We start from the raw sequence: 50,318 nt of genomic DNA on the forward strand, positions 1-50,318 counted from the left end.
GCGCGGAGCTGTGTATAAGCGCCAGTCCCGGATGCCGGTCATGTAGGTAATGAGGTTCGCGTAGTCGTCGACGGAGATGTTGCGCTGGTAGTTGTCGAAGCGTTCGTAGAGTCGCAGTTCGATGGGGTCTTTGGATACCGATACCTGTGGTGGCCAGCATTTCTCGTGTTCGCACGGGTATCCGGCGATGCTGTAGTTTATGAGATCCTTGTACTCGCGCCGGACTACCCGGTAGTGTTTGGTGTTGACTAGTGGGTTGGATTGCGCTCGTGCGACGGTGTTTTCGTCGGTCATGTTCTTTCTTTTCTTCGTTTTCCCCGGTTTGTTCTGGGGTTGTTCTGTTTTGTGTGGACGGTTTTAGTATATGGCGTTGTTGTTTTGGACACGCCGTGTTTTCTGTTTTTTGGGCATGTCGCCCGGAATATTTCTATATACTGTAATTGTCCACACGAAATGAAGGAGAGAGAACATGAACACCCAACCAATCGACGACTTCCTCGACAACTGGAAAAACTGGTGCATCGAAAACATCCCCCTCCTCTACAAGGAGATGCGTGACAACATCAAACAGCAATACGCTCGCATGGACGACGGCGAAATAACCTACCGTGAATACGCTCGCATCAAAACCGGCATCGAACAACGATACGGAAGCACCATCAAAGACTGGGGCCCTATCAGTAAGCCGTCCAATCCTTACTACGACCGGTTCCTCGACTACCTCGACAAGGAAGCCGAAGCCAAGAAAACCAAGCTCATCGCCCGCTGCCACGACAAGATCGGCGGCGTCGACAGCATCGACTGGTTGGAAATCGGCCGAACCGGAGAACTCGAAGGCATCATCAACGGCCCCGAAGGCCGACTCCACCTGCACGCGGTACTCGCAGGCGGATACAACATCCAATGCCTGCACGTCCGATTCCTCACGAACAAAATCAGATAACAGTACAGTGACATCAATAGAGCCTTCTGCCGGCTACGATCCGGCGACCTGCCGCTTACAAGGCGGCTGCTCTACCAACTGAGCTAAGAAGGCAGGCGCGAAAAACACTGGCGCTGGAACCGTCCACAAAAATACAAGGAGGTATAAAACCCAACGGCATCCATCGATTCCAACCATCCGAGAGATCATGGAAAACGGGGCTGGTGACGTTGACGCCAGTGTTTTCGCATTCGTCGAATAATCCTCCCGTCTCGACGTGACGGTCAATAAAGACGGCACCCGGTTTGCACGGGGAACATTTGGTAGCTTGATGTTTCCGCGGATGCTGGAGGTAGTGCGCCAGGTGGGATTCGAACCCACAACACGCGGATTTTAAGTCCGCTGCCTCTGCCGGTTGGGCTACAAGCGCAATTGCGACGGCAAGGAAAGAACGAGAGAAGAATCTGCCGCCGCAACTGGAACATGCCCCGGTTTTCGAAAAACTATCGATATTGGGAGCACGTTTCGAGCGGATGACGGGAGTCGAACCCGCGTCTTCTGCTTGGAAGGCAGAAGCACTAACCGTTGTGCTACATCCGCGTTTGATACGACGCTGACAGGGTTATCTGGAGGAAAGTTGAGGGAAACCTCCTGGCCTGTCATCGTTCCCGCTGTCCGGTGAAAAGAACTCAGGATGCACGATCCCGAAGATGACCGGCATCCGTTTAAGAAGCCAAAACATTGGGTGGCGTTGACGTCGCATCGGGCGATAGGCGGGATTCGAACCCGCGGCTTCAAGGATCGATTAACCGAATCCCTAGTAAAGAGAGTCAGATGTAATCACAAGCCAGTGAAACACTGTCGGATAAAGGGAACCTGAAGTCTGCCGAACTATCGCAATAGGAATCCAATCACAATACGGAGCTATCCCGGAAGTGTATTTGTCGATGATCGGATTCCAGTGGATACCATCGGATTCGAACCAATACCTCCAACCCCAGGGGTTGGCGTGCTGCCTATTACACCAGACATCCCGCATGCCTCCCGGGGTGTGGCATGCGTTTTAACCAAGCCAATCGGCTGGTGCCCTGTACTGGGCTTGAACCAGTGACCAGCGAATTATGAGTTCGCGGCTCTAACCGACTGAGCTAACAGGGCAAAGAAAAGGGCCTTGATTCGGCGCGAAAAACCAGATGCTCGTTCAAGGCCTAAAACGATTGGTGTGCGTGTGATCCGTGAAAATGGCAGTCAGACATTTGAAGCAAATCAGAGAGAGAGAATTCACATGTCCATAGAATCCATTCCGTCGCATTATGAGTGGGCGGAAGTTTCGCGCGTGCCCTTGGCGAGGTATGATCTCGCAACCTGACGATTAGAAGTCGCCTGCTCTATCCAATTGAGCTACAGGGGCGTGATGCCTTTTTGGCCGGACAGGGCATCATATCCGGATTCCAAATAGCCTGGACCGTATCGTGAAGGATTGTGCACCAATCCAGGCCTGCCATGTGAGTGCGAATCGTTTTGGAAACGCCGGCTACAGGTTCCGACGTCAAGGATTGGAATCGTTCCCCAGCCTGAATTCGAATCAAGAATAACGGATCCAAAGTCCGGTGTGTTGCCAGTTACACTACTGGGGATTGGGTGCGAACGTACCGGACACTCATGCCTGCAGTACGCTCCACCTTGCCGGCTTTTTCTGGTTGCAACAGTTTTTTCGATTAATCATCGCCGGCATTTGAGACCAACAGGGAACCCGTAGGGTTCGATACCTGTTGGTGTCGCGGATGGCATGGGAGTCGAACCCATCATCGTGTTACCGAAACCTCTTTAGCAGAGAGGCGCTTTAACCGCTCAGCCTGCCATCCAAAAATAGAGGAGACGCGGCGAGAGAAGATCAAGAAAAAGAACCGCGTCTCCAAGCGGAATGCGAGGGATTCGAACCCACGGAACCTTAACGGTTCAGTCGCTTTCAAGGCGACCGCCTTCGACCGCTCGGCCAGCATTCCAATAAGGTGTCCGGCAACGGGTTCAAGAGTTTCGTTGCCGGACACCTAGTGCTCCTGAGTGGATTCGGACCACCACTATCGACTTTTTGGGAGTCGCGCCTCTACCGGTTGGGCTACAAGAGCAGGCGGGTTGAACGGATTTGGCTTGAGATGATTTTACGTTCAACCCGCGGATTTCCGCCTATTTTCGCGCGTGGTCTGCGGATGCCACCATGTTTGTGTTTGTGTTGCGCTTCAGTATGACAGGATTGTCGTACAGCGTGCTTCCGAAGGGATTCGAACCCTTACTGGACAGATCCTAAATCTGTTGCCTCTACCGGTTGGGCTACGAAAGCGGTGGCTGGCATCCTCCCGCCGCCAGCCGAGGCGGGTACTGAAGTCCAAGCGACGGAAAAGGACTTAACGTCGCCCGGTAGTTGAGGAATGGGTTTCCTTCCAGCTCCTTCGGAAGAAATAGGAGAAGAACCATAGGAGCCGGAAGAAAAGAATAGGAACGTCGGGGATGCTTGACACACAAATAGCCAGAGAGTCAAACACCGTCAAAGACGGTGTCAATCAGTCCAAGGAAAGGATTCCCCGACGTTAGTGCCTCATACGGGAATCGAACCCGTAACCCGAAAAGGGACCCGCTTTTGAGGCGAGCGCGTTTACCTGTTTCGCCAACGAGGCAAAGTGTGAGGAAACCTCGGAAATAGCACCTTGTTTGCTAACACTAGCGTTGATTCTTGCCGCTTGTGGTTTAGGAAAGTTTCCTCACACGTTTTTTCGATGCAGTGATTCTTGGTTGCATCGTAGTATGCGCCGGTGGACTCGAACCATCATCCTCCGGTTTTGGAGACCGGGACTCTACCGAAATTGAGCTAGACGCATGTTGTAGGGAAGTCGGGGTGCCCACCATCGCGCGCAGGACAACAGTGTGTTTGGTGTTTATTTGTTGTCGTGTTTGGATGTTGTTACACAGAGAGAGAAGAAAGGAGGTTTCCGGCTTCCCTAGTGCCTTCGCAGGGGGTCGAACCCTGAACCTTCGGTTCCGAGGACCGATGCTCTATCCGGTTGAGCTATGAAGGCTTAAAGCGGGAGAGTGGACTGGCTTTTACCACTAACGTCGAGGACAAACGGGGCCTGTCGAGATCCCCTCTGGACGTGCCGCCTGTTCGGTCGCAAACCACCCTGCCGGGCCAGGCGCATCTTACCGCCCCGTTTCCGATGCGGTTGTTCGATCACTCCCATGAGCTGGTCCGTTGATCAGACGAATCAGCTTGTGCCCCCACCCGGATTCGGACCGGGGTCACGCGGATTAAAAGTCCGCTGTTATGGACCGCTTAACTATAGGGGCTTGAATGCGGTTTTGACAGCCCGTGGCGTACCCAGCCACGTCCGTGCACTATTGACCGGTTTCTCCGAGTCTTCGGACGGTCGGCTATAGCTAGTACTCCGATCATCCTCCGGCTGTTTGAATCCGGGTTTATACCATCGCCAACGGTTTTCCTAACCTCCCCGTCACCCGTCGTCCTCCGATACCGCGGCCTAGGATTTGCGGTTCATTGGACGATTTCGGACGGGTTCTCGACTTTCCGTGTGGCTGTCAAAACCATGTCCCGTCGAACCAAAGGGTTCGATGAGGCATTCGTGCGGATGACGGGAGTCGAACCCGCTTTTCCTGCTTGGGAAGCATGCGTGCTGGCCGGTGCACTACATCCGCGTTTGCCGTACTTTGTTCGGCCCAGTGTACGGCTGCTGGGAAAGGAGACGCCCTGATTCAGCAGGAATTGGACGCTTCCGAGTCGGGATGGCGGGATTTGAACCCGCGGTCTCCTGCTCCCAAAGCAGGCGCCTTACCAAACTAGGCCACATCCCGTTTCACACCATCATGGGTGTGTGGTGGCGGGGGCAGGATTCGAACCTGCGAAGCCGAAGCGACCGGTTTACAGCCGGTTCCTTTTGACCGCTTGGGTACCCCGCCAGCGACAGGGGTTTGCGGCCAACCCTTGTCACGGACTTAAGCTCGGTGGATATAGTCCTTCGACGGAAAGGAAGCGAAAACGTCGGAGGGTTCAGCCGCAAATGGTGGAGCTGTCGGGAATCGAACCCGAGTCTAAGCCCTATCCTCACCGTACGTTCTACATGCTTATCCGCGACTATACCTGCGGTTCCGCTTCGCTCGCGGCGACACTGCGGAGGACCGTCGCCAACCTGGTTACGGTGTGGATGCTCTGGTTGGCGGATCGCATCCCACCGGTTCTATTCCTTTATATCCGAACGGTTCCTAGAACAGCGGAACCGGTTTCGGACCATCCCCGGCCTGAAATCAGGCGGCGAGGACGAGACGAGAAGAAACGTTCTTGGCGTTTATTCCGTTGACGGGTTGATAACGGTTGTCCCGTCGGCCTCCGGCATGCTGGTATCGGTTCGATATGCTTATCGAAAACCTGTCAGCCCCAAAAAAGTCAGGACACGCGCGGAATCCTTTCCACCGGCAGGGTTTGACTCCCGTAGGTTTCAAGGACGAGCGCACATCCTGATCTTGGCATGCCGACAGCCGGTCTGAATCGGAAAGCCGGGTGAAAGCTCTCACCTTCCACCCAATCCCCCGAGGTCGGCCGTCGACACTCAAAAAAATTTTGATGTCACTGTTCTGTTATCAAACCATCGCACCGCTTGGCATGGTGTAACACCTTGGGTTTCCTATACCGGATGCCTGGTGACTGCTCCGGGATTCGCACCGGACACTCCACTCGTTTTGGATCAGCCTTGTTCAGTTATAGAGAGCACCAGACGGAGGCGGAGAGAGAGGAAATTATGACCTCCGTCTGGCTGTCCAGCAAGGCGGGCACCACTTGTTTGCGGTTGTGTCTGCCTCGTGTTGACGGTAGGAGTCGAACCTACTTTCTCCGCCAATCCCCTCGCGGCGGGGATCGCGTCAACGGTTCGAGCTTTGTAAGCTCTGTTTTCTTGGGATGGCTTGCTTTCGCAACCCTTCCCCGTGTGGACAATGTCAGTATATGACGTGTTTGCGGTTTTTCCAAAACACGGCGTGTCGCCTTTTAGAAAGCCAAAACCTGCAGCAAGCCCATGACGCCCACGCCGGCGCAACCCAACGCCAGAACTATCGACGCATAGTAGAGGACCGTCCAGAACCAGTACTCGGTCTTGCTCTTACCCAACTCGCGCGTGTACTTGCAGCCACCGGACAGGATCGTCGCCGTATAGAACAACGCCGCACAGGAACCAAAACCAACGGCCATCATCACCAGATCACGCAAGACAAACCCTCCCAACGAATACTGCCAGCGGATAGGATAATGGTCCACGGAAAACAGAAGGCGCGGCATCAACCAACCCCCTATGGAGGATGACGCCACGCCCACGTATCAGCAGGATTCAGCATTCAGCTGTTATTGGCGGCAAGAATCCCTTGGTTTTCCTCCTCAGTCCATTTCCTCCCGGCACGCTCCTGCATACCGAGAACCTCCTCGCGGGTCGTGACATGGCCTTTCGTCTTCTTCATCATCCGCACCGTGAAAACGGCCAGACCGTAAGCATCCTCTTTCGGATTCCAAAGTCCCTGCAATTCCTTAGCCATGATGTCTTATCCTCCACTACTAGAACATGGATACTTGAGCGACTTCGCCCATGAGGGCTTCACGAACCGCCTTCACCTTGGCTTCCGGCGTCTCCTCCATGTCCGCAATCGTCCACAGACTATACCGGCGACCTTCCCTGCTTAGGGAACTGTTCGGGTCGCTGGTCGGGAACTGTTTCTCCAGCTCGTCGAGTTTCCTCTCGATCTCCTGTTCGAGGTCGATCGTCGTCTCGTTCTCCATCTTTTCAACTCCTTGATTCGTTGGATTCTCCGTACTTTCGCCGTTTGCATCGGCGGACATGCAGGTCAGAACATGCTCAGCTGCAGCAGACCATCGAGCGGAACATTACGAACAGCCTCCAGCTTGTCCTCCCGTGTCGGCTTCAGGCCGGCGAGTTCCTGCAGTGCTTTCCGCCGTGTCTCCCGGTCGAGATAGTCGCCGTCGCTGCTTCTCTGCAGTTCCAGTTCGTCCAGTTTCCGTTCTATCGCCTGCTCGACGGTCATATCCTTATCGGCCATCATCAACACCTCACTCTCGAAACAATCCTAGGAACATCGCAAGGATTCCGAAAGGCAAAGGGCTCGGAAACCGGATGCCACACGGCATAATTCGATTTCCGAGCCCAATGACGGAATCCCGCCTAATCAGATGTTGTTCGCGGCCAGAATATGCTCGATTTCAGCTTCGGTCCATTCGCGGCCGATATCCTGCTGCATTTCCAAGACTTCCTCACGGGTGGTCACATGCCCCTGCTTACGCAGAGTGCGTACAGTGAACGCTGCCAATCCGGCATCACCTGTCTTCGGATCGTACAGTCCTTCTAGTTTCGCTCCCATTTTGAGCTCCATTCTTATTAAATACGGCGATATCTATTTTATTGACGCTCGTATACCCTGAGCCAAGATTCCGGTCAGGCGATCGGTCTTCTCTTCGTCCAGTTTCCCGTCATCCAGGTATTGGTCTTTCCTGATTTCAATCATCACGCAGGCCAGATGCGGACTGTCAATCCCGTTAGGCCGAACCGCGCCTTTGAACGTCTGGTTGAATCCGACCTCATATCCGGCGGATTCCAACACCTTCCGGAATATTTCAGCCACATGTTCCCCGTAACGGTCCCCGTTATGGCCGATACAGATTCCCGGTCGAGCATCCTCCTTATGCAGCTCGTACGGCAGTGCCGTTTTCGAGTACGAATGCAGGTCCAGTAGAAGACCATACCCATATCGGTTCAACATGTATTGGGATTGCCGAACAAGCTCGTCATGATATGGCCAATACAGAGATTGCAGTCTGAATCGGCGTTCATTTCCCGATATAGGATGCTCGTACAGCGGGTTCATATCGGCGTCAACGTCATAGATGACTCCCATACCAACCTTGTTCATTTCCTCTCGCTCATCCGGGTATCTTTCGATATCACACCAGAGCCGACTCATATTCGACCTAATCAAAGTCGCATTACAGGAGTCCGATATTAACTGTCCCACTCGGTCAACATACAAATCCGCTATACGATGCACGCTCTCGCGCAAATCGTCTCTACCGGGAAACACCAATCCCGCATGAGGAACGCTAATCAGTAACGGAGCATCGTGCCCGTCAATCGAATAGTAATCAAACAAAATGATTCCTTAAAGGTTATGGGTGTCCGCCATTTTCAATGGTGAACACCCATAACCGGTTCTCATGGAAAAGAGGATTGGATTCACTTCATCGACTGGTGAAGTTTCTTATAATCCTCTCCTGCTTTCGAAGCTGCAGCCAATGCGGCCGGATATTCCATATATGTCACCTGCGGCGGGTTGTCGGTGATGGCCATGGTCATCACATCGGGTTCATGTAGATGTTCGTAATCCCAATCCGGATCGGCTTCTTTGGGATCAAATTTGACGCGCGCTATTGGACGGAATCCATGCTTACCGTACAAGTCAGGCAATCCGTTCCCGATGTCATAGCAATCCAAATGTGTTGCACCTTCGGATACGGCCGATTCGACCAGAGAATGCCCTGCACGTTGACCCTTATACGCGAAAACAGAAATCAGATTCGTCTTATCGTCTGATTCCGAGTTGTCGTTTTCGAGAGCGAATCCGGCTTTACCGTTTGGCACAAGATAGAGGTCGTCGTTCATATAGTCTTCGACTTCATGAACGTATACCGCCTGAGCGAAACGATTATTGCGTTTCAACTCATTTATGGCATCGCGGAACACTTCGGCGTTCCGCCGAGTATGGTCCAAACGGATAACCGGATAAGCGGGTTTGCCCTCGGGCAGTCGGCTTGTATCCGGGGGTGAAATCAGAACACCCGTTACTACCCGACCATTGTCTAGAACATGCTCAGCTGAAGAAGGCCGTCCAGCGGCACCTTCCGAATGGCCTCTATCTTCTCCTCCCGGGTTTTCTTCAGACCCGCAAGTTCCTGTAGGGCCTTGCGGCGGGTTTCCCGATCCAGATAGTCCCCGTTGCTGCTTCTCTGGCTCTCCAGTTCGTTCAACTTCTGTTCGATTACCTGATCGATTGTCATGTCCTTGTTCTCCATTTTCGGCTCCTTGCTGGTTGATGTTTTCATCAATTGCTGTGTGGACAGTTTCAGTATCCGCCAATTCGTCGTAATTGTCATATTCATCGGCGTGTTGCAGCATATCCTCGGAAGGCAGCTCCGAAGGAAGGTTCCTGTTCTCTTTCCTAAACTTGCCATCCGGTGTGCGCGCCTGTTCGGAAGCCCTATTAGCCATGATGTTTCCCTCTCTAAAAACAGGGGATTGGTCAACTTATCCATCTAAATGGTTTCCACGCAGGCGATGTTGCGCATGAAAAAGCGGCCTCATCGGATTATTCCGACGAAGCCGCTCCAGACGTTCTGGTCAGCGGTTTTCCCCACCCGTGTCCAAGTGGGAGCCGATCTGGTTCTCCAATTGGGTTGCCGCGTTCTGCAGTATCAGGTTGCCTGGCACCGTCGCCAATAGGAAAGAGAGGATGGTCGCGACGACCGCGGAGACGACTCGTTTGACGAGTTTCTTCACGATGGCGAACACGATGCCGGCGACAATAGCGCCGACGATGATGGTCAAACCGATTTGGCCGATTGCCGGCAGTCCGGCGTACCAGGTCACGAAATCATTCATATGGCTCCTCTGCTTTCAGAAAATCCTGCCTCGATGGACGGGCGGCAATTCCATGGTTCTCGCCTCATCCTGATTCACATCCTCCCCCTCCATATCGGGATGCTCCTCAATACGCCTGGTGATCCGCTGCAAACGTATACGACGGCGGACAGGCATCATCAGCATCGCCAACAATCCCGCGCCAACCCAGCACAGCGCGTATACGGGTTGTTCGCGTGGATTGTAATAGTAGATGAGTCCGGCAGGAATCAGCGACATGAGCAGCATGAACACGCTCATGATGCTCATGGTGAGTTTCTCACGCCGGAGTTCCTTTTCCCCGAGTTTGCGGAACTCGTTGGTTTCGCGGATGAACATGCTGATTTTCGGTTTGCCGGTGTTCGTCACTGCTTGTTGTCTTCCTCCTCGGCCTTGGCTTGTGCCTCGGCAAGCCGGCGTTGGTATTCGGCTTCAGCTTTCTCCTGCATCTGCTTGTCCATGCGGCTGATGGTCTTGTCTTCGAGCACGTTGAACAAATCCTGGAACAGACGGTTCAGGTTCACGTCCGGATTGTCGATGCCCATGTCGGCCAGTGCGCGGGCGAATGCGATACCCCAGTTGTCGCAATATTGCTGCAAGGTGGGTTCGGTGTCTTCGTAGGCGAGTTGGGCCGCATCCTCGTAGGCGTCTTCGAGGATTTTCTTATGGTCTTTGACTTGCCCGCCGTTGATGGTGAGGTTGATGGTGATGGGTCGTTTCGCGGCTTTGGTTTTGCATTCCTCTTCCAACGCGGTGTTGAGGTATCGCAGGTTGGTGTAGAAGCTTTCTCGGAATTGGCTGACTTCGTTTTCGAGTTGTTCGATGGTGGGATAGTTTTCTTCTCCCCATGGGTAGCTCATTGGATTCTCCTTATTAATCTGTCAATCGGGTTCAGACTGCAGACCCAGTCGTCGTATGGTTGCGCGAAGCATATGAGTGGTATGGTCAAGCCTACGACCGCGTAGTGGATGCCGCCGTCGATGTTGTTGGCGGCGAAGCATGCGGGCAGGAGCATCAATGCGAGCATGCAGAGGCGTAGATTCCACCAGTCCGGTGTCTCCTGACCGTATTGGAGCGCCATGATTTTCTGACCGTAGTAGGCGTTGTAGGCGGCGAGGATGAGCGCCGGGATGAGGGTGATGATTTGTTGGCTGCTCACTTGATGCTCCTCCAAAGAGTGTGACTGGTATCAGTTTATCGGTCTTTTACCGACGGAAAGACGCGCACCAAACTATTCGCACATCAGCGAAAGCCTGTTCCCCTCGACCGTCACATCACGGTCCGCATCCTCAAGATGCACGATCACCGGCCGGTCATCCAACGCCTTCGACTTCACCATCGCCGCCTTCAACGCCTTCAAATCCGGCAGCAGCTTATCCAACTGTTCCGGATTTTCGGCACCAGCCAGCTCCTCAACCCATTTCGGATAAGCGTCCACGAGAACCGCGGACAATACCGGTGCGAACGAAGCGTACAGCCGGTTCATCGCCGCATAGAAGGAGCTGACGGATAGGAGCATCGCACGGGATGATCCGTCGTACGGGTCGTTTGCGATCTCCTTGATGGCCGACATCAGCGTGATCTCCAATGTTTTGGAGAGACAGCCGGCGGCGTTCATGACGTCGTTTTTATCATCCCAGTCGATGGTCGTGTTATCGACCTCGGGGCGCTGCTTGTAGTTTTCAGTGTTGTCGGCGGTGATACTGTCGTTGATCTGGATCAATAAGCTGATACCTCACTTAGTTGCGGCTGGATTACGGAAATCCGGCGCAGCCTTCAGACTGTTCTCGCGCAGATAATTGCGTGCCTCACGAATCACCAGGCCACGCAGTTGGTCGTTGTCTCGGTCGAGGAACGCGGTGATCCCACCGTTCACGGCCACACCGTAGGTGGTGGGCAGGGCGAATCCGTTGCCTTGGTTCTCCAACTGGAATTGGATGCTTTCGACATCGATCTGTCGGGATTCGCGGCCGCCGGACGGTCGGATACGAATGTTTTCGACCTTGTCGAGGAAGACGCGGACGGTACGGGTTTCGAGGCGACGAACCTGTTCGAAGCGTGTGGTCATTCTGTTGGTTGTTCCTTTCTTTTGAAGTAATGCCAGAAAATGCAGCCGACCATCCAGACGATGAAACCGGACAAGCCGATGATGAACGCCGGATGCCGGCTCAGATGCTGCAACAGGGTCCAGATCGGGCCGGCCAGTCCGTAGACGATGGCCGCCGTGAAGGTGAGGAATCCGATGCCGGCGACCCAGCTGGATATACGTGACCCCCATGATGGTTTCTTCTGTTCCGGGTCAAACATTGAGGTTGCCTCCGTTATAGGCGGCGGAACCCGCTGCGAGCGTCAGGAACACGTAGACGCAGTAGATGAAGAACAAGACCATGGCTACGACGACTCCGACCAGGGCGCCTTCACCGGCCATTCTGGCGTCGTCCGGCCGCTTGCTATGCCAGATGATCCATAGGATGAATCCGACGATGGGCAGGAAGAAGCCGAGGACGGCCCAGCCGAATGAGCCCGTGTCATCCGGGTTCTGATAGAGCGGTTGCTCCATGTACGGCTGGACGATCGGCTGCTGCTGGTTTTGCCTGCTCTGTTGCGGATGATATGAGGGTGGCGTGTACTGCTGTTGTCCGTACTGGTTGACGACCGGCGGTGCCGGAGGGTTCGCGTATTGGTGTGGCGGTGCCGGAGGTGCGGGTGGTGCTGGCGGTTGGAGTAGCGGGTTTGGTGTGGGTGTTGTCATGTGGTCTTTTCCGTTTTGTATGTTTGCCGGCTTTAGCGTATTGGTTTGGTGGCCGGTGTTTTTTGAGCTCTCTATATCGTGTGGACGGTATCAGTCTATCACTCGTTGATTCGGGAAAGCAACCAACGCCACGCCGAACAAAAACGGGCCCTCCGCCTGTTCGATAGAGAGCCCGCCTGACAAGGAAGAAAGCCGATAAAACAACATCGGCGTTCCTCGGAAATCCCGCCGCAAACCCAGGAATCAATACCTCAGAGCCGACATTAATCCCAGTTGGACCGGCTGCAGCGGAACAACAACGATTCTAGCAACCAGCGGCAATCAGAGCGACCTTGGCGAAAAACCCGCCGCCGACGCGATGTCAGTTTCTCGACCGGTAACAGAGTCTTCTCAACGGTTCCAAATCAGGTTTGCCTCCTTCACGCTCCACCCGGATGATATGGGCTGCGATCGGAATCATCTGCTCCAGATTGTCACCCATAACCTGCCGGTCCAAAACGGATTCCCAGAGATTGCCGGGCGTGACCCGTCGGAGCGCGTTATGGAACTGTTCCGCCGTACCGAACCGGTCCACATCATTCACACGCTGCAGCAGGTCAGGTTTCCGATAGGCGCGTCCACTCAACCGTTCATATTCGGCCGGCCGACCATCCAAGAGAAGAGCCAACGGGAGCGCGATCTTGCGCGGATCCTTGGCCTGCAATCCCAAGGATGTTGCTACCGCTTGGGCGCGTTCGAAATCCCAATCCGGTTTCCGCCATGAGCAGCCACCACCGGCGATATGGTATTCGCCATCGTAGATGGATTTCAGCGCATTGGCGGCACGTGACAGGGTTTTGTTGCCGGTTGCTCGATGCCATGCGGTGAGCCCGGAGCAGATCATGCTGTAACAGCCGTTGAGTTCGGCTTCATCGTAGGAGGACATTGGTTTCCTTCCTTTTGGTTCTCCGCTAATTATGCGCGTCTGCGGACTGTTTGTACCATTCAATGGTCCGGTTGAGGTCGCCTGTTTCGAACGCTTGTCCGGCCCACTTCTTATATGGGAATGCGTTCCTTGTACGAGTCTTGCAATGCGGGCAGCCGACACGCCACCATGTCTTCGCATGGGTCTGCGGATTGACCGCCTTCCGGTATTCGCCTCTCATCCCACACTTGGGGCAAAGCAACGTCGTATCGAACACGTCCACGGATTTGCTGCCCATCCTATCAAGCGTCCGCTGCAGCGCCAACGTATCCACCAACTGCGGGTCAGCACCCAAACGTTTCACCTGTTCAGGAGACCATTCACGCAGCAAATCAACCAGGAGTTGCTCATCCCCATACTTCGTATACCCATATCGGGTCCCGTCCTGCGAATCGATGAAATCATTCTTATGCAGGAAATCACCGGCCAGGAACCGTTCCAACGCCTCCACTTCACTGTCGCTCGGATACAGGTTGCGGGCTATGCAACGACGGTTTGAACATTCGCAATAATAAGGATGGCACCAGAAGCCGCCGCGCTTCCCGTTCTTCTTCCGCACACCGGAAGCAATGTAAACATCCGAATCGAACGATTCCGCATGACCCGTCCTGCAGAGAGGACATGGACGCTGCTCGCGTAGGATACGATTCTCCGCCTGCCACATGCTCCGTTCAGCGGACGCGACCGCCGCCGCAGCTTCCTTCTCTTTCCGAATCGGCTCGTAAATCTGTTCGACAACCGCAACAGGCAACCCGGTTTGCCTGGAAACAGACTCCACAGTCGCACCGCTAGCGCGCAGGAGGTCTGCTGCTCGTTCTGCTCGACTGTGATATTGGGACATGATGGGGTTTCTCCTTTGATTTATCGGCGTGCGCTGGTTTTCGTCAGCATGCTGATGAACGATTCCAGACTGCCTTCATAGTCTTCTTCGATTGTCTGGCCGTCACGGGTTTTCGCGGTTACTCGTACTCGCGGTTCGCTAATCTGACTGTCCAACGGATACTCGTATTCGTGCCAGCTGATGATGCGGATTGGTTCGCCTTGCGGCCATGGTCCGCGTGCGATGATCCAGGCGAGTATGGCGTCGGCGAGCGCTGTTTCGAGGTTTTGGGTTTGTTGGTTGTTGTCTGGTTTGGGGTAGTAGAGGCCGAGGATGCTATGCCCAGTGAGTTTATCCATGAGGCGGTCGAATACGGCGAGCATGAGGAGTATGAGTAGTGCGGTGGCGATTGGGGTGATGGTATTGGAGTCGATCCAATGGTTCATGGGGTGGATCCTTTATTGGTGTTTTGTTTTGTTGTTTAGTGGTTTCTTGAGGATGGTTTCGTTGTTGTGAGTAGGTGGAGTAGTGCTATGGGGTATGGGTCGGGTTTTTGGAGGGATGAGCAGTCGTATTGGATGATCACGGGGATTTTGTTTCCTGTGGTTTTTCCTTGAATGATGCGGTGTTGTGTGAAGCCGTAGTTATCCCATGGGGCTATATCCACCCATTTGCTGTCGCCTATGTTCATGGTGGTTTTGGAGTATGTGGTCCAGTTGTCTCGTCCGTTGCAGAATTCGGCCAGTTTTCTGTATTCGATGGGGCGTTGGTGTGCGAGTTGGATTTCGAGTTTGAGTCCTCTTTTGTCTGCTAGGCTCCAATCCTCGTATTTGGTGAGGAGGATTGCGTTTATCGTCCGGTTTGGACGCCATAGGAGCAGTCCCATGAATATGGTGGTGACGAGTGCGATGGTTGAGATCACTGCGATTAGTGCTGTTGCGATACGTTTCATTGGTCTGCTCTTTTGCTTTTATGCAGTTTCGCGTTGCGTCGATGGGTCGGTGTCAGGACGTGCGCGAGCCGGCGCGACGCGACGACGATTCCCGGCCAGGTTTTCCCGTTCTCGCGTTCCGGCAACAGTGTCCGCTTGCAGCAGACGCATTCCAAGGAGTATGCGGGTATCGGTGCGAGCGCCACGGTGAGGAGGCCGAGGATAATGACGGCGAACGTTGAGAGTATTCCAGCTAGGAAGCCGAGTTCGAAGCTCATTCGTCGTTCCTCTCGTCGTCGTAGTCGTCCTTCAGTGGAAGCGATTCCGCCAGTCCGGTCTCATCGTCGGCCGATTTGCCTTCAACGGGCCAGACTTTGAATGCCCGGTATTCGTATGGGAACTCTCCGGTGAGGTAGCCGCCGTATCCTGCTTCACGGAATGCCTTTTCCTCGCGACGTGAGAGTTCTTCTGCGAACCGGTCAGCCATCGTTTCATTGGCGAACCAGATGAGTGTTCCATCCGGTCGACGCAGTGGCTCCTCATCCCAGACCGGTTCCGAGTAGTCGCCGAAGCCGCCGTCCTGCCCGTAGCCGCCGAGAATGATCCAATACGGTTTCATCTCCATCACTGATTCTCCTTGTTGAAGACGCGGTCGAAGAATTCAGCGCCGTCATCGGTTTGCAACTGTTGTTCGATGATCCGACCGGCACGCATATAGTCGACGGAGATCATGATGAACCGGTCGAGTCCGATACCAAGGATGATGCCGCGGACTAGCCAGACCCACCAGTCGCCGGCAGGTATCGCGAACGTGAGGCCGAACGCGATGCCCACGATGGTGAAGGTTATGACGACCTTTTTCAGTTGACGGACACTGTCTATCAGGGCGTTCTTCATGCGTTCGGCGTCATCGGACATGATTCTTCCTTCTGGTTTCAAATCGTTGGACATTGGAATCAGGGGCATGTTGCGTCGGACCATGCTCTCGTTCACCGACAGTGGTTCTCCCAACCACCTCTCCCCACCGATATATGCGCTATGGCGGATGAGCCACCAATGATCCGTCGAATCGTGCAGGAAAACGGAGCCAATGGCGGACTGATACAGTCCCGGCTTGTAGATCATCAGCTCAGGTAGGCGGAGAATCGACCGAATATCACTTGACTGAATCCATGCTTTGGATCTTCTGTCCGGCGTGTATACGAGGACTTTTGATTCGCGCACCTGTCCGGCGTAGTCCAGCGCAGCCGAAGCCTCCCGGTCGCGCAATACAATCAGATCGTCCTTCTGCAGCATGTCCGGTCCGGTGAACCTGAGCATCACCATCTGTGGATAGGTCACGAGCTCATGCCCATCCGTGCCTGGATTGTCCCATCTTCATCAATCGTCTCAGGTTTCCTGTGATCGCGGGTAATGAGCACGACCCAGCCGAACAAGGGGAACATTCTGAATTCACCGCTCGCGGTCAGGGCTTTGGCGAGTCGTTCCGCCTCCGGTCTGGCACTCGGCTGCTGTTTCTCCTCGTCCCAGCCGACCGACAGGACCACTTTCTTGAGCAGCCCGTGGTGGGCTTTCTTCCAAGCCCAGCTGACGAGCGCGCCCAGCAGGTTGTTCACACCCCACAGGATGAGTACGCCCAAGGCGATGGCGAACGGGGTGAGCACTCCCAGCCAATAGTCGTTCAAGCGAGGCTCCTTGCTTCGGCGGTCCGGTAGATCCATGCGGGGACGCCGAACTTCTTCATGCAGTTGCCTTCGACCCAGCAGCGGGCCAACGGGTTCGACTCCTCCGGATGGATTACAGTCTGATGCTCTTTCGAATATTCTTCGGACAGGTCGGAGCAGACCTTCCGGAATCCCGTCAAAGCGTCGTCCAGGCTCTGTTTGCCGGAATCCAGGCCAAGGCGCAGCGCATACCAGGATTGCACGTTGTCCAACAGTTCCTCGGGCAGTCCGGCCTCCAACCAGGACAGTGCGGCGGCGACGATGAACCCACGCCAGATGTGCGGGTCATCATTGTTGGCGACACGGAAGGATTGGATGGCGCGACGCATACGGTTGCCGCCATCCTGTTCGAGCATGCTCAGGCAGCGCACGTAATCCTGTTTGGCGATGGGATACCTGCGATCCTCGTGGCTGGTCAGATGCCAGCCTTTGCAGATGGGGCAATGGTAGGTGCGGCATTCACGTCGGCGTAGGGATGCTGAGCCTTTGCATTGGGCGAGCGCGAGTTTCGCGTCGAATGAGCTGGCGTACCTGTTCTTGCCGGTCTTGCAGTGGCCTTGGCGCTTGACGATTTTTTCCATGGTCAGCGCGCTTCCCGATGGCTGGTGGTGTGGTTGTGGTTATGCATGTGCGTGCTCCTTCTCCCTTGTTGTGGGGTTGCTCTGTGTTCGGGTTTGAAAACCCGACTTAACGTGTGGACATTTTCAGAGTAGCACCATATTGGGTGAGACACGCGGAGAACAAAAACCGAAGAACCCCGGCCGCGAGCATCAGGCGTATCCGCTCACGGTCTCGCTCTTTTCGCGAATGGAGGCCGCATACTCCCCGAATCACGTTTCACGTCAAGGAGCAGCCACATGATTCCGCCGACGAAGACGGTCACGGCCGCAACCCAGACGACGGCGACAAGCCAAGGCCGGTCGGCAACGGCCGAGCCGACAGTCACCGCGATGGACGAATCCCACTGATCAAGCGGATACCAGACGGCAAACAGGGCGGACAGGATGAGATGCGGCCAGCGAATCCGATGTTTGACGACCATGGTCAGGATGAGGCATACGGCGAGCGAAAGCGCCAGCCAATGCGACACCCATAGTGATGCTCCCGCGACGTCCCGCGCGATTCCACCGATAGTGGCCGGATCGGCGGCGCTCATGCGAGCCTCCCCCATTCGGCGGCCAGCGTCTCCGGATCCGAATAGGTGCGTCCCTCCCATTCGAGGCCCGTGACGTGCCCGTCCGTGTCGCGGACGACGGTCGCGCCCGTCCGCGGGCCGTCCGCGCCGCGTTGCGCCTCGACGCGCATGAGGCGGCCGTCCGCGGCCTTCCGCGTCCAGATCGTCCAGTCGGGGAACGGCAGCCCGTCGCGCATGATGCCGATGACATGCTCGGTTTCCGTCATGCGTTCGAAATCGCGTTTCGCGGCTTCGGTCGCATACCGGTAGACGTCGCCGCGGCGACGCAGCGCCGTCGGCTGCAGCGAGTCGACAAGCGTCCCGTCCCAGTCGTCGTGACGGATGACGACCGGGTGATCCGGGCTGAATCCGCCGGCCAGATGCCGGACGACCCATGTGGTCGGCAGGCGGTCCAGGTCGGGGAAGCCGTAGACCGTGTCCGTGCGTAGGCCGTCAGGGGACGTGGGCGGGTCGATGTCCTCCATGGCGACAGGGCCGAATATGGCGACCCTGACCTTCGGGTCCGGATCATCCTCGAACAGGCAGGAGAGCCGGTCGCGCAGGTAATCGTCTTCGGCAATGGCGCGCTTCGCCGTCAAGGGCATGGTGCGCGGGTCGTCGAGCAGGCCGGTCGCGTATCCGAAGCCGGCACCGGTCAGGGTCGGGACGTCCCGGACGTATTCGATATAGTCGCGCTCCTCCAACGGCCGGCACGCCGCGGCCGTGCCGACCGACCGACCGACGTCGAGCCGCAGGCGGAACAGCAGCAGATACGAGTCACGGGTCATGGACTTCATATGTTCTCCTCCATGTCGGTTATGGGCCCGTCCACGAGCCTGGACAGCAGGCCGAAGGCGGGCGCGTCGTCGGGTATCGAGTACTCTTCGGGATGCCGGTTCACCGCGTCGAGCAGGATGTCCATGTCGAGGGCGTAGAGGCCGGCGTTCGTCTGGCTGTTGAGTTCGATGACGTGCGGCCGTCCGTCGTCTCCCACGTATAGGTCGATCACGTACGGGCCGGTCACGTCACTGGCGATGGTTTTGGCTACTTCGCGCGCGTATTCCGCGTACAGTTCGACGATCGGCGGATGGGACTCGATGCTCCCGTCGTTGCGGATCTCCTCCATGCGCGGATCGAACCGCTCACCCCGGTTGTCGGCTGGCGTATACCGTTCGATGCAGCCGGCACCACACACGACCTCCCCGCCGATCACGTGGATGCGATACTCCCAGCGCATGCGCACCCGCTGTTGGACGAGGATCGCATCCGGCTCGCCCTCCCAGGAGAACGCGCCACCGTTCCACGTCCACAAGTCGAATGGGATACGGCGGGCCGGAGCGTCCGGTTCGAACGGATCCACATGCATGAACATGCCATCCGAATCAATGAACGCGGGAGGACAGTATTTCGGCTTCGCCGCGAACTTCACCACCACACCATCACCCGGATGCGCGACCAACATGGCCTTGACTGCCCCGTCCACGGATTCCTTGGAACAGGCGGCGAGCGCCACGTCGCGTCCCAGGTAGGGGCGTAGTGAGGTGAAGTCGGCGTATTGGTCGGCGTTGGATCGTTGGGCGAGTAGTTGGTCCAAGGTTGGATGGTATGGGATGGTTCCGTAGTGGGGCATGCGCATCATTTCGGGGTCGTTCTTGTAGGAGCGGCCTGTGATGCGGACGGTGGGGTTGTCCAATAGGCGTGTGGATGCTTCCAGTCGGGCTGCCTGTTCCACCCATTTCTCCCGGTCGCCGCCGGCCGGGGTAGGTTCTCCCACGTATTTGCGCCATACATCCGTGTAACGGTTGGGGATGCCGGTCATGTCGTCGGGCGCTTTGACAGGGATGACGTCGATGAGCCAATCGTTCATGAGGTTTCCTCCTCTGGGATGGTTTCGGCGGGGTTGATTGTGGGGATTCGGTTGTGGCGGAGCCATGCGTCGGCCAGCCGGTTCAATAAATCGGTTTCGGTGGCGAAACCATATCGAGTGCGGTCGAGTCGGCAGGCGAGCGCTATACCATCATTGTCCGCGAGACGGAACACTGGCCCGGTCGGGTCGATGATCAGCGCCCGGTCGTCGTCGGCAGCATACAGGTCGATCAGTCCAGCCGACTCCACGACCTGCAGGTCGTGACGGCATGCGAAGCGTTTCACCATGACCGTCAAACGGTAGTTTCGTTGGAAGCGTGCCTCCATGCGCGTCGTGTCGTCGTCGGTGAACCGGTAGGCGAGGGTGATGCGACGGGCCTTGCGTAAACCGTCCATGTCGTGTGTGGCTTCGGTTGGTTCGCTCATGCGTGCTCCTTGTCGGAGTATCGTTCCGCCTCTTTCGGATCGAACAATGGGGCCAGCTCCTCCAATGCGACGGGGCGACGCCAAGCGTCCCAACCGATGTGGATTTGCGTGTATCCGCCGGGTCGGCCGTCGAAGTCGAATACATGCCGGTTATGCGTGTGCCCGTGCAAAAGGGTTTCGTGCGGGTTGCCGGTCCACACTGGCGCATCCTTGGCGAGTTTGAGACTGGTGGCGTTCGTCGCCTGCTCGGGGATCACACTGCCATCCATGAGATGCCGCCATTGGAAATGGCTGAGAATCAACTGACGCCCATCGTCAAGATAGATGCGCCCCTGACAGGCGATCTCCCCAAACAACGGGTACAGCTCCGTGAAAATGGCCCCGTTGGAGCGGGTCTCGTGGTTGCCGAGGATGAGATGCCGACGCTTCACCGGCACATTCAACCGCGCCAGATTCTCCACGGCGATATCCATACTGCGACGTGAACCCGAGCTCACGTCACCGAGGATATACAACTCATCCGCCTTACCCGCATGCGCGTTGATCACATCCAACACGCGCCGGTCATGCGCGGCGGACAACGCCCAATCCTCACGATCAGGCTCCACATGTCCCGCACGGATGCCGGCGACGAACGGATGCCCGAAATGCAAGTCCGAAGTGAAATAGACAGTCATGCCACAACCTCCTTCATGGCTTCGCACGCCTCACGGGCCAGTTTCAACGTTTCCCGGTACACGTCCTCGAACGTGCGCTGCTCGATGCGCGGCTCGGGCAGACCATGCTCAAGACAGAACAGGCGGATGTCATCATCCATGTCATGCCCGTCCAAGGTGATCACCGAATCATGCAAATGCATCATGTCGAAGCCGATCCAGCCGTCCTCATCGGGGCCGTAGGTGATGCCGCCGTGCACGCGGGTCGGGATCTCCCAATCCTCCATGTCACGCCACGGATGTTCCTCCGGAAGGTTCACGTATCCGTTCCATGCGAAGAAATCCGGGTGTGCGGCGATACGCCACATGATGTCCTCGTACAGGCCCTCGCGGACCGCATTCGTCAGCATGGCACTCCCCTTCTCACATGTTCGCGACCGTGATGACGGCGGCCGGATCGTAGTCGTCCATGCCGGCGCCGATGACCGGGAACATGGCGACGAACGACCCCTTGCGCTCGTAGAGTGTTTCGAAGGCGTGCGCGACCATTGCCGCGTCCGCATGTCGCACCGCGTGAACTACGCGATGGTCGGGGCATGTGGTCGTCTGCGCCTTCTCGTCGAAACGGTACAGGCGCTTCCCGTTGGCCGCGTCGACTGCGTCCACGAAGCCGTCGCCCACGAAAATGTTGATGGTGTTGCTCATGGTTGTTCTCCTCTCCTGTTGACGATGTTTTTTCGTCTGTTTTGTTTTGCTCTATCTATTTTGTGTGGACGTTTACAGTATATATGTTTTGGAAGAACGACACGCCGCAAAACAAAAACCACGCCAAACTGAAAACCGCGACACGCCGAAGCGCCGGAACCACCGACTTGTCCGGTTGTACCAATCAGAGGTTCGGAAGAGCCGAACCCAAACAGAAAGGAACCGCCGTCAACTTACCTCGCCCTTACGGACGAGGCTTGTCCCTGTCCAGCAGTAGTCATGGTCGACTCCCCTTTGGGGTGTCTCCTGCCTTTGGTACCTCGATTGGAGGCTGACGGAACATCATGGGATCGTTGACTGGACCCCTCCATGTCCGGCTTGCCGGATATGGATTCCAACACGGTCATGTAACCGCGTTGGCGTATGTTCATGGCGGCTATCCTGTCGTCGTTGGATTGGTAGCCGCAGTTCGCGCAAACGTATTCGTGCCGGGTTTTCTTTCGGTTGGCTTTCCTGACCTGCCCGCAGATGGGGCATGCCTGGCTGGTGTAGGCGGGGTCGATCAGTACGACCGTATGCCCGTTGAGCCGGGCCTTGTATTCGATCAGCTGGCGCAACTGGTGGAACGCCCAGGACACTTGCACGTAGCGGCGGCTTTTCCGGACCCGTTCCGTGGTTTCGCGGATGCCCGTGAGGTCTTCGAGCACGATGAGCGTCGGCTGCTTGCATTGGTTGACGAGTGCCTTGGCGACCTGATGGTTCAGGTCACGCATCCAACGGTTTTCTCGATGGCCGATTGCGTTGAGCCGTTTCCTCGCGCTGCGGGTGCCGCGTTTCTGCAGACTGGTTCGGAGCGCCTGGTATTGCGCGCGTTTCTGTATCACCTCCTTCCCGTTGAAGAATCGGGTGACACCGTAACTGTCATAGCTTACGGCGAGGAATCGCATGCCCAGGTCGACGCCCATGATGTTCCTGGGTGTCTGCTGGTCGGGGATGGTGAGCGTGATGGGCAGGAACAGGAGCCATTTGCCGTTGCGGGGGGATGAGCCGCGCGGTCCCGTAGACGCCTTTCCTCCGGTTCTCGGGGATGTGCGTCCAGTCGACGGGCAGTTTGATCCGTCCTTGGAGCGTGTTCAGGCTCAACCGGCCGTCCTTGAGGAGCGAATAGTCGCGGTTCCATACGAGGTCGTAGCCGGCGGACGTGTATCTGGGGGCGTGTCTGGTGTTCCAGGGGCTTCCCTGGTTTTCCCGGATGGTCCGGTAGTTGCTGATCACGCGGATGATGGCCGACTGGGCCATCTGCGCGCCCAACCCGTACCTGCTGCGGTTCTCCCGGTAGGTGAGCTGGTTCAGTTCCTTCTGTTTGAGCGTCCTGTGCTTGCGTGCGGTCCGGCTGACCAGGTCGCAGGCGTGCAGGTATGCCTCGCAGGTGCGGGTGAGGAGGCTGGCTTGTTCAGGGGATGGTTGGAGGAGGAGCGTGTAGGTGAGCGTGATCTCGGCCAACGGTCTCCTCCTTCCATTCCACGAAGAATCTTCAATTACCATTATCATTATATCATGTTATTGAAAGAAAGGGGATGCGCTCCTCCCCGCCCTCACGGATGAGGTCTCCGCGCTAACAAAAAAGGATGAACGGCATCAACAACATCAAGCTCGACTACAACATCGCGGACATGTACGCCCTCATCGCCAAGCAGCACGACCTCGTCGTCGCCAACCAGCTCTTCAACCAGCTCATCGAGGAAGGCGAATCCCCGCTCAACGTTATCTTCTGCGCATCCCTCGGCCTCTACGATTACTTCGAGGAAGGCTTTGACCTGTGGGATGATATCTTCAACCGTCTTGAAAACCGCTTCGAGTACCATCGCGACGACTGCGTGCTGGCCGCCGTGTTCCTCGAACTGGTCGTCATCGACGCACACCAGTCCGGGGACTGATCATTATTTAATCAACATGTTGTTCATTTAGTCAACAAACGTTAAATGAACAACATGTTGATTGTTTAGGCTTCCGAATCGACCGCTAATCGATTACCGCGCCATCCACGGCCGACCTGACAACTATATGAACGTTTAAGCCAACGGCCCTCGCATAATCAAACAAAGTGTCGGCTATATCTGTGACGCCTTCCTCGATGTCCTGCACCTCGCCGGGGGTGACGGCCATGCGTTTGGCGACGGCTTCAATCGTGTACTGTTCCGGCTTGCCGGTGGCTTCCGCATTATGCTTCCGGCAGGCGGACAGTTTCCTGATCAGCTCGACTTCCTCCCCGACCAAGGCGGTACCCGCGTCCAGCTCGTCGAAGCCGGCCTCAGTGAAATCCATTTCCATGAAATGCTCCAGATCCCGCACTTTTACATGCGTCCTCTCGCCCGGTTCCTCTCAAGGCACGCCTGCATCGCGTCCGTGATCTCCTCGTCGGTGATGTCGTAGGCGACGGCGAGGTTGGCGAGGGTCTGGAGCACGTCCGCGTATTCGGACAGCATCGCCTCCCGTCGCGCCGGCCTGTCCGTGTCCGACGATTTCAGCCAGTCCTTCGACGCCTCGGTGAGTTCGGCGGCCTCCTCCAGGGTCTTGACGGCCAGCCACTTGTCGCGTTCGAGACGCCCGAAGCTCGCGACCGGCGGGAACGTGACGGCCCGTCCGGTGCGGACGACGGGCGACGGGGCGCCGCCGGTCGGCTTCCAGGGTTTCATCGGCGTGGGTTCGGTCATGATCGGTTCGGCTCCTTCCGGGCTCGGATGCTGTCCGTCGTCAAGCGTAGTCGTGTCGGACGGCGGCCGGATGCGCGGAGGTATGCGTCGGGAACGCCACGACGGTGGCCGTCCGATGAAAACGCCGCGCCACCCTCCGTTCACCTCGAAGCAGCAGAATGAAGACGTGAGAACGGAAACGGATTGGATGCGGGGCGACGAACGGCTCGCCCGCAGGGTGTGGCTGCGCCGCCGCGGCCATTGGATCCTGTTCACCTTGGCGGCGGTGTCGGTCTCCATGGGCGTGGCCGGCCTGATCCTCGCGCCGCTCGACGACTGGATGAAACGGTCCACCCACGGCGATCCGCCGTTCGACGTGGGCATGGTCGTGGTCGTCCTCGTACCGACCGCCGCCGTCCTGTACGCGGCATCCTACCTGCTTTGGCGGCTTCGCGGCCGTCCGGAGCATCTGCTCGCCGCTTCCACCAAGGGGTGGCCGGTCCGTCCGGTCGCGTTCCCGGACTCGAAAGACGATGACGGCGATTCGGTCAGGGCCGACATCGAATACATCCTGTTCACCCAGGATGCGGACCGGACGTTCGCCGTGCCGCTGCGGGCGGGCTCCGGCACGCGCACCGGCGTCGTCACGGTGCGCGACGGGCGCATCCGGCTCGACGAAGTGCGCGACGTGCCCGCCCGCCGGCTGCGGCCAGCCGACGGGCGGAACGTATGGCTGGAGGACGGACTGGAATACGACGACGACTCGGACGCGCTACTCGTCATAGGGAGGACTCAGCCGGTTTCGTGAAGAACGGCGGAATCCCAGACAGGGGAATTCGTCGGAAGAAAATACTCAAGATAGCGTCCTTCGATTCTGCGGCCATCACCCGGCTCAGCGAATCCGAAACGTTCAAATAATCTTCGTGATTCCGTATTCCGGTAATCGATGAGGGCGCTGGTTTCTCTGCTGAACCCTTTGATTTTTGCGTTTTCAGAGATGAACTTGAGAGCGTGGGCCAATAGCTTACCGCCAATCCCATGTTCGCGTTCATCTAGACGTCTGGCGATGTATGCGATGTAATAACCGCCATCCCCGTGAGATAGCTCCACCCAACAGATACCAAGAATGCGGTAATAATCACATTCCTCATCGCTTTCCACGTAGAGGATAACTTGATGATTGGACGGGTCATACCAGACGGGTGACGTGATGAGGAAATCTTCCACCTCCGACTGCCAGCGGTAAGCCCAATACCCGAATCGCGATTCGGCGGCATCTGGAACTGGATTAGCGAAATGCTCAGCGCATCTGAAATCGCCGAACACATCGGAAAAACGGGAATCTCCGATATCAGTCCATTCTCTGATGGGATTCATCCACGGACCGCCGAATCGAAGCCAACGAAGGCATGGTGTCGAGACGACGTTCGGCCCTGGCCCTGCGAGCCATACGGCTCATATCGACGATGGTGGGGATTCCGTTTTCACGGAAGTAGCGAGCCTGCTCCTCTTTGGTCATACTCGCGAGCACGGAATTCATAATCCGACACCTCCTTCCAATGAATTCGATTATCAGTCTTTCATGCTAATTCTATATCGGCGATATCACATCGCGGATGACTTAATCGGCAACATTCACGTTCTCCCCCAGCAGTCCGCCAATCGTCGCGTCGACGTCATCGAACGCCGTGCGGATCCGATGCCATGCGGCGGTGCGGCGGGCGCGTTCGTCCGCATCCGCGCATTCGAGTCCGCCTATGGTGGAGGTCAGTTCGGCGGCGAGCCGCGTGGCGCGTGTCCTAGCGTCCACGAGGTGTTCGCGCACCACAGCCTCACTCCGGACGGCACCCTCGTAGTCGTTGACCGACAGGCGGACGACCGACTCGACCTCGGGCCGCAGGGTCACGTGCCCGTTGTCCGCATCCTCGAAGACCGGAATCGAATCGACGGTCAGCAAATCACCGTACGCGCGCAACAGGCCGGTCAGACGCCGGCCCGAAATAGTGACGCGCACCGGCTGACAGACGAGCCGGTCGAATGACATCGAATCCCACCAATTAGCCTCGGACATGACGCGAATCCTTTCCGACAGGGGATCAGGATAATGGTCCGGATATGCGTCCCGGATCACGGGACCGGGTAAACGCATACGGCCGACAACGGGAGGGGAAGATCATGGAAGACTACCGACTGAAGACGTCATTCACGGTGCCCGCGGTTGATGATGCCGGGTTCGCGGCGCTCGCGGGCGGATTCCAGCGCCGGCTCACGGCGGCCGACGGCATCACCGACGCGACCGTGCTGGCCGACATCGCCGGCCATCGGCTTCACGTGGGTTTCGACGTCAAGGCCAAATCGTTCAGGGACGCCAACTACCGGTGCGCGCGTCTTATCCTCGAAACGCTCGCATCCTCCGACGGGATGGTGGGGGTCATCGACTTCGATTCGCTGCCGGATCGCAAGGCGGTCGAGGAGGCGGGTCGGCCGTACATGACGCACGTGGTACGGCAGTTGACCCAGGTCCGGCGGGGCTGATCCTCAATGAGGACGCATATGATGGTTCGTGCCGGGCCGGTGTGGTGATCTTCAGGGTTTCCGTCTTCGGAGTCCCCGGTACCCGTGGAAGGAAGATCTAGCCTCCCGATTGGGCGAAACCGCTGGAACATGCGGGAATCGTGCTGCCGTGTCCGCGACATGCGGCACGGGTCGGCCCGGACATGGCCCTGCCTCCGATAAGGGGTGGGGCCATTCATTCTCGTAGAATGACGGCGTTTCCCTACCGGAACTTCCATGATTAGCCGCGAATGGTATACTGTCGAACGACAGTACCCCTCCAAGGATAGCCTTCATCCTATTGATGAAGTGAATCTCCTAAAATGCGAGACGGTCATTTGACGGAAGGCCACATGCCAGTCCACGAAGGATTCGGCATGCGGCCTTTCCCCCTTCTGCTTTGGACATCCGACGATTTCGTGTATAGCGTCGAATAATCCCTTCGCGTTCCGACCGACGTGAAGTGCGATGGTATGCTAAGTAATCAGCACGTAGGGAAGCGCCGGTGCGCTGGCGCGGCTCGCCTCCGACGGGACCGGACTCCGGTTCCATCGGACAGGACGGCGGTGGAATCCGATTTCACCGCCGTTTCTCGTTTCCGTACCATTCCGTTCCTGCACTGTAGGCCGCCAGGAACATCATGAACATCTCCCCCGTCATGCTTCGGCGAGACGCCGGATGGTTTCCGGATCGTCCTTCTCATCGAAGATACATGGGTCGATTTCAACCCAGTTACAAGCCATGTGTTCGTCGATGGAACGCTGGATTTTCTCACGGCTTCTTCCGCTTCGACCGGATTGCCTACCGGAGGATTCCGGTTCAATCCCGTTCTCGACCATGGGATTCCTTCCGATCCAATAGAGGAAGGGACGACCACCGGAGTATCCGATCGCCGTCCCTTCCCGAGATGAGCCAGAGCGGCGTGTTCGCCGCCTTTCAGCCTGCGCCCATTCTATGCATCAATCCACGCCTCGAATCATCAGCCCGACTGCCCCCTCTAGTGACGGAATGATTTGGCCGGGGAAGACCGGCGTCCTTGGATCACCGGCTCCCCGCCGAGGCCCTTATGACGACTCCCGCGAAGCCAATCCACACCCATCCGAAAACGGATACGTCACCCACGCCCCCGATCCGGACCGTTCCCGATCCGCACCGCAATGTTTTATCGTCCCCGTGGTGGGACACATTCGCATGTTCTCTGGTTTTGCAACCATCACGCCATTCATGCTTGGCGACGGGATCCGTTTTAACGTGAGGAGGCCGACACGACGGGATATGTCACCCCGTAAGATCAATCATACCGGGCGTCGCCTGGATTGGATTAGCTCCTCACGGAGCCTGACCGCAAGACGGGAAAGCCGCTCATCCCGCTTCACCCGACGCTCGTACTCCTCACGCATCCAGGTCTTTTCCTCACTCGTGGGTTCGGCCATCGAAGTCTCCTTTCGCGTCACAATAGAGCTTGTCGAAGCGCAGCCATCCTATCGTCATCCGGCGGCTCCGACATCCTCTCTAAATCACGGATATGCCCCAGCATGGCCGGATTACTAGCTACGCGCAGAGCCGCGCCGATGCGTTCGTCGGATGATTCCCCTACCATGCGGTTCTTCCGGTCGAGGGTGGTCAGATACCGGTTGCGGGCATTCCCGGAGCCGGCGTGACGGAAGGGCTCAAATCCATCGGAGGGATCGCCGGTGGCCAGAGTGATGGTGTTCGCCGGTCGCGGCAGGACCTCCAGCGCTCGCAGATTGTGCGCGGCGAACACGAGCTGTCCCCGTATTCCTGAAGCCATCTGCCTGATCAGTTCCCCGAAGAGAACTTCGTGGATTCCCTCGTCGATACCATCGATGGCGACAAGGGCGTCCGGATCGTTGTAGGCGCGAATGCAGTACGAGAGCATTCGGATAATGCGAATGACACCTTCGGATTCAAGGCGGAGAGGGAACGACGCGCCTCCCCTGGAGGCCATGACCTCCACGCGGGTTCGCCTGTTGCCCGCATCGTCCGACGATGCCGGGGATTCCCGCAGCGACAGTCTCAGATTCGGTATCAGGGTCGGGAGGATCATGTTGTATGTTCCGATGGTCTCCCGGAATTGGCCGAGCGGGGCGTCGGCCAGAAGATTCGTCCGCAGCAGGTCGAGTGAAGTGAAGTCGTCCTCTCCCTTGCCGGGAATTTCCGTCGCGTCTCCCCTCCATGCAAGGCACACGTGAATGTCGTTATGGGCATGGTCTGCCAGAATCCTTACCGCTTCGGAAACCGGCGCGAACTTCGTCCTGATGTATTCACGGGAACGCGCCGACAGTCCGTCCGCATGAAGCCCGACCTCGACCAGATGCCCCAGCATGGTCGTCCCGTCGGCCTTGTTGCGGGATATGGCCGCGTATGGGGCGAACAGGAACGACGCGCCTTCGAATCGTTCGGCTCGCTCGAAGAGATTCATGTCACCCCGGACCCCATCCAGGGACAGGAGGGAGCGCCAGACGTAGGCCGGTTGCAACGAGACACCGTCGGACCCCACGGTGCGGCCGATGATCGTACGACCCATCCTCAGCGTCTCGCCGACCACATGGGCGCGGCCATCCCCGCCCGCCACCAATATCACCGAATATTCGACGCAGGAGGTTTTCCCCACCCCTTCGACGCGGTATGTCGCGGTCAGGGTCGCCGAACGGGTGTCGTTGTTCACCACTTCCGCACTGCCCTCGGGAAGCCGTTCGCCCCTCATAAGCCGGCGAAGGATGTCCATTGCTTCGATGACGCAGGTCTTTCCCGATCCGTTCGGACCATACAGTCCCATGATCGACCCGCCGGATTCGAGATCATGGAAGTCGATGACGCCATGGACGACATTCCTCACGCCGTCCAGTTCCAGTCGGATCATCCTTATCATTCCGGTTTTCTCCCACTTGGCGAAAAAGAGAATCGGGGGCGACGCCTTTCAGGACACCGCCCCCAATCGGGGAAGACCACCCCGGAGAAAACCGGGGCAACCTTGATGCAATCCATTGTAATCGAACCCCCTACGCCGGCCGAACGACGGATCCGGGTGCCGCCTTCACGCCGCATCCCTCCCGTATCGTGCCGCCCAGTCGGCGGCCAGTCCGTCCGGGTCCGGCCATGTCCGGCCCGCCGCCGTCGCGGCCAGACCGCCCTCGTCCCATGCGAGATTGGCGGACGCCTCGTCGAACCGTTCCGTCGGCCCGCCGTCCGCGCCGATGCGGCCGGGCGTGAGCCGGCCCGCGAAGTAGGCGACCGTCAGATCCGGGTCGAGACGGCGCAGCCCGTCCTCCAGGCGGCCGACCCACGCCTCCTCGACGTCCAGCGCCACGCGGTCGAGCATGTCGTCCAGGAGTCCGGCCAGCCCGTCGTCGTCGGCGGTCGCCGTATGTCGCCCGTCCGTGACGATGATCGGCGCGGACGCATCCGGGACGATGAGGCGCAGCGGGGTGATGCCCGGCATGTTCCAGATGAGGCACCCCTCGGTCCCGTACGCCCATTGCGGGGCGTCCGCCCCGAACCGGCGGGCCAGACGGTATCCGAGCACGTCCTCGGCCCGGTGGATCCGGACCCGTCGGCGCGCGGAGTCGACCAGGGTGCGGACGGCGGATGCCAGCCATTCGGCCAGCCCGTCGTCCGCCATACGACCCGCCTCGCAGACGGCCTCCCATTCGCCGTCGATCCACGCGGACGATCGCAGGAAGACGGCGGCCATGTCCCCCGCCGCATTGACGGAGCCTTCCAGGAGAATGCTGTCGGATACGCACATGGACGTCCGCCCGTCCCGCGCCGCGGGCGCGGACCCGTCCGGCATGGCCTGGACGAACGCCGCGGCGATGATGTCGGTGATGGGTGTCCGGGTTCCGGTCATAAGGTGATTCCTTTCGTGGTGGAAATACAAATGAACGTGCACCATGCCGCCTGGGGGATTGTCGGCCAGTACAGCAGGCAGGTCCCCTCGTACCTGAACAGCCGCAGCCGCACCGGATTCTCCGGCGGCAGCCATATGCCCCGGCATACGCCGATGTTCGCCAACGACAGCACGGCGGCCAGCATGAGTTCGGGGAGCATAAACAGCCCCATCAGGGAAACGGCCCGCAGATCGCCGAACCCGACGGCGAACACGGCGGCGAACAGCAGGTGGACGAGAAGCCAGAGCAGGAAGGCGGCGGGCCATACCCTGCGACCCGCCTCGTCAGATTCGACGGCCTCGTAGCCGAACCCCAGCCATTTCGCGCATCCCCTTCCATCGGCCATGAAGCGCAACCTGGCAGGCAGGGTGCATGCCTCCATGACCAGGATGGCCGCCCAGGCGAAGGCCATCAGCAGGCGAACCGTCATATCCACTGTCATGATTCCCCCAGTCGGATACGTGACAGTGGTCCCAGGGCGCGCAGCCGGGCCGCGCCGATCGCGGCGCCGGGATCCGGCCAGCGGCCGTCCCCCTCGCCCGCCGCGTCGAAGATCCGCCGCCATCGGCCCGACCCGTCCCGCAGCAGGATACCCCCGTCGCGGGTGCGGTACAGACCCGGTTCGCCGGGCGTCAGACGCAGGTCGCGGACGATGGCGGCGATATTTCGGCGCGGCACCCACACGGGGTCGGGCCCCGAACCCATGCGGACGCGCACGCGGCGGCCGTCCGCCCTCCCGGCGTACGGGAACAGGCCGGGCACGCCCCTCAGTTCGACGCGGTCGCCCGCCAGGGGCGCGGCGTCCGCGCCGAGACGCATGGGATCGACCCGCGTCAGGCCGCGTGCGGCGGGCAGCGGCTCCACCGGATGATGCGGGGAGGCGGCGTCGAACACCGAGACCGGCGGGTCGAGCCGGTCGGACACGACGGACACGACGACCGTCGAAGCCGTCCCGTCGCCCGTCATGGCGAGCGTGCCTTCGACGAGCCGATCGAACACGTCGAGCAGGACGGGCGTGCCCTCCAGTTCGATCGGGGTCAGGCCCGTCCAGAACGGTTGCGTATCGGTCATCAACCCTCCTTTCCGCGGGAGTCGGCCGGATCATCGTGATGCGGCAGCGGGTCGCGGATGCGGAACGGGTTGGCGAACGGGCTCGTCCGGCCCAGCAGCCGGAACACCGCGTTGACGGTCAGCGCGAACACGGCGGCGAACAGGACACCCAGGACGAACGCGAGAAGCGAATCCATCAGGTCTCCTCCCCGTCGTGTTCGTCGAGGGCCTTCATGAAGTCCTCCTCCGCACACGGCCTCCATACGGCCTCGTCCACCGGGTCGCCTACGGGCGTGGGCCCGACGCCGACGGACGCCCATGCGGCCGCGCCACGAGCGAACGATCCGGTCCAGCGGACGATTTCCCCGTCAAACGTGTATGATGTCGTCCCCGCCGGCAGGCCTGGTATTGACGGCATCTGATATGCGAGCGCGTCGAGCATCCTGCGTCCGGTCGCGTTCCTCACGAACGGGTAGCTGCGGAGGCGGCTGTCCGGTTTCGTCCATTGGCCGGGCAGGCGGGACGTGTCGCCGGTCACGGCGAACGTCTCCATGTCGCCAGTGAACGGGTTGCGGCCGATGCGGGCGCGCACGCCGTATTTGGTCTCGAATTCTTTCACTGCGTCCCTGAACGCCTGTAGCCGGTCCACTGCGTCATGGATGGCGGCGACCGTCGCTGGATCGGTCGTGGTCCAGTAGGTTCGGTTTTCGGTCATGATTCCTCCGATTCGGTTCCGATGGCCGGTGCCGCGCCCGTCTCCGGGGCGAACGGGATGATGTGATGCAGGCCCGCCCCGTGCATCATTCGTCCCACACGTCGATGCGGGTCAGAGGCGCTGCCCTGCGCACGCATTCCACGGGCACGACACGGGGGCGGGTGCCCCAGCACAGGTCGTCCTCGATGAGAAGCGAGGCATACGTCAGCCGGTGCCAGGCGCCCTCCCTGTCGAGCATGAACACGGTGTGCTTCGCGCCGCGATAAAGTCCCGGCCGATCAGGCAGCGGGGCCGGGGCGCGCAGAATCGCCTCGATGTTCCTGTCGTCGATCCACGCGGGCTTCGGGCCGGTGCCCAGGCGTACGGCCACGCCGCGCCCGTTCGTCCGCCCGTCGTATGGCAGCGGCGGGTCGAAGCCGCGGACGACCACCAGATCGCCCTTGCGCATCATGGCCGGACCCGTGTAGTCCAGCCGCTCCATGTCGTCGCATTCGTTCATTTCTTCCCTTCCCTTCGAGGAATCCGATGACCCTGACGCAATCCCCACCCATGCCGCCGCCGGAGCGGACGGCCTCGCATGCGATCACGGCGTCAACGCCATCCGCAAACCGTTTTCAGTCGCCGATTTCGGCGAGGTCGATGTCGCGCTGTTCGGCGCGCATGTCGTTCTCGTCGAGGATGAGACCGTCGTCCGAGGCGGAGATGTCGCCGGCCAAATCGTCGGCGCCTTCGGCGTATCCGTCGCGATAGCCGCGCTTGTATTCCGCGATGTCGAGTTCGACGCCCTCGTAGAGCATGTCGTCTACATGGAGGTTCCAGTTGTCCTCGGCCAGACCGAGGAGACCATCCTTGTAGCCGTCGAAGTGGCCGGCTTCGTAATCGTCGTTCATTTTTCTCTCCGTTTTCCTTCCGTCCATATCCGTTCCGTCCGTCCCATGCGTCCCGGATCGCGGGACGTGTCGGCCGGATGGATGATGCGGTCTTCTAGTCTGGTGGTCGTGGAGAGAACGAGGGTATTCAGGGTTACGGTCAGTTGGCTGGACGAAGAACCGGGTGCCGGATGGTTTGACGACATGGAGGCGTCCTCTGACAGGATTTTCGTGCCATTGCCCAATCTGCTTGAAGTGGCGCAGGACGGCGGAAGCATCGATTATCCCGACATCACGTCCTCCCTCGGCTTCAAGGTGAGAATCCTGCCTGACGACGACGGCAATGCATACGAATTGTCCGGAGAGAATCCCGGAATCCGTCTGACCATCGTTGACGACGACCACGATCTCGGAGACGACCCGCATATCAGCGAAATCGATCACGGAACCGCATTGCACCGGATGGATGCCGAAAACGCGGCGAAAGTGACCGTCCAGTGGCGGGAGGAAGGCGCCTTCGCAGCCACCTCCTACGCTGACGTGCTGACCATCGACTCCGCCGCCTACATGGCGGCGAAACCTTTGATGGCCAGAATCGCCACCCGAATCATGGCCGAGGCCTCCTGGCACGAGCAGGACGTCACAACCCTGGATAATCTTCACTCCCGGCTTCGGAGATTCCGTTCCGCCGTGTCCGATCGGGAGATGAACGCCCCGGAATGCGGACCGAAGGTCGCCGTATGGAACGCGATGATGGGACGGCTTGAACTGGCCCTCGCCCAGGCCAAGGACAGAGCAGGCGCCATCCGCGAAGAGAGCGAGAGGAAACTCCAGCTTCTCCTGCTGCTCTTCGTGGTGATTTCGTCCGGCGGGACGATTTTCGAATGGGTGGATAGGATACCGTTCGCCTGCGTGAGGACGACCATTTCCGTTCTGGTCGTACTGGCATTGATAGCCGCCGGTCTGATAGGCTCCAGGTGGATAAACAAGGGTGCTCACGCCTGACCCCCCGCCAGCAAAAAGGCACTCCAGCCGACGGAGACCACAAGACACCACACGGAGCCGCCTGCATGGCACAAGGCGAACCGGAGCCTTCGAATACGGAATTTTCCTCGTATCCCGCATTGTTCGGCCGCGGCCGAATCCAGGAAGACGTACAGCATCAGCGAGAACAGCAGAGTCTTCTCGGTTGATGTCAGATACGCATTCGAATAGGCAAGGCTCGCCACCGCCATCAGGATGGAATCGGCCGCAATCAGCAGGGCCTGCGACCAGATGAACCGTCGCCGCCATCCCTTCGGTGGAATCAGCCCCCAGTCGCCTCCGGCGAATCCGGCGACGGCAGGTTTCGACCCGCGCCATGCGTACGCGAATCCGACCACGACCCAAGTGGCGGACAATAGGGCGGGCGCGAAGACAATCAGTCCGTTCATGACGTCTCCATCCCGTCCTTCGTTCGCGACTCCCCGATCGCATCGGCGAACGACTCGAACCGGATGTTCGGGTCGGTGCGCGGTTCGCGGTATTCGTTGTCGGGCAGGGTTTGCAGTACGCGGATGATCCGTTCGTCCGGTTCCGACGTTCGCGGAATCCTGCGGTCGTGTGCGGTCATTTCGCCTCCAGGGTTTCGAGGATGCGGTGCAGGTCTTCGAGTTCGCGTCGGGAGAGGCGGATGCGTCGTGTTCCGCCGGCGGTGATGACCCATGCGTGGTTCGGATTGCCGGTCGGCAGCCAGTGGACGCCGACGTCGTTCAGGTCGGCGCCGCAGACCATGCCGGCGCGCTCGTCGATGACGGGATTCCCGTCGGTCATTTATCCTCCGGTTTCATCAGCGTTCCGTCCGGTCCGGCGAGACCCACCATGGTTCCGTCGATGACGAGCGTGCCGTGTACGAGGCGGTCGCCCTTCAGCCAGGTGACGGCGGTCCCGTCGTCGGGTAGTTCGTAGTCCGGGCAGTCGTCCGCGCATCGAAGATGATCGACGCCGAACGTCCGTTCCGTGCGTTCCGTGAACGTGGCGGACGATTCGCGGATCATGTCGGCGTCGAATCGGGTTCTGACGCCCTGCACCATGACCAAAGCGCCGGTCAGCATGGCAAGCAGGCCGATGACGACGCCGGCCCGTGCCATGACCTTCCGCGCCTTCGGATCATCCAGTTCCTTCATGGCCGCGAAGTCGCCGTCCGCCATCAGCCAGCCAAATACCACTATCGCCAGACCGAAGACGATCCACAGGAACGCGGCGAAGTTCGCGTCCTCCACAGAGGGTCCGAGTGATTCGAGCCACTGCGAGTAGTCGGCCATCATGATTTCTTCCCCACGGGCCCGTACGAGACCACGCCGTGCGCGGGCCGTCCGTCGAAGTCACGGACGAACATGACAGCGTACCCGTCCGTAAGAGAGACGGCCAGTCCGCCGCCCGCCGTGTTCCGGGCCGGACCGGTGAGGACCGCGCCGCTCTCGTATTCGATCCTGATCGGGGTGCCGTCCTTGATGTCCGTCATGATTCGTCCTTTCCATCCGTTTCGGCGAGTTCGCTTACGAAATCCCCGAAATCCCGGTCAACCACGTAATCCCCCAGGTCGCCGCCGGCCGTCCGGTAGGTGATGGTCGTCTCCGGCCATTCCGGGCCGCATGTGTCGCAGGCGGCTTCAAGGAAACCATGCGACCCCCAGAAGACGACGGCGACCGGCCGATCCGGATCATCCGGCGCGGGGTCGAGTTCTCGCAGCAGCCATGCGAGCATGGCGCGTTCCAGATCATGTTTGAATTCGTCGCTCATACGTCCTCTTTCTCCTCCGATGCGATGTGGGGTGTTCATGCGTTCCCGCCGCTCAGTCCCCGTCGAGCCAGGCGTACCGGCTCGCCCTGTAGCGGAGAGCCCAATCGCGTTCTTTTCGTTCGACAAGCAGGCGTCCCAGACCGGTCAGTCCGGTCGCGTACACGTGCCGTTCGATCGGACGCCATTTTCGTTTCCTCGGGAGGAATCGCCAGAGGACGCATTCGATGCGTTCGTCCGCTCCGAACACGTTGTAGTGATAGGTGCGGGAGAACGCGAACCCGACCGATTCATGCATGTCAGCCGCGTCAGTCACGATGTTTCTCCGGCCTGCTCTGTTATACGGTGGTCGTGTGCGTCAAGCCAACGGTGGAATGCCCGGCGGGCGTCGAGTAGGCTCGGGTTTGCGGTCAATGAGTATTCCTCTTCGACTCCGCGTACGAAGTATTCTTCGATTTCCTTATCGTCGGGTATCCATTCTTTATGGTTCATTGGCGCTTCTCCAGTGGCTTGCAAAACTCTGCTTTCGTGTAGACACTGACAATGTATCTCGTAATGAGTTGCGATAACCACGCACGTAAAATGGCCTACGCCTTTTTCTTTTTCCTTTTCACTTTTGGCTGCACTCCGGTCAGATGCTCGCGCACCAGTCCAGTTGTATCGACGATAACGAGGCGGTCAAGCAGGCTCATGTCCTTGCGGATAGCGCGCCGCAGGACGACGGCCACGTTTAGGACGGCGCGGGAATCATGTTCCAAACCGGATAGGTCTACTGTGAACCGTTCCATGTGATGTCGTTCCAAAGCAACCCGGACCGCGTGGGCCAGATCATTCGATGCGATTCTCGTGCCAAGCTTTTCCGCGATGCCTTTAGCGTTTAACGGGAGGAACGCCGGGTAGAGTGCCGCACGCTCCAAGAGTTGCAGTCGTTCCGCCATGGCGTATCGTTCCAAGGATGGAGCGAAACCGACTCGCGGCAGGTCGCACCATTCGTTGGAGGTGCCGTTCGGCAGATACAGTTTCTCCAGGAAGTTCATGCTCAGATCGTCCAATCCGACGGCGCCGATGGTGCAAGTTGGATGTTCGCGAATGACCTGGCGTAGCTTGCGGGCGGTTCTGTCGCCGATCTTGTTCGGAGCGGGAACCACGAGGATTCGGTCTTCGAGTTCAATCATGAGCGCGGACATGCCGTTGACCAGCATTATCGGCTTAGTAAATATGGACGGTTCCACGGTTTTCCGGCGACTCAAGTCGAAACCTCCATCGTCAACTCGCCTAGTTCTGCTCATTCCCTGTTCTTCCTATCCTTGATGATTTCCGCGCAGATACGACACAAGCCGTTCTCATCCAAGGTCGCGGCCTCACCGCAGTTGCGGCACAACCCGTATCCGGGAGTCAGACGACTCCCGTAACGGTCGAATACATAGTCGGCCATGCGGCGAGGGTTGATGATGGCGATGCTGCCGTTGCTGGCGAAGTAGGTGCTTAAAGCCTCCCGCAGTTCTTCCCTGCTGAAGGTTTTCCGTTGCTCAGACATATTCCTCTTCCTCATTCAGGATGAAGGGAACCTCACTCCACGAGTCGAACGCGACGGTTCCCTTGATGTCCTTGCAATACTCGTGGTTCGGATGCAGGATCAGCGCATCATACGTGTTGAAAACGGTTTCCAACACGTCGGGCTTGTCGTCGATGAGCACGTTGAAGCGAATGTCGGTTTTGTCGCCGAAGTGCAGACCGTCGTAGGGGATGTTGTTGGCTTTCAGCCAACGGGCGGTGGTGCCGCGCGTATCGTCTTTGCGACTGGTGGAGATGATGATGCGCCAACCGGTTTCGTGCAGGGTTTGGATGGCTTCGACGGCACCCTCGTAGGGTTGTTCGTTGTAGTAGAGACCGTCTCCGACTGCGCGCTTGTGCCACCAGAGGAAGCTTTTCAGGTCTCCGGTGAACGGCCAGCCTGCGGTTTTGCTGAAGTCGTAGGCGATGGGGTTGGGGCACGGGTAGTCGTTGGCGTCGCGTCCGCATTGGCGGATGAACATGCGGAGTGCGTCGGTGTAGTCGGCGATGGTGTTGTCGATGTCGATGCAGACGACGGGCTGGTTGTTAATGGTCATGTTGGTTTCTCTCTGTTTAACCTCTGTTTGTGTGGACAGTTACAGTATATCCCACTAGAGGTTGCGACATGCCGAAACCAACAAAAACAGGTCAGGAACGCCCCAACTCCTCCAACCGATCCGCCAACCCATCAAGCCACTCATCGACCTCATCCGTCGCATAACCCGAATAACGGCACGGCAGATTCAGATGACGCACCTCGTCAGCGGTCAGGCCGGACACATCGTCAGGATGATGGACGGTCATCTCCGCGAGACGCACCAGCAGGTCCACCGCATACGGTTCATAACAAGCCGACTGCTGCACCAGCTTGAACTCAGGCGCATCAATCGACATAATCCAACCCCGTCCAATCACGCAACATGTCACCCAGACTAGTACCCTTCAACAGGACGACGAACGGTTCGCCGCCATCAGTGGACAAGGTGATCAGCGAGCAGGCGCACCGGTCGGGCTGTTGATCCGTCGGATCGGTGATATCCTCCCAGGCGATCAACTGGCAATCATCCAAACTGATACTCGACGGGTCGATAGGCGAATAATCATAATAGCCGCCCGCGTCGTCCACATAATTGCGGACCAGGACGGGATCGCCGTTGCTGAAATGCGAGGCGAGCTGCTCCCTGATGTGGGCGAGGATCAGGTCTTTGAAGATGGCTTCGTTGTCGGTCAAACTGTTACCTCCAGTCCGGTGGTTTCGCCGATGAAATCGGCGAGACTCCAATTGTTGATATATAGGGAAATCTTGTTCGGATGATCCGCGTCGATGGCGTACTTGGTGGGATGCAGGGTTTCGAGTTCGATCCGCATGCCGATGATCCGTTGCGGGAAGTCGCCGGTCTCGTCGTAGCCCATGTAGCTTCCGACGCTAGTGAGTTCGGCGCCATCCAGCATGACCGCGTCCTTTTTGGAGAGTTCGTCGCAGACCACCGTGTCAACTTGCTGGTGTGCGTAACTGATTTGCAGTTTTCCGGCGCTCCATTTCTTATGGAGCAGGTGCATCAGCTTGAGTGTGAGAAGGTCTCGAAAATCAGGCTTGTTCATGGTGTCCTCGTTTCCAAATGGTTTCGCTGGTTTCGACGTCGATGACTTTGGCGTCGCTGTCCGTGAGGTCGATGTTCTGGCTGAGCCGGTATTCGTCGGCGTGGTCGAGGAGCTCGTGGAGCGCGTCTTCTTCGGTGGCGTCTTCACCGAGTTCCACGGTGAACTCTCCGACGTAGGTCTCGTAATACTTGATTTTGAAGCGCTTCATATTTGTCGACAATCTCGGTTCAGCGGTCGATGGAGACGGACTCGCGGTCGATCTTCAGATCATCGAGCGCACGATCGAGCGCGTAGTCGAGATTGTCCTCGTCGTTGGCGGTTTCGCCGCTGTAGTAGGCCCATCGGCAGGCCAGTTTCTCGGGGTCTTCGATCTTACTCACGTCGATGTCGAATCCTTGGAGCATGGTTTTGTCAATCATGACGGTCGGATACTGGTTGTCGGATTCCGCGTACGTCCAGGCGTCGGGCTCTTCGACGGCGTTTTCAATGGTTTCGGGATGATAGGTGTCAAGGAATTCAAGGAACAGTCGGATGGCCTGGTCTTCGTCGTCGTTGACCATGTAGTGGTCGAGCGCGTCTTGCAGGTAAGCCTTGTATGCCTTGTTCATGTTGGTCTCTCTCCGTTGTTTGGCTCTGTTTTGTGGGGTTGTTTCCAACCCTTTCTCGTGTGGATGTATTCAGTATATCTCATTAGGGAGAACGACACGCCAAAAACAAGAAAACCCGGCCGCAAACGGTCGGGCCAAGGGCAAAACAAAACTCAGTAGGAACTCGCGGCGGACGCGGCGATCAGCATGATCACGAAAATCAAGGCATAGAAGACAATAGCGACGATGACCGAGACAAGAGCACCCATACCGGCTTTCTTGGCGCTCAACGGCTTCTCGGTCTTCCAAACGAGATAAAGAATCAAGCCGACCAATGGGACGAAGAAACCGAGCACGGCCCAGCCGAACGAACCGGTGTCGGCCGGGTTCGTGGCCGGGTATTGCGGTTGGTATCCGGCGGCGGGTTGCGGCACGGGCGGTGCCTGCTGATACTGCGGCTGTTGGTATTGGTTGGGTTGTTGGTATTGCGGTGGCTGCTGCGGGTTTGGATTTTGGTATGGCGACGACATATGTGGAACCTTCCTGTTGTTTTGTTGAAGCGGTTCCAGCTTATAGGTTGCGGAAGGCGCATTGTTCGCAGCTGTTTTCGAGGGTTTGTGCGAGCTGTGGTTTGGCTTGTTTTTGCGGCTCGGCGTGTCTTAATTCCCGGTGTTCTATACTGTAATTGTCCACACAAAAAGGGTTGAAACAAACCCACAAGACAGAGAGAGACAACATGCAGAACGCCACCTACATCGGCAATATCGACGACATCAGCACCCAGGAAGTACTCGAAACCGCAAAGAACGAAACCGGAAACCTCGATCAACCCATGACCGCACAGCGCGTCATAGCCCTCGCCGCCCTCGGCTTCGCGTATCTCAAAACCAACGACGCCCATAGGTTCATGGAATATTTGTCCGCAAACGATGAATATCAGGAAAAGTATCAGGGTTACATTGGCAATATCGTCGGACTCCCCGCAACCGATGTCCTCGACGCCATGCATTCCAGCGGTATCGCCATTGTCCCCGAATGCGAGATGGACGATTTCAGCTGCGGCTCGGAGGCTTACACGCAGGACCTCGTGTGGGATAACGACGGCGTCTCAATCGACTTTTCCCAAATGCTGAACGATCCGACCGAAGAGGATAGCCGCCCGGATGAGAACCGAATCCCGTTCGCGCGCGCCGGCGTCGGCCTGATGGGCCTTGACAGGGTGCCGGACCTTGCCAATCGTGTCACCGCGTCTGACGTTTCTCAGGCGGTTGATGAGTTCCGGGATGAGTACAACGGTTCGTATATCGCGTTCAAGCTTTGATTGACTGGCCGCCGTCAGCCTGTATCGGCGGCCCTTGCCGTTGAAAACAAAAGAAAATGGCGGTTTTTCAACGTTTCGGCGTGTCGAAAATCCCTATGTTATATACTGTAATTGTCCACACAGAGAGCAGGTTTTTGAAAGGAGAAAACCATGGACACCTTCGAAATCATCAGCCACGAGGACAACACCACACGCAAGGTCATCGGATACGAAACCCTCGAAAAGGCCCTCCTCGACATGTTCGAACCCGACTCCTACCAAGGTGAAAACGACGAGACCGGTGAGACCTACACTACGCGCGACATCGTCCACAAGCTCGTCCTGAAGCTTGCAGACGGTCAGGAAACCGACGATCTGGAAGCCGCGCTGGACTTGGAAATCAAGCGGCTCTAACCGATATCGCGGGTTGGAAGCAACAGCTTCCAACCCCTACTCCATCTACGACAAAAGCGAAGCGCGACCAATCATCATCTGATTGAGATAGGATACGTCGCGCTTTAAACTCGGTTGACTTGTGCGCATATTGCTTAAATAGCTGAGCCCATTCTCCGATAGACCACGCACGTCAAGATGTACTGCTTATGACCGTAGCCCTTTTATCGATATGTTTATGCAACCACTATTGTGTAGACATATTCAGTATGTAAGATTTTATCGAGTAGAAAGTGGTCTTCCATCTTTAATGAGATCGCATTTCCTTTCTAGGAATCTAAGTTCACGCCGGTATTGCTGTTCCATGATGGAATGGACGTAATTTTCCATGTAATCATAGTCAGGCTCACCTTCATCGTTCATAGGAAGCATGACCTGTAAACGCTCGGCCCGCTTGGTGCCAAGTTTGCGACTGTAACTGAAGCAAGCACTCTGCATCGAAATAGCAACAGTGACAAACATGCCTACGAACTCGTTGTTGTCTGCTTCCTTCAGATGTAGTTTCCGGCAATCATTGCCCATGAGAGACGGGTAGGGATGATAAAAAGCCTTGCCGACAGCACCGTTACGATTAAGGGCGATGTATCCGCTATCAATCTTGTCGTTCATGTTATTCACGAAATATCCGATACCGTTATTCGCGCTCCCTGATGTGATGTAAGGAGTTCGACCGGCTTCTCGTTCCTGCGCATAGATGTCTCGCCCTGAAGAAATCCGGCCAATGGATGCCAGAGGGAACGGCATCCAAACCTTCTCATCAAGCGGAATAACCGGCTCAGTTACTCTCTCTATTTCCTCAAGTCGGCGTGCCAGGAATTCACGGCATCGCTCGACCTGCACGGCCTCGCGTTCACGGATGTAGTCCTCCATGAACTGCCAGTCCGGCTCACCGGCATCGTCGATTGGAAGCATAACTTTAGGCTCTGTTAAACCAAGATTGACATGAATCCATGTCTGGCTACCCCTCAGTCGGCTTCGCCGACAGCTCCCCTGACAAGGGGAGCCGAGAATAAGGGCCATGTCAATCTTGGTTTAACAGAGCCTAACTTTAAGAGCCCTTAGACGTTTACTGCTGATGGAATGACCATGACCGAATGGGGCTCGCTGCTCCGACATCGCTGCGGCGACGAATTGCATTACTTGACGAGACAGAGGATTACGTGGACTTAGCGCCGTTACATGTGTATCGAGAGCAAAACTCATAGGCTGATAGTAGGCAAGCCCCGCACCGCCGTCACCGTCGTTGTTCAGAGTTACAACATGACCATTGTGCAATCGCTCACGAGAAACGTCGACAAATGCCTTAACTCCGTTCCCTGTGTTACGCGCAGAAATAAGCGGCACGTCACCAGAACCAAGTGACGCCATATTTTTCTCGGTACCGCGCTCCGGCTTGAACAAGTCTACGATTCTGAAATCAGCCCACTCCCTATCGTCTAGACTAAGCATTCTCACCTTCCTCGAATAGATATCCGCGTCCGTGGCTAACCATGTCGAGTTGGAACGTCAGGTAGTCGGCGATTGCTTTTTCGAAATCGGCGTCTGTTGGGATTTCGTCGTTGAAGTAGTAGAAGCTGTGGAGCCATTCGTCGTCTGGTTTGACGGTGGATTTCACGCAGAACTTCGATGGTGCTTCCACTGTGTTATTCCAAACGTCGAGCAGGTGTGCGCGCTTGTCTTTTGCGGAGTCTCCTTCAACGAGACCTACATGTGCGCGGACTTCGTAACCGTCGTTGCGGAAGTCGATGAACTTGGCCACATGGCTCGGATCGTGTGGTTCTCCTGCGGTGAATACTGCGATGACGGGATTGGTTCCGACACCGTAGAACGTGTCCGGATTGCAGGTGATGACGCCTTCAAGCGTATGCTTCCGCATGATTGATTCCTTGAATCGGGCCTCATCCTTCGTTTTCCCGGTCATGGAGGATTGCGGGACGATGACGGCTACACGTGCTCCCTCGACGCAGGAGTCCAGGAGATGTTCCACGAACGAAATCTCATACTGTTCCGGGTCGGCTTTCGAACCTTGACTGTATGGCGGGTTCATCAATCCGACGGTGGCGCCCTTGAGCTGCACTTGTGCGGGGTTTTCCTTGAGGAAGTCGCAGCAGGCAAGATTGCTGTTGCCGTCACGTCGGAGGATCATGTTCGCGCAGGCTACGGCGAACATGTTCGACTGGAGTTCGAACCCGTGGAGCTGCTTTTTCTTGATGTTTCGACGCTGGTTCTCGGTTTTTGCGTTCGCTAGCATGCGGTGCATCGCTGATAGGAGATACCCTCCGGTGCCACATGTTGGGTCCAGCACGATATCGTCCGGTGTGACGTTGACGAGATCGCACATGAGGTCACAGATGTGTCTTGGCGTGAGGACGATGCCGAGGGATTGTCCGTCGCCTCCTGAGTAGCTCATGAATTCGCCGTAGAATCGTCCGATGAAATCTTCGGACGTTTTCTGGTATTTGATGCTGCGGAACACCTTGTCGTACAGGAACTCCGTATACGCTTTCAACGGCGTCTTTTTCAGGGTCTCATTGATTTCGTTGAGACGGAAGCTTGTTTGGAGGATAGAGAATTCGGAAAGAAGCTTGTCCTTTTTTGCGTCCGGGCCAACATTGGAGCGTGTCAGACGGGCTCTGACGGCATTCATCAGCTTATCGCCGTCTCGCGCGTCTTTGGTCTGATCGCCGGTCAATGAGTCGATGGAGAAATTGCCGTATTCGATTTCATCGAGTGCGAGCAGAATACCTGCGACGACCAGCGGCTTGTCCTGATCCTTGATGGTGCCGTAAGTGCGTAACGCCTCATGCAGTTCGGCGGCATCCTTGAGGATTTCTGCCGTCGTCTTTTCAACATCGGTCGCTTCTTCGAGCACATATCGCGTGTAGTACTCGAATATATTGTCCGGTGAGAACGAAACGAACGATTCCAGGTCAGGAAGCTGCTTGTATCCTTCGCGGTCATCAACATACAGCGGAGTGATCCGGTGATGTTTTTCGTCACCGGAAACCCCTAGTGCGAAGACCTTTTTGAACGAACTGTTTACGGCAATGTGCTTGGCGTAGAAGTATGCGCCGTTGACGGCATAATCGGTGACGGCTTTCACGGACATGTCGAGCACATCATTGTCGTCAAGGCGTATCTGCTTATCCAGATCGGCCTTGTCTTCTATGACCAGCACGAACTGACCTATAACCGCCACATACTCCGGATAACCGGCTTTTCCGGTTCCTCTTTTCGAGGCTGTCTTCAATGCTTCATCGATTTCCTTGACGTTGCTGCCTTGCGCGTCGTATTTTATGCCGCACTCGTCCAGTTGCTTAGCAACCCATAAGTCCGTTCGTACTTCCTTTTTCGCCATTAAGCACCTTTCTTTTCGTTGGAAACCTGTTCTGCTGAATCGAGCGCGTCCAGGATCAGCCCGACTTTCGTCATATCCACGTCCCTGCTGAATCCTTGCGGCTGCCATGTCAGGTCGATTCCGTGCCTGTTCGCGTAGTCGAGTACTTTGCGAGCATCACCCTGAACCGGCTTACCTCGTAGGAGAGCACGTTGCAGCATGGGGCGTAGGGACTTGATACGCCGGTACCGGTTGGACTTCACCTTCACCATCCACCCGTCGTTGAAGTAGAGGACCACGCCTTCGCGTTCGCTGTTAAACGCTTGGTCGATGGCATGCTCCAGTTCCTCGCGAGAGTTGCAGACGTAGGCGGACGGTCGATGGAATCCACCGATTTCAGCGAACCGCTCCTGTACCTGCTGGTCTGCGATCTGGAATTTCTCCTGATTACGGACCAAGTGGATGAAGCAAAGTTCCGGCTCATCGTAATGGATGATGTGCCGGTCTGAATCCGGGACGATGGCTTCGAACAATGCGGTGACATTGTTGTCGTGGAGGATGTTCCACAAGCCTTCTCGCACAGCCGGTTCCTTCGGGAAAAAGTGTTCCACCAGCTTTGAATAGTCGGTTGCGCCGCTCTTCGAAAAGAAACGGAACTCCCCCGGCTTATCGGCTGCACCGACCAGGCCGAGAAAACCGTTCTCCTTGGATTCAACCCGCACCGGATACGCATTGTGATTCAGCACGTTCTCGCGGCTGGTTTCCCCCTTCTCGTCAACGGCGAAGAACTTCTCGAAACCACGCATAATCACACGCCCAGTGTGGTCGAGGAACAGGCCGCGCGCGTTCAACGTTCGATGCGTCCAACGTCCACCGGCGAAAGCGTCGCGCGTGAAGTTACAAGCGAACAGGTCGGTTTCACCGGCGACGGCGTTGACTCGCACGTCCGGATCGGCTTGCATGCGTTCCAACAGGTTGCCGTTCGGGTTCGGCAGACTAACCGGCTGGAACATGTTGGCATGGCAACGCTCGTACTGGCTGCGAATATATTCGGGGTCAACGTAGGCACCGCCGGTGCGCTGCGCGTTGCGTTCCAACAGGGTTTCCAACGGTTGGTCGAAATCCTTGGTTTCCCAAACCGCATGATGCTTCACGGCAAGCAGGGCGAGTTCGGATGCGAACTCCGGTTGCGCGTGCTGCGCGTCCGCGATCACGTTCCATCCGGCGTCGAGCAGGTCGGCGATGGTGTGGCGGGAGGTTTTCACTACGAGTTGGGTGAATTCCTTGCGCCGCTTGGACGCGAGGATTCGATCCCGGTTCTCCCATGTGCCGGCGAACATGAGCCGCAGGTCGTCCAGTGAGACGATGGTCCACGGGTGGCCGGTTGACTGGGCGGCGACATACTGTTTCGCCCACGTGGTTTTACCACTTCCCGGTAGTCCTCTGAGGATAATGAGCTTGACCATTATTAGTAGACTTTCTTCAGGACGTGATTCCAGTCGCAGGAAATCGACTGGAATGTGGTGTCGGCGTCTACGACGAGGCATTTAATTCGGCTACCATCATCCAACCGGTAATACCGGGTGATGGCGTCTTCGGTTCGCGGCGAATCCAATGTTCCATCGGACTGGAAATAGTGTTCTGTAAAGGCGAAGAGTCCGACGAGGAGCGTCAGGGCCAGAATCGAGATTCCGACCATGACGCTCCTCAGAGTCCAATCCTTCATCGAAGGTTCCTTCGGGTTGCGGAGTCGATGGCTTCGCGGTCGATGGTGAAGGTGCTGTCGACCGAGTCGCAGGTGACGATGAACTTGTTGTGTCGCTTGCCGACCTTGACGACCGTGTACCGGTTGCCGTCGAACGTGGTGACGGTGTCGCCGGTCTGGATGTCGTCGAGGTTCTGAATCAAGTCGATGTCGGAGTCTGCGAACGGGATGATCGGTTCGATCGGCTGGGTTTCCTCACTGTTTGGCTCGTCTACGAGTTCCAGTTTGACGACGGTTGCGATCGGCTTGTTGTGGGTGATGACGGGCTGAATCCAACCGCGTCGCGTATCGCTGTATCGGATGCCGACGAATTCGAAGCCGACGATGGTGGGGCCGGTGATGACTGCGCCGGTTTCGAAGGTTGCGCGGATGGTGCTGCCGAATGCCTGTTCAGGGGTAATCATGTTGATGCTTCTCTTTTGCTCTGTTTTGGGTTGTTACCAACCCTTTTTGTGTGGACGGTTACAGTATATATCATTGGCGGAAACAACACGCCGAAAACCGCAAAGCAAAGCACCAGACGCAAGAACTACAAGAACCGCTTCCGCGACTCCAGCCCGCGTTCAAACTCGTAACGGATAGGAGCCAGAACGCCGGACGCCTCCAGCAGACAACCGAACAGACAGAAACGAAGAAAGACTTCCCTATCGGTTCGGGACAACGGCGGATCATCATACTGGGCGCGACTATTCGTCCAGCACCCGTGCAGATGCCAGTCTGGACAGTAGAACCAGCGGCCGCACGTGCACATGGTTTTGCCGGTTCCGATCGGATCATCGATACCGGTGCCACGGTGGAGGATGTACGTCGAGAGTTCAGTCGAAGACATAGGACTCCTTACAGAACGTTCTTGGCGGTAAACCAGTCCACAACCTGCTGCTTCGAAACCGGTTGCAGATTCCAAGCATCCAAACCGACATTCACCTGCAAATCATCCGGCCCGTCAGGAGTCAACTGGTGCGTATGTCCATACAGTAAAGGCGTATCGACATCATACGGTGCGCGGGATAGAGCATCATTCGAGAACCGCTCATCCCCCGGCCAACCGAAACTCAACGTCTCCCGATACGGAAAATGACTCAGGTTCACAACACCGATACCGCTGATAGTCGTAGCATCATTCGCCGTCACGGACAGGAACCTGTCCCGCACCTTCGAATCGTTCTTCCACCAGCCGTCATGGTTGCCGAGCACTACGCGAATATTCTGACAGTTGAGCGCGTTCACACATTCGGCCAAGTGGTCGATGCTTGTACGGAATCCCAGATCACCAAGAATCCAAAGCACATCATCCGCCTGCACGCTGCTGTTGAGATTGTTGATGATCGCCTCATCATGTGCGTCGGTATCGGCGGCCTTACCGTAGGATAGGCGGCGATCATCCTGAACCGTCTGTTCAACCCACTCATGTGCCGCCTGTAAACCCTGCGATTCGAGCAGCTCGCAGTAGTGTTGACGGCCGGGGTCGAATTTCGTATAACCGCGTAAAGCGGAGACAAGCGGATGCCCGAAATGAGTATCTGTTGTAAACCATGTCGTCATGTGTCTTCTCCTGAGTATCTAGTTTTTCGCCGCAGTCCGAATGGCTTCGGTTAGTTGTGTATAAGCAGTCCGCAGCTCCTCGTATCGGGCGTTGAGAACCGTGTTCTTCATGCGAAGCTTGTCCAATTCGGTTTCCTGGAATCCATATCCCTTGTTCTTTAACCGGACAACATAGTTCCTTTGATCGGTTAAGTCCCGGTTAAGTTTCGAGTTAATGGCTTCCAATTCGGCTATACGTTCAGTCATCGCTGTTGCATCATTGAAGGCGACGATGCTTTTCGTGGCGTTCACGATCATCTCCGGCAGTTCGCAAACCTGCTCCTGCTCCAACAGTTGGAACCAGCTGCGCATCATAAACGCGGTCAACGGTGGAACGTCTTCACGCGGTACGATTATCGGCTGCTTGCTTTCCAATGTTTTCGTTGTAAAAGCGCAGTCAAACATCCATTGGGCCATGGTCGTATAACTGAGCGGAAACCATTCCTTATACCGTAAGGTGTATTTCTTCTCTACCTTGCGACCGCTAGGCGTCAGGAACACATGAGCCTTGCGATAGGTCGGATATACCGCCCTCAGATGGTCGTAATATTTGTCCAACTGGTCGGCGGAGAGTTTGGCGAACACCTTATTCTCGATGCAGATAACAGCCTTGTTGCCCATGTCTACGATAAGCAGGTCAATGTCCGCTTTCTCCCGGTATACCTTGATATCCATGCTGGGTTTCAGACCGGGGAGGCAGAATGCGTACAGTTTCTTCAGCAGGCCGCGTCTTAACCCGTGGTTGTTGTGCGGGTTCAGGAGATATGCGAGATAGTTGGAATGTTTGATTTCCTGATGTCCCATGCCGATGATTGAGAACACATTGTCCTCGTGGTTGATGATGGGTTTGCTGGAATGCTGGGCCTGGTTTTTCAGTTGTCGGCGGGTCACGACTTCGGACATGTATACTTCTTCTCCGTTTTACAGTATTAACGTGTGGACATTTTCAGTATACGTGTATTGAAGTTAAGACGCGCCGACAACATTACAGGGAAAACGACTCCGCCAACGCTCCCACAGCCAACGAAACAATCCGACTCTGCGTCTTGCACTGCTCATAGGCTCGTGTCAGTCCGCACATCACGGCATAGGTGGCAGCCGGCTCGGCGCTGCTGAACATCACTGTCTGACCGTACTCCTTCTCCGCTTGCGAAATGAGACGTTGCATGGTTTTCTGCGGCCATTGTCCGATACCCAAGGCAATCGGGAATACTCGGTTGATGAGCTTCAGCGCATAGTCGTTCTTTTCATGGGCCGGTATGTTGCTGACTTGTTTGAAAATCAGGCTCCAATTGTCCGTCATGGATTGGGCTAGAACCTTAACGGATGACTTGCTGATATTGGCAAGATTCTTGTCGCTGTCGGACCTTGAGTCGCAAGTCTTGGCGGCGTTCCCGGAAATCTTGCTCCATATGGTCGAATCCGGTTCCTGATATTCCTGATTCAGGTTTTCGCATATGGTCTTCACGATGGCCAGGAATTTTTCCCGCCTTAGGTGTCCGGAACTAATCTCATAGGAGACCCATATGATGTCCGGATTATTCGGACATCGCGTTATCTTCGACGCAATGGAGTCGGAACCGTTGTCCTTGTCTTTCCTACCGGTGAAGACGCTGATGAGTCGAATGCCTTTGGCTTTCGCCAGACGACGCTTCTTCTTATCCTTGTCCTCACTCTTTTGATGGACGAACCAGGAGCCGATTTCGATTGCTACATGTCGTTCAGGAAACCATAGGTCGAGTTCCTTCCCGTTAAGCTGCTTGTGATCGCATTGGATGATCTGCTCGTCGGGCAGTAGCCAGCGGAAATACTCATAGAACGCGGCTTCCTCCAGTGAGACCGTCATAACCCGAATCCCTTCGACCGGGCATGAATCCACCATGCGTCAGCTAGAG

Annotated in this window: 81 protein-coding genes, 18 tRNA genes and 1 other RNA gene (1 of these 100 running past the window's edge); 7 read left to right on the top strand and 93 right to left on the bottom strand. The window is 57.2% G+C overall.

Annotation, left to right across the window (positions count from 1 at the left end; translation table 11 throughout):
- Positions 1–294 (bottom strand): hypothetical protein (locus DF196_RS06330; RefSeq protein WP_146194715.1); only part of this gene is annotated, 294 nt, incomplete at its 3' end.
- 175 nt (positions 295–469) lie between these two features.
- On the opposite strand from DF196_RS06330, the gene DF196_RS06335 reads away from it, so the two are divergent.
- Positions 470–943 (top strand): hypothetical protein, encoded by a 474-nt coding sequence (locus DF196_RS06335; protein WP_109057035.1) that lies wholly within the window; start codon positions 470–472, stop codon positions 941–943.
- Between the two features lie 20 nt (positions 944–963).
- Here the strand turns inward: DF196_RS06335 and DF196_RS06340 are convergent.
- The 52 genes from DF196_RS06340 to DF196_RS13680 all read right to left on the bottom strand — a co-directional run bounded on the left by DF196_RS06340 (position 964) and on the right by DF196_RS13680 (position 23,178).
- Positions 964–1,036, bottom strand: a tRNA-Thr gene (locus DF196_RS06340).
- Positions 1,037–1,278: 242 nt separating this feature from the next.
- Positions 1,279–1,352: transfer RNA gene (locus DF196_RS06345), tRNA-Leu, on the bottom strand.
- Positions 1,353–1,450: 98 nt separating this feature from the next.
- Positions 1,451–1,522 (bottom strand) — tRNA-Gly (locus DF196_RS06350).
- A 362-nt stretch (positions 1,523–1,884) separates the two neighbouring features.
- A tRNA-OTHER gene (locus tag DF196_RS13450) sits at positions 1,885–1,956 on the bottom strand.
- 47 nt (positions 1,957–2,003) lie between these two features.
- A tRNA-Ile gene (locus DF196_RS06355) sits at positions 2,004–2,080 on the bottom strand.
- Positions 2,081–2,259: 179 nt separating this feature from the next.
- Positions 2,260–2,333, bottom strand: a tRNA-Arg gene (locus DF196_RS06360).
- A 154-nt stretch (positions 2,334–2,487) separates the two neighbouring features.
- Positions 2,488–2,559, bottom strand: a tRNA-Gln gene (locus DF196_RS06365).
- Positions 2,560–2,703: 144 nt separating this feature from the next.
- A tRNA-Ser gene (locus DF196_RS06370) sits at positions 2,704–2,787 on the bottom strand.
- Positions 2,788–2,842: 55 nt separating this feature from the next.
- Positions 2,843–2,928 (bottom strand) — tRNA-Ser (locus DF196_RS06375).
- Positions 2,929–2,977: 49 nt separating this feature from the next.
- Positions 2,978–3,051: transfer RNA gene (locus DF196_RS06380), tRNA-Leu, on the bottom strand.
- Positions 3,052–3,189: 138 nt separating this feature from the next.
- Positions 3,190–3,263: transfer RNA gene (locus DF196_RS06385), tRNA-Leu, on the bottom strand.
- A 251-nt stretch (positions 3,264–3,514) separates the two neighbouring features.
- Positions 3,515–3,597 (bottom strand) — tRNA-Leu (locus tag DF196_RS06390).
- 126 nt (positions 3,598–3,723) lie between these two features.
- A tRNA-Trp gene (locus tag DF196_RS06395) sits at positions 3,724–3,798 on the bottom strand.
- A 124-nt stretch (positions 3,799–3,922) separates the two neighbouring features.
- Positions 3,923–3,996 (bottom strand) — tRNA-Arg (locus tag DF196_RS06400).
- A 194-nt stretch (positions 3,997–4,190) separates the two neighbouring features.
- Positions 4,191–4,264 (bottom strand) — tRNA-Lys (locus DF196_RS06405).
- Between the two features lie 294 nt (positions 4,265–4,558).
- Positions 4,559–4,630 (bottom strand) — tRNA-Gly (locus DF196_RS06410).
- A gap of 82 nt (positions 4,631–4,712) precedes the next feature.
- Positions 4,713–4,786 (bottom strand) — tRNA-Pro (locus tag DF196_RS06415).
- A 21-nt stretch (positions 4,787–4,807) separates the two neighbouring features.
- Positions 4,808–4,891, bottom strand: a tRNA-Tyr gene (locus DF196_RS06420).
- 102 nt (positions 4,892–4,993) lie between these two features.
- Positions 4,994–5,368: a transfer-messenger RNA gene (gene ssrA, locus DF196_RS06425) on the bottom strand.
- 604 nt (positions 5,369–5,972) lie between these two features.
- Positions 5,973–6,191, bottom strand: coding sequence for a PI-PLC domain-containing protein (locus tag DF196_RS06430; RefSeq protein WP_158276281.1), 219 nt, complete (start codon positions 6,189–6,191; stop codon positions 5,973–5,975).
- Positions 6,192–6,316: 125 nt separating this feature from the next.
- Positions 6,317–6,511: a hypothetical protein gene (locus DF196_RS06435; RefSeq protein ID WP_109057037.1), complete on the bottom strand. Its 195-nt coding sequence runs from the start codon at positions 6,509–6,511 to the stop codon at positions 6,317–6,319.
- 19 nt (positions 6,512–6,530) lie between these two features.
- The gene (locus tag DF196_RS06440) at positions 6,531–6,752 is read right to left on the bottom strand and encodes a hypothetical protein (RefSeq protein WP_109057038.1); all 222 of its coding nucleotides are present in this window, start codon (positions 6,750–6,752) and stop codon (positions 6,531–6,533) included.
- A 65-nt stretch (positions 6,753–6,817) separates the two neighbouring features.
- Positions 6,818–7,033, bottom strand: a complete 216-nt coding sequence (locus tag DF196_RS06445) for a hypothetical protein (RefSeq protein ID WP_109057039.1) — start codon at positions 7,031–7,033, stop codon at positions 6,818–6,820.
- 123 nt (positions 7,034–7,156) lie between these two features.
- Positions 7,157–7,348, bottom strand: a complete 192-nt coding sequence (locus DF196_RS06450) for a hypothetical protein (RefSeq protein ID WP_109057040.1) — start codon at positions 7,346–7,348, stop codon at positions 7,157–7,159.
- 33 nt (positions 7,349–7,381) lie between these two features.
- Positions 7,382–8,134 (bottom strand): N-formylglutamate amidohydrolase, encoded by a 753-nt coding sequence (locus tag DF196_RS06455; RefSeq protein WP_158276282.1) that lies wholly within the window; start codon positions 8,132–8,134, stop codon positions 7,382–7,384.
- 83 nt (positions 8,135–8,217) lie between these two features.
- Complete coding sequence (locus tag DF196_RS13260) at positions 8,218–9,249, bottom strand: hypothetical protein (RefSeq protein ID WP_146194716.1); 1,032 nt, start codon at positions 9,247–9,249, stop codon at positions 8,218–8,220.
- A gap of 129 nt (positions 9,250–9,378) precedes the next feature.
- Positions 9,379–9,639 carry a FeoB-associated Cys-rich membrane protein gene (locus tag DF196_RS06470; protein WP_109057044.1) on the bottom strand — a complete coding sequence of 87 codons (261 nt, stop codon included), beginning with the start codon at positions 9,637–9,639 and terminating at the stop codon, positions 9,379–9,381.
- A 15-nt stretch (positions 9,640–9,654) separates the two neighbouring features.
- Positions 9,655–10,026, bottom strand: a complete 372-nt coding sequence (locus DF196_RS06475; RefSeq protein ID WP_109057045.1) for a hypothetical protein — start codon at positions 10,024–10,026, stop codon at positions 9,655–9,657.
- Complete coding sequence (locus DF196_RS06480; RefSeq protein WP_109057046.1) at positions 10,023–10,517, bottom strand: hypothetical protein; 495 nt, start codon at positions 10,515–10,517, stop codon at positions 10,023–10,025. The genes DF196_RS06475 and DF196_RS06480 overlap by 4 nt, the downstream gene beginning before the upstream one ends.
- On the bottom strand, positions 10,514–10,816 hold the full coding sequence (locus DF196_RS06485; RefSeq protein WP_109057047.1) for a hypothetical protein: 303 nt from the start codon (positions 10,814–10,816) through the stop codon (positions 10,514–10,516). Before DF196_RS06485 ends, DF196_RS06480 begins: the two co-directional genes overlap by 4 nt.
- 72 nt (positions 10,817–10,888) lie before the next feature.
- Positions 10,889–11,380: a hypothetical protein gene (locus DF196_RS06490; protein WP_109057048.1), complete on the bottom strand. Its 492-nt coding sequence runs from the start codon at positions 11,378–11,380 to the stop codon at positions 10,889–10,891.
- Positions 11,381–11,392: 12 nt separating this feature from the next.
- Positions 11,393–11,725, bottom strand: coding sequence for a hypothetical protein (locus tag DF196_RS06495; RefSeq protein ID WP_109057049.1), 333 nt, complete (start codon positions 11,723–11,725; stop codon positions 11,393–11,395).
- Complete coding sequence (locus DF196_RS06500) at positions 11,722–11,964, bottom strand: hypothetical protein (RefSeq protein ID WP_109057050.1); 243 nt, start codon at positions 11,962–11,964, stop codon at positions 11,722–11,724. The genes DF196_RS06495 and DF196_RS06500 overlap by 4 nt, the downstream gene beginning before the upstream one ends.
- Complete coding sequence (locus DF196_RS13265; protein WP_146194717.1) at positions 11,957–12,409, bottom strand: PLD nuclease N-terminal domain-containing protein; 453 nt, start codon at positions 12,407–12,409, stop codon at positions 11,957–11,959. The genes DF196_RS06500 and DF196_RS13265 overlap by 8 nt, the downstream gene beginning before the upstream one ends.
- Before the next feature lie 361 nt (positions 12,410–12,770).
- Positions 12,771–13,334, bottom strand: a complete 564-nt coding sequence (locus tag DF196_RS06510) for a hypothetical protein (protein WP_109057052.1) — start codon at positions 13,332–13,334, stop codon at positions 12,771–12,773.
- 25 nt (positions 13,335–13,359) lie between these two features.
- Positions 13,360–14,214, bottom strand: a complete 855-nt coding sequence (locus tag DF196_RS06515; RefSeq protein WP_241519624.1) for a hypothetical protein — start codon at positions 14,212–14,214, stop codon at positions 13,360–13,362.
- 20 nt (positions 14,215–14,234) lie between these two features.
- Entirely contained in the window at positions 14,235–14,639 is a 405-nt protein-coding gene (locus DF196_RS06520; protein ID WP_109057053.1) for a hypothetical protein, read from the bottom strand.
- Positions 14,640–14,674: 35 nt separating this feature from the next.
- Complete coding sequence (locus DF196_RS06525) at positions 14,675–15,145, bottom strand: hypothetical protein (RefSeq protein ID WP_109057054.1); 471 nt, start codon at positions 15,143–15,145, stop codon at positions 14,675–14,677.
- Positions 15,142–15,402, bottom strand: coding sequence for a hypothetical protein (locus DF196_RS06530; protein WP_109057055.1), 261 nt, complete (start codon positions 15,400–15,402; stop codon positions 15,142–15,144). The genes DF196_RS06525 and DF196_RS06530 overlap by 4 nt, the downstream gene beginning before the upstream one ends.
- Entirely contained in the window at positions 15,399–15,752 is a 354-nt protein-coding gene (locus tag DF196_RS06535) for a hypothetical protein (protein WP_158276283.1), read from the bottom strand. The genes DF196_RS06530 and DF196_RS06535 overlap by 4 nt, the downstream gene beginning before the upstream one ends.
- On the bottom strand, positions 15,749–16,420 hold the full coding sequence (locus tag DF196_RS06540; protein WP_146194718.1) for a hypothetical protein: 672 nt from the start codon (positions 16,418–16,420) through the stop codon (positions 15,749–15,751). The genes DF196_RS06535 and DF196_RS06540 overlap by 4 nt, the downstream gene beginning before the upstream one ends.
- Before the next feature lie 41 nt (positions 16,421–16,461).
- Positions 16,462–16,809, bottom strand: a complete 348-nt coding sequence (locus DF196_RS06545; protein WP_109057058.1) for a hypothetical protein — start codon at positions 16,807–16,809, stop codon at positions 16,462–16,464.
- Entirely contained in the window at positions 16,806–17,429 is a 624-nt protein-coding gene (locus DF196_RS06550; RefSeq protein WP_109057059.1) for a hypothetical protein, read from the bottom strand. The genes DF196_RS06545 and DF196_RS06550 overlap by 4 nt, the downstream gene beginning before the upstream one ends.
- 203 nt (positions 17,430–17,632) lie before the next feature.
- Complete coding sequence (locus DF196_RS06555; RefSeq protein ID WP_109057060.1) at positions 17,633–18,004, bottom strand: hypothetical protein; 372 nt, start codon at positions 18,002–18,004, stop codon at positions 17,633–17,635.
- Positions 18,001–18,819 carry a hypothetical protein gene (locus tag DF196_RS06560; RefSeq protein ID WP_109057061.1) on the bottom strand — a complete coding sequence of 273 codons (819 nt, stop codon included), beginning with the start codon at positions 18,817–18,819 and terminating at the stop codon, positions 18,001–18,003. The genes DF196_RS06555 and DF196_RS06560 overlap by 4 nt, the downstream gene beginning before the upstream one ends.
- Entirely contained in the window at positions 18,816–19,889 is a 1,074-nt protein-coding gene (locus tag DF196_RS06565; protein ID WP_158276284.1) for an ATP-grasp domain-containing protein, read from the bottom strand. Before DF196_RS06565 ends, DF196_RS06560 begins: the two co-directional genes overlap by 4 nt.
- Positions 19,886–20,314: a hypothetical protein gene (locus tag DF196_RS06570; RefSeq protein ID WP_109057062.1), complete on the bottom strand. Its 429-nt coding sequence runs from the start codon at positions 20,312–20,314 to the stop codon at positions 19,886–19,888. Before DF196_RS06570 ends, DF196_RS06565 begins: the two co-directional genes overlap by 4 nt.
- Entirely contained in the window at positions 20,311–20,991 is a 681-nt protein-coding gene (locus tag DF196_RS06575) for a metallophosphoesterase (RefSeq protein WP_109057063.1), read from the bottom strand. The genes DF196_RS06570 and DF196_RS06575 overlap by 4 nt, the downstream gene beginning before the upstream one ends.
- Positions 20,988–21,380, bottom strand: coding sequence for a hypothetical protein (locus DF196_RS06580; RefSeq protein ID WP_109057064.1), 393 nt, complete (start codon positions 21,378–21,380; stop codon positions 20,988–20,990). The genes DF196_RS06575 and DF196_RS06580 overlap by 4 nt, the downstream gene beginning before the upstream one ends.
- A 13-nt stretch (positions 21,381–21,393) precedes the next feature.
- Positions 21,394–21,675, bottom strand: a complete 282-nt coding sequence (locus tag DF196_RS06585; RefSeq protein ID WP_109057065.1) for a hypothetical protein — start codon at positions 21,673–21,675, stop codon at positions 21,394–21,396.
- A 233-nt stretch (positions 21,676–21,908) separates the two neighbouring features.
- Positions 21,909–22,694 carry an RNA-guided endonuclease TnpB family protein gene (locus DF196_RS13675; RefSeq protein ID WP_338323322.1) on the bottom strand — a complete coding sequence of 262 codons (786 nt, stop codon included), beginning with the start codon at positions 22,692–22,694 and terminating at the stop codon, positions 21,909–21,911.
- Positions 22,597–23,178 carry a hypothetical protein gene (locus tag DF196_RS13680; RefSeq protein WP_206603784.1) on the bottom strand — a complete coding sequence of 194 codons (582 nt, stop codon included), beginning with the start codon at positions 23,176–23,178 and terminating at the stop codon, positions 22,597–22,599. Before DF196_RS13680 ends, DF196_RS13675 begins: the two co-directional genes overlap by 98 nt.
- Positions 23,179–23,303: 125 nt before the next feature.
- Here DF196_RS13680 and DF196_RS06595 point away from each other — a divergent pair, with 125 nt between their 5' ends.
- Positions 23,304–23,612: a hypothetical protein gene (locus DF196_RS06595; protein WP_109057066.1), complete on the top strand. Its 309-nt coding sequence runs from the start codon at positions 23,304–23,306 to the stop codon at positions 23,610–23,612.
- Between the two features lie 85 nt (positions 23,613–23,697).
- Here the strand turns inward: DF196_RS06595 and DF196_RS06600 are convergent, their stop codons facing one another.
- Complete coding sequence (locus DF196_RS06600) at positions 23,698–24,006, bottom strand: helix-turn-helix domain-containing protein (RefSeq protein WP_146194719.1); 309 nt, start codon at positions 24,004–24,006, stop codon at positions 23,698–23,700.
- A 23-nt stretch (positions 24,007–24,029) separates the two neighbouring features.
- The gene (locus tag DF196_RS06605; RefSeq protein ID WP_193852566.1) at positions 24,030–24,389 is read right to left on the bottom strand and encodes a nucleoside triphosphate pyrophosphohydrolase family protein; all 360 of its coding nucleotides are present in this window, start codon (positions 24,387–24,389) and stop codon (positions 24,030–24,032) included.
- Between the two features lie 166 nt (positions 24,390–24,555).
- Between DF196_RS06605 and DF196_RS06610 the strand changes: the two genes are divergently transcribed.
- The gene (locus tag DF196_RS06610; protein ID WP_146194720.1) at positions 24,556–25,176 is read left to right on the top strand and encodes a hypothetical protein; all 621 of its coding nucleotides are present in this window, start codon (positions 24,556–24,558) and stop codon (positions 25,174–25,176) included.
- Here DF196_RS06610 and DF196_RS06615 read toward each other — a convergent pair.
- The 3 genes from DF196_RS06615 to DF196_RS06625 form a co-directional block, all read right to left on the bottom strand.
- Positions 25,161–25,745, bottom strand: a complete 585-nt coding sequence (locus DF196_RS06615) for a GNAT family N-acetyltransferase (RefSeq protein WP_109057069.1) — start codon at positions 25,743–25,745, stop codon at positions 25,161–25,163. The genes DF196_RS06610 and DF196_RS06615 overlap by 16 nt on opposite strands.
- Positions 25,720–25,908 carry a hypothetical protein gene (locus DF196_RS13455; protein ID WP_109057070.1) on the bottom strand — a complete coding sequence of 63 codons (189 nt, stop codon included), beginning with the start codon at positions 25,906–25,908 and terminating at the stop codon, positions 25,720–25,722. Before DF196_RS13455 ends, DF196_RS06615 begins: the two co-directional genes overlap by 26 nt.
- 81 nt (positions 25,909–25,989) lie before the next feature.
- The gene (locus DF196_RS06625; RefSeq protein ID WP_109057071.1) at positions 25,990–26,439 is read right to left on the bottom strand and encodes a hypothetical protein; all 450 of its coding nucleotides are present in this window, start codon (positions 26,437–26,439) and stop codon (positions 25,990–25,992) included.
- Positions 26,440–26,543: 104 nt separating this feature from the next.
- Here DF196_RS06625 and DF196_RS06630 point away from each other — a divergent pair, with 104 nt between their 5' ends.
- Positions 26,544–26,903: a hypothetical protein gene (locus DF196_RS06630; RefSeq protein WP_109057072.1), complete on the top strand. Its 360-nt coding sequence runs from the start codon at positions 26,544–26,546 to the stop codon at positions 26,901–26,903.
- A gap of 674 nt (positions 26,904–27,577) precedes the next feature.
- On the opposite strand, the gene DF196_RS06635 is transcribed toward DF196_RS06630, so the two are convergent.
- The 9 genes from DF196_RS06635 to DF196_RS06670 all read right to left on the bottom strand — a co-directional run bounded on the left by DF196_RS06635 (position 27,578) and on the right by DF196_RS06670 (position 33,487).
- Positions 27,578–27,760, bottom strand: coding sequence for a hypothetical protein (locus DF196_RS06635; protein ID WP_109057073.1), 183 nt, complete (start codon positions 27,758–27,760; stop codon positions 27,578–27,580).
- A 611-nt stretch (positions 27,761–28,371) separates the two neighbouring features.
- Positions 28,372–29,805 (bottom strand): ATP-binding protein, encoded by a 1,434-nt coding sequence (locus DF196_RS06640; protein WP_146194721.1) that lies wholly within the window; start codon positions 29,803–29,805, stop codon positions 28,372–28,374.
- A gap of 174 nt (positions 29,806–29,979) precedes the next feature.
- Positions 29,980–30,792: a hypothetical protein gene (locus DF196_RS13460; protein ID WP_158276285.1), complete on the bottom strand. Its 813-nt coding sequence runs from the start codon at positions 30,790–30,792 to the stop codon at positions 29,980–29,982.
- Complete coding sequence (locus DF196_RS06650; protein WP_109057076.1) at positions 30,789–31,274, bottom strand: hypothetical protein; 486 nt, start codon at positions 31,272–31,274, stop codon at positions 30,789–30,791. Before DF196_RS06650 ends, DF196_RS13460 begins: the two co-directional genes overlap by 4 nt.
- Positions 31,271–31,903: a hypothetical protein gene (locus DF196_RS06655; protein ID WP_109057077.1), complete on the bottom strand. Its 633-nt coding sequence runs from the start codon at positions 31,901–31,903 to the stop codon at positions 31,271–31,273. Before DF196_RS06655 ends, DF196_RS06650 begins: the two co-directional genes overlap by 4 nt.
- Entirely contained in the window at positions 31,903–32,079 is a 177-nt protein-coding gene (locus DF196_RS13465) for a hypothetical protein (RefSeq protein ID WP_158276286.1), read from the bottom strand. Before DF196_RS13465 ends, DF196_RS06655 begins: the two co-directional genes overlap by 1 nt.
- Positions 32,079–32,597: a hypothetical protein gene (locus DF196_RS06660; RefSeq protein WP_109057078.1), complete on the bottom strand. Its 519-nt coding sequence runs from the start codon at positions 32,595–32,597 to the stop codon at positions 32,079–32,081. The genes DF196_RS13465 and DF196_RS06660 overlap by 1 nt, the downstream gene beginning before the upstream one ends.
- 85 nt (positions 32,598–32,682) lie before the next feature.
- Complete coding sequence (locus DF196_RS06665) at positions 32,683–33,096, bottom strand: hypothetical protein (RefSeq protein ID WP_109057079.1); 414 nt, start codon at positions 33,094–33,096, stop codon at positions 32,683–32,685.
- A gap of 115 nt (positions 33,097–33,211) precedes the next feature.
- Positions 33,212–33,487, bottom strand: a complete 276-nt coding sequence (locus tag DF196_RS06670) for a hypothetical protein (protein WP_109057080.1) — start codon at positions 33,485–33,487, stop codon at positions 33,212–33,214.
- Between the two features lie 210 nt (positions 33,488–33,697).
- On the opposite strand from DF196_RS06670, the gene DF196_RS06675 reads away from it, so the two are divergent.
- On the top strand, positions 33,698–34,471 hold the full coding sequence (locus DF196_RS06675) for a hypothetical protein (RefSeq protein WP_146194723.1): 774 nt from the start codon (positions 33,698–33,700) through the stop codon (positions 34,469–34,471).
- Here DF196_RS06675 and DF196_RS06680 read toward each other — a convergent pair.
- The 16 genes from DF196_RS06680 to DF196_RS06760 all read right to left on the bottom strand — a co-directional run bounded on the left by DF196_RS06680 (position 34,462) and on the right by DF196_RS06760 (position 40,517).
- Positions 34,462–34,899: a hypothetical protein gene (locus DF196_RS06680; RefSeq protein ID WP_109057082.1), complete on the bottom strand. Its 438-nt coding sequence runs from the start codon at positions 34,897–34,899 to the stop codon at positions 34,462–34,464. The two genes, DF196_RS06675 and DF196_RS06680, sit on opposite strands and share 10 nt — an antisense overlap.
- Complete coding sequence (locus tag DF196_RS06685) at positions 34,896–35,078, bottom strand: hypothetical protein (protein ID WP_109057083.1); 183 nt, start codon at positions 35,076–35,078, stop codon at positions 34,896–34,898. Before DF196_RS06685 ends, DF196_RS06680 begins: the two co-directional genes overlap by 4 nt.
- On the bottom strand, positions 35,075–35,278 hold the full coding sequence (locus tag DF196_RS06690; RefSeq protein WP_109057084.1) for a hypothetical protein: 204 nt from the start codon (positions 35,276–35,278) through the stop codon (positions 35,075–35,077). Before DF196_RS06690 ends, DF196_RS06685 begins: the two co-directional genes overlap by 4 nt.
- Complete coding sequence (locus DF196_RS13875) at positions 35,275–35,772, bottom strand: hypothetical protein (RefSeq protein ID WP_241519625.1); 498 nt, start codon at positions 35,770–35,772, stop codon at positions 35,275–35,277. The genes DF196_RS06690 and DF196_RS13875 overlap by 4 nt, the downstream gene beginning before the upstream one ends.
- The gene (locus tag DF196_RS06700) at positions 35,769–35,969 is read right to left on the bottom strand and encodes a hypothetical protein (RefSeq protein WP_109057085.1); all 201 of its coding nucleotides are present in this window, start codon (positions 35,967–35,969) and stop codon (positions 35,769–35,771) included. The genes DF196_RS13875 and DF196_RS06700 overlap by 4 nt, the downstream gene beginning before the upstream one ends.
- The gene (locus tag DF196_RS06705; RefSeq protein WP_109057086.1) at positions 35,966–36,247 is read right to left on the bottom strand and encodes a hypothetical protein; all 282 of its coding nucleotides are present in this window, start codon (positions 36,245–36,247) and stop codon (positions 35,966–35,968) included. Before DF196_RS06705 ends, DF196_RS06700 begins: the two co-directional genes overlap by 4 nt.
- A 52-nt stretch (positions 36,248–36,299) precedes the next feature.
- Positions 36,300–36,560: a hypothetical protein gene (locus DF196_RS06710; RefSeq protein ID WP_109057087.1), complete on the bottom strand. Its 261-nt coding sequence runs from the start codon at positions 36,558–36,560 to the stop codon at positions 36,300–36,302.
- Positions 36,561–36,831: 271 nt separating this feature from the next.
- On the bottom strand, positions 36,832–37,446 hold the full coding sequence (locus DF196_RS06720) for a hypothetical protein (protein WP_146194724.1): 615 nt from the start codon (positions 37,444–37,446) through the stop codon (positions 36,832–36,834).
- 83 nt (positions 37,447–37,529) lie between these two features.
- On the bottom strand, positions 37,530–37,781 hold the full coding sequence (locus tag DF196_RS06725) for a hypothetical protein (RefSeq protein WP_109057090.1): 252 nt from the start codon (positions 37,779–37,781) through the stop codon (positions 37,530–37,532).
- Positions 37,774–38,355, bottom strand: a complete 582-nt coding sequence (locus tag DF196_RS06730) for a 5' nucleotidase, NT5C type (RefSeq protein WP_109057091.1) — start codon at positions 38,353–38,355, stop codon at positions 37,774–37,776. The genes DF196_RS06725 and DF196_RS06730 overlap by 8 nt, the downstream gene beginning before the upstream one ends.
- A 91-nt stretch (positions 38,356–38,446) precedes the next feature.
- Positions 38,447–38,692, bottom strand: coding sequence for a DivIVA domain-containing protein (locus DF196_RS06735; RefSeq protein WP_109057092.1), 246 nt, complete (start codon positions 38,690–38,692; stop codon positions 38,447–38,449).
- Positions 38,682–39,029, bottom strand: a complete 348-nt coding sequence (locus tag DF196_RS06740) for a hypothetical protein (RefSeq protein WP_109057093.1) — start codon at positions 39,027–39,029, stop codon at positions 38,682–38,684. Before DF196_RS06740 ends, DF196_RS06735 begins: the two co-directional genes overlap by 11 nt.
- Positions 39,026–39,400 (bottom strand): hypothetical protein, encoded by a 375-nt coding sequence (locus DF196_RS06745; protein WP_109057094.1) that lies wholly within the window; start codon positions 39,398–39,400, stop codon positions 39,026–39,028. The genes DF196_RS06740 and DF196_RS06745 overlap by 4 nt, the downstream gene beginning before the upstream one ends.
- On the bottom strand, positions 39,387–39,608 hold the full coding sequence (locus tag DF196_RS06750; RefSeq protein ID WP_109057095.1) for a hypothetical protein: 222 nt from the start codon (positions 39,606–39,608) through the stop codon (positions 39,387–39,389). Before DF196_RS06750 ends, DF196_RS06745 begins: the two co-directional genes overlap by 14 nt.
- A 19-nt stretch (positions 39,609–39,627) precedes the next feature.
- Positions 39,628–40,008, bottom strand: a complete 381-nt coding sequence (locus tag DF196_RS06755; RefSeq protein WP_109057096.1) for a hypothetical protein — start codon at positions 40,006–40,008, stop codon at positions 39,628–39,630.
- A gap of 152 nt (positions 40,009–40,160) precedes the next feature.
- A complete protein-coding gene (locus DF196_RS06760) occupies positions 40,161–40,517 on the bottom strand; it encodes a hypothetical protein (protein ID WP_206603785.1) in 357 nt (118 codons plus the stop codon).
- A gap of 206 nt (positions 40,518–40,723) precedes the next feature.
- On the opposite strand from DF196_RS06760, the gene DF196_RS06765 reads away from it, so the two are divergent.
- Together DF196_RS06765 and DF196_RS06770 are read left to right on the top strand one after the other, a co-directional pair.
- Positions 40,724–41,308, top strand: coding sequence for a hypothetical protein (locus tag DF196_RS06765; RefSeq protein WP_109057097.1), 585 nt, complete (start codon positions 40,724–40,726; stop codon positions 41,306–41,308).
- A gap of 150 nt (positions 41,309–41,458) precedes the next feature.
- Positions 41,459–41,701 (top strand): hypothetical protein, encoded by a 243-nt coding sequence (locus DF196_RS06770; RefSeq protein WP_109057098.1) that lies wholly within the window; start codon positions 41,459–41,461, stop codon positions 41,699–41,701.
- Positions 41,702–41,959: 258 nt separating this feature from the next.
- On the opposite strand, the gene DF196_RS06775 is transcribed toward DF196_RS06770, so the two are convergent.
- From DF196_RS06775 to DF196_RS06825, 10 genes are all read right to left on the bottom strand, one after another.
- The gene (locus DF196_RS06775) at positions 41,960–42,652 is read right to left on the bottom strand and encodes a restriction endonuclease subunit S (protein ID WP_158276287.1); all 693 of its coding nucleotides are present in this window, start codon (positions 42,650–42,652) and stop codon (positions 41,960–41,962) included.
- A 120-nt stretch (positions 42,653–42,772) separates the two neighbouring features.
- Positions 42,773–43,189: a restriction endonuclease subunit S gene (locus DF196_RS06780; RefSeq protein ID WP_109057100.1), complete on the bottom strand. Its 417-nt coding sequence runs from the start codon at positions 43,187–43,189 to the stop codon at positions 42,773–42,775.
- A complete protein-coding gene (locus DF196_RS06785; protein WP_109057101.1) occupies positions 43,182–45,098 on the bottom strand; it encodes an HsdM family class I SAM-dependent methyltransferase in 1,917 nt (638 codons plus the stop codon). The genes DF196_RS06780 and DF196_RS06785 overlap by 8 nt, the downstream gene beginning before the upstream one ends.
- Positions 45,098–46,543 carry an RNA ligase gene (locus DF196_RS06790; RefSeq protein WP_109057102.1) on the bottom strand — a complete coding sequence of 482 codons (1,446 nt, stop codon included), beginning with the start codon at positions 46,541–46,543 and terminating at the stop codon, positions 45,098–45,100. The genes DF196_RS06785 and DF196_RS06790 overlap by 1 nt, the downstream gene beginning before the upstream one ends.
- A gap of 2 nt (positions 46,544–46,545) precedes the next feature.
- Complete coding sequence (locus DF196_RS06795; protein ID WP_109057103.1) at positions 46,546–46,803, bottom strand: hypothetical protein; 258 nt, start codon at positions 46,801–46,803, stop codon at positions 46,546–46,548.
- On the bottom strand, positions 46,800–47,246 hold the full coding sequence (locus tag DF196_RS06800; RefSeq protein WP_109057104.1) for a hypothetical protein: 447 nt from the start codon (positions 47,244–47,246) through the stop codon (positions 46,800–46,802). The genes DF196_RS06795 and DF196_RS06800 overlap by 4 nt, the downstream gene beginning before the upstream one ends.
- Before the next feature lie 433 nt (positions 47,247–47,679).
- Positions 47,680–48,384 carry a metallophosphoesterase gene (locus tag DF196_RS06810; RefSeq protein ID WP_109057106.1) on the bottom strand — a complete coding sequence of 235 codons (705 nt, stop codon included), beginning with the start codon at positions 48,382–48,384 and terminating at the stop codon, positions 47,680–47,682.
- A gap of 18 nt (positions 48,385–48,402) precedes the next feature.
- Positions 48,403–49,326, bottom strand: a complete 924-nt coding sequence (locus tag DF196_RS06815) for a PDDEXK-like family protein (protein WP_109057107.1) — start codon at positions 49,324–49,326, stop codon at positions 48,403–48,405.
- Between the two features lie 82 nt (positions 49,327–49,408).
- Positions 49,409–50,269 (bottom strand): hypothetical protein, encoded by an 861-nt coding sequence (locus DF196_RS06820; protein WP_109057108.1) that lies wholly within the window; start codon positions 50,267–50,269, stop codon positions 49,409–49,411.
- Positions 50,266–50,318, bottom strand: the 3' portion of a protein-coding gene (locus DF196_RS06825; protein WP_158276288.1) for a hypothetical protein. The gene runs 250 nt beyond the window's last position; the window shows 53 of its 303 coding nt (coding positions 251–303); the start codon falls outside the window, past its right edge; it ends in the stop codon at positions 50,266–50,268. The genes DF196_RS06820 and DF196_RS06825 overlap by 4 nt, the downstream gene beginning before the upstream one ends.

The sequence above is a fragment of the Bifidobacterium callitrichidarum genome, from assembly GCF_003129905.1.
GTDB lineage: Bacteria > Actinomycetota > Actinomycetes > Actinomycetales > Bifidobacteriaceae > Bifidobacterium > Bifidobacterium callitrichidarum.

Bases quoted from the DNA above. Each gene is read 5' to 3' on its own strand.
- DF196_RS06335 (WP_109057035.1), top strand. From the start codon at position 470: ATGAACACCCAACCAATCGACGACTTCCTCGACAACTGGAAAAACTGG.
- DF196_RS06435 (WP_109057037.1), bottom strand. From the start codon at position 6,511: ATGGCTAAGGAATTGCAGGGACTTTGGAATCCGAAAGAGGATGCTTAC.
- DF196_RS06440 (WP_109057038.1), bottom strand. From the start codon at position 6,752: ATGGAGAACGAGACGACGATCGACCTCGAACAGGAGATCGAGAGGAAA.
- DF196_RS06445 (WP_109057039.1), bottom strand. From the start codon at position 7,033: ATGATGGCCGATAAGGATATGACCGTCGAGCAGGCGATAGAACGGAAA.
- DF196_RS06450 (WP_109057040.1), bottom strand. From the start codon at position 7,348: ATGGGAGCGAAACTAGAAGGACTGTACGATCCGAAGACAGGTGATGCC.
- DF196_RS13260 (WP_146194716.1), bottom strand. From the start codon at position 9,249: ATGGCTAATAGGGCTTCCGAACAGGCGCGCACACCGGATGGCAAGTTT.
- DF196_RS06470 (WP_109057044.1), bottom strand. From the start codon at position 9,639: ATGAATGATTTCGTGACCTGGTACGCCGGACTGCCGGCAATCGGCCAA.
- DF196_RS06480 (WP_109057046.1), bottom strand. From the start codon at position 10,517: ATGAGCTACCCATGGGGAGAAGAAAACTATCCCACCATCGAACAACTC.
- DF196_RS06495 (WP_109057049.1), bottom strand. From the start codon at position 11,725: ATGACCACACGCTTCGAACAGGTTCGTCGCCTCGAAACCCGTACCGTC.
- DF196_RS06500 (WP_109057050.1), bottom strand. From the start codon at position 11,964: ATGTTTGACCCGGAACAGAAGAAACCATCATGGGGGTCACGTATATCC.
- DF196_RS13265 (WP_146194717.1), bottom strand. From the start codon at position 12,409: ATGACAACACCCACACCAAACCCGCTACTCCAACCGCCAGCACCACCC.
- DF196_RS06510 (WP_109057052.1), bottom strand. From the start codon at position 13,334: ATGTCCTCCTACGATGAAGCCGAACTCAACGGCTGTTACAGCATGATC.
- DF196_RS06515 (WP_241519624.1), bottom strand. From the start codon at position 14,214: ATGTCCCAATATCACAGTCGAGCAGAACGAGCAGCAGACCTCCTGCGC.
- DF196_RS06520 (WP_109057053.1), bottom strand. From the start codon at position 14,639: ATGAACCATTGGATCGACTCCAATACCATCACCCCAATCGCCACCGCA.
- DF196_RS06525 (WP_109057054.1), bottom strand. From the start codon at position 15,145: ATGAAACGTATCGCAACAGCACTAATCGCAGTGATCTCAACCATCGCA.
- DF196_RS06530 (WP_109057055.1), bottom strand. From the start codon at position 15,402: ATGAGCTTCGAACTCGGCTTCCTAGCTGGAATACTCTCAACGTTCGCC.
- DF196_RS06540 (WP_146194718.1), bottom strand. From the start codon at position 16,420: ATGCTGCAGAAGGACGATCTGATTGTATTGCGCGACCGGGAGGCTTCG.
- DF196_RS06550 (WP_109057059.1), bottom strand. From the start codon at position 17,429: ATGGAAAAAATCGTCAAGCGCCAAGGCCACTGCAAGACCGGCAAGAAC.
- DF196_RS06555 (WP_109057060.1), bottom strand. From the start codon at position 18,004: ATGAGCGCCGCCGATCCGGCCACTATCGGTGGAATCGCGCGGGACGTC.
- DF196_RS06560 (WP_109057061.1), bottom strand. From the start codon at position 18,819: ATGAAGTCCATGACCCGTGACTCGTATCTGCTGCTGTTCCGCCTGCGG.
- DF196_RS06565 (WP_158276284.1), bottom strand. From the start codon at position 19,889: ATGAACGATTGGCTCATCGACGTCATCCCTGTCAAAGCGCCCGACGAC.
- DF196_RS06570 (WP_109057062.1), bottom strand. From the start codon at position 20,314: ATGAGCGAACCAACCGAAGCCACACACGACATGGACGGTTTACGCAAG.
- DF196_RS06575 (WP_109057063.1), bottom strand. From the start codon at position 20,991: ATGACTGTCTATTTCACTTCGGACTTGCATTTCGGGCATCCGTTCGTC.
- DF196_RS06580 (WP_109057064.1), bottom strand. From the start codon at position 21,380: ATGCTGACGAATGCGGTCCGCGAGGGCCTGTACGAGGACATCATGTGG.
- DF196_RS06585 (WP_109057065.1), bottom strand. From the start codon at position 21,675: ATGAGCAACACCATCAACATTTTCGTGGGCGACGGCTTCGTGGACGCA.
- DF196_RS06595 (WP_109057066.1), top strand. From the start codon at position 23,304: ATGAACGGCATCAACAACATCAAGCTCGACTACAACATCGCGGACATG.
- DF196_RS06600 (WP_146194719.1), bottom strand. From the start codon at position 24,006: ATGGAAATGGATTTCACTGAGGCCGGCTTCGACGAGCTGGACGCGGGT.
- DF196_RS06605 (WP_193852566.1), bottom strand. From the start codon at position 24,389: ATGACCGAACCCACGCCGATGAAACCCTGGAAGCCGACCGGCGGCGCC.
- DF196_RS06615 (WP_109057069.1), bottom strand. From the start codon at position 25,745: ATGAATCCCATCAGAGAATGGACTGATATCGGAGATTCCCGTTTTTCC.
- DF196_RS13455 (WP_109057070.1), bottom strand. From the start codon at position 25,908: ATGAATTCCGTGCTCGCGAGTATGACCAAAGAGGAGCAGGCTCGCTAC.
- DF196_RS06625 (WP_109057071.1), bottom strand. From the start codon at position 26,439: ATGTCCGAGGCTAATTGGTGGGATTCGATGTCATTCGACCGGCTCGTC.
- DF196_RS06630 (WP_109057072.1), top strand. From the start codon at position 26,544: ATGGAAGACTACCGACTGAAGACGTCATTCACGGTGCCCGCGGTTGAT.
- DF196_RS06635 (WP_109057073.1), bottom strand. From the start codon at position 27,760: ATGGTCGAGAACGGGATTGAACCGGAATCCTCCGGTAGGCAATCCGGT.
- DF196_RS06640 (WP_146194721.1), bottom strand. From the start codon at position 29,805: ATGATCCGACTGGAACTGGACGGCGTGAGGAATGTCGTCCATGGCGTC.
- DF196_RS13460 (WP_158276285.1), bottom strand. From the start codon at position 30,792: ATGACCGGAACCCGGACACCCATCACCGACATCATCGCCGCGGCGTTC.
- DF196_RS06650 (WP_109057076.1), bottom strand. From the start codon at position 31,274: ATGACAGTGGATATGACGGTTCGCCTGCTGATGGCCTTCGCCTGGGCG.
- DF196_RS06655 (WP_109057077.1), bottom strand. From the start codon at position 31,903: ATGACCGATACGCAACCGTTCTGGACGGGCCTGACCCCGATCGAACTG.
- DF196_RS13465 (WP_158276286.1), bottom strand. From the start codon at position 32,079: ATGGATTCGCTTCTCGCGTTCGTCCTGGGTGTCCTGTTCGCCGCCGTG.
- DF196_RS06660 (WP_109057078.1), bottom strand. From the start codon at position 32,597: ATGACCGAAAACCGAACCTACTGGACCACGACCGATCCAGCGACGGTC.
- DF196_RS06665 (WP_109057079.1), bottom strand. From the start codon at position 33,096: ATGAACGAATGCGACGACATGGAGCGGCTGGACTACACGGGTCCGGCC.
- DF196_RS06670 (WP_109057080.1), bottom strand. From the start codon at position 33,487: ATGAACGACGATTACGAAGCCGGCCACTTCGACGGCTACAAGGATGGT.
- DF196_RS06680 (WP_109057082.1), bottom strand. From the start codon at position 34,899: ATGAACGGACTGATTGTCTTCGCGCCCGCCCTATTGTCCGCCACTTGG.
- DF196_RS06685 (WP_109057083.1), bottom strand. From the start codon at position 35,078: ATGACCGCACACGACCGCAGGATTCCGCGAACGTCGGAACCGGACGAA.
- DF196_RS06690 (WP_109057084.1), bottom strand. From the start codon at position 35,278: ATGACCGACGGGAATCCCGTCATCGACGAGCGCGCCGGCATGGTCTGC.
- DF196_RS13875 (WP_241519625.1), bottom strand. From the start codon at position 35,772: ATGATGGCCGACTACTCGCAGTGGCTCGAATCACTCGGACCCTCTGTG.
- DF196_RS06700 (WP_109057085.1), bottom strand. From the start codon at position 35,969: ATGACGGACATCAAGGACGGCACCCCGATCAGGATCGAATACGAGAGC.
- DF196_RS06705 (WP_109057086.1), bottom strand. From the start codon at position 36,247: ATGAGCGACGAATTCAAACATGATCTGGAACGCGCCATGCTCGCATGG.
- DF196_RS06720 (WP_146194724.1), bottom strand. From the start codon at position 37,446: ATGCTGGTCAACGGCATGTCCGCGCTCATGATTGAACTCGAAGACCGA.
- DF196_RS06725 (WP_109057090.1), bottom strand. From the start codon at position 37,781: ATGTCTGAGCAACGGAAAACCTTCAGCAGGGAAGAACTGCGGGAGGCT.
- DF196_RS06730 (WP_109057091.1), bottom strand. From the start codon at position 38,355: ATGACCATTAACAACCAGCCCGTCGTCTGCATCGACATCGACAACACC.
- DF196_RS06735 (WP_109057092.1), bottom strand. From the start codon at position 38,692: ATGTCGATTGATGCGCCTGAGTTCAAGCTGGTGCAGCAGTCGGCTTGT.
- DF196_RS06745 (WP_109057094.1), bottom strand. From the start codon at position 39,400: ATGAACAAGCCTGATTTTCGAGACCTTCTCACACTCAAGCTGATGCAC.
- DF196_RS06750 (WP_109057095.1), bottom strand. From the start codon at position 39,608: ATGAAGCGCTTCAAAATCAAGTATTACGAGACCTACGTCGGAGAGTTC.
- DF196_RS06755 (WP_109057096.1), bottom strand. From the start codon at position 40,008: ATGAACAAGGCATACAAGGCTTACCTGCAAGACGCGCTCGACCACTAC.
- DF196_RS06760 (WP_206603785.1), bottom strand. From the start codon at position 40,517: ATGTCGTCGCCATACCAAAATCCAAACCCGCAGCAGCCACCGCAATAC.
- DF196_RS06765 (WP_109057097.1), top strand. From the start codon at position 40,724: ATGCAGAACGCCACCTACATCGGCAATATCGACGACATCAGCACCCAG.
- DF196_RS06770 (WP_109057098.1), top strand. From the start codon at position 41,459: ATGGACACCTTCGAAATCATCAGCCACGAGGACAACACCACACGCAAG.
- DF196_RS06775 (WP_158276287.1), bottom strand. From the start codon at position 42,652: ATGCTTCCAATCGACGATGCCGGTGAGCCGGACTGGCAGTTCATGGAG.
- DF196_RS06780 (WP_109057100.1), bottom strand. From the start codon at position 43,189: ATGCTTAGTCTAGACGATAGGGAGTGGGCTGATTTCAGAATCGTAGAC.
- DF196_RS06785 (WP_109057101.1), bottom strand. From the start codon at position 45,098: ATGGCGAAAAAGGAAGTACGAACGGACTTATGGGTTGCTAAGCAACTG.
- DF196_RS06790 (WP_109057102.1), bottom strand. From the start codon at position 46,543: ATGGTCAAGCTCATTATCCTCAGAGGACTACCGGGAAGTGGTAAAACC.
- DF196_RS06795 (WP_109057103.1), bottom strand. From the start codon at position 46,803: ATGAAGGATTGGACTCTGAGGAGCGTCATGGTCGGAATCTCGATTCTG.
- DF196_RS06800 (WP_109057104.1), bottom strand. From the start codon at position 47,246: ATGATTACCCCTGAACAGGCATTCGGCAGCACCATCCGCGCAACCTTC.
- DF196_RS06810 (WP_109057106.1), bottom strand. From the start codon at position 48,384: ATGACGACATGGTTTACAACAGATACTCATTTCGGGCATCCGCTTGTC.
- DF196_RS06815 (WP_109057107.1), bottom strand. From the start codon at position 49,326: ATGTCCGAAGTCGTGACCCGCCGACAACTGAAAAACCAGGCCCAGCAT.
- DF196_RS06820 (WP_109057108.1), bottom strand. From the start codon at position 50,269: ATGACGGTCTCACTGGAGGAAGCCGCGTTCTATGAGTATTTCCGCTGG.